This is a genomic window from Rhodococcus kronopolitis (assembly GCF_042654025.1).
Classification (GTDB): Bacteria; Actinomycetota; Actinomycetes; order Mycobacteriales; family Mycobacteriaceae; genus Rhodococcus_G; species Rhodococcus_G kronopolitis.
Genome location: NZ_JBHSFO010000012.1, coordinates 172,429 through 229,035, shown reverse-complemented (window position 1 = coordinate 229,035; position 56,607 = coordinate 172,429). Strand labels below are relative to the sequence as shown.

Annotated in this window: 53 protein-coding genes and 2 pseudogenes (1 of these 55 only partly in view); 32 read left to right on the top strand and 23 right to left on the bottom strand. The window is 70.5% G+C overall.

Going from position 1 to position 56,607, the window contains the following annotated elements; all coding sequences use genetic code 11:
• Window positions 1-347 precede the first annotated feature (347 nt).
• Window positions 348-521, top strand: a complete 174-nt coding sequence (locus ACFO6S_RS18060) for a hypothetical protein (RefSeq protein ID WP_378419338.1) — start codon at window positions 348-350, stop codon at window positions 519-521.
• Window positions 522-567: 46 nt separating this feature from the next.
• Here the strand turns inward: ACFO6S_RS18060 and ACFO6S_RS18055 are convergent, their stop codons facing one another.
• The 3 genes from ACFO6S_RS18055 to ACFO6S_RS18045 all read right to left on the bottom strand — a co-directional run bounded on the left by ACFO6S_RS18055 (window position 568) and on the right by ACFO6S_RS18045 (window position 4,209).
• Window positions 568-1,743, bottom strand: coding sequence for a lipase family protein (locus ACFO6S_RS18055; protein ID WP_378419337.1), 1,176 nt, complete (start codon window positions 1,741-1,743; stop codon window positions 568-570).
• Window positions 1,744-1,906: 163 nt separating this feature from the next.
• Window positions 1,907-3,280 (bottom strand): lipase family protein, encoded by a 1,374-nt coding sequence (locus ACFO6S_RS18050; RefSeq protein ID WP_378419335.1) that lies wholly within the window; start codon window positions 3,278-3,280, stop codon window positions 1,907-1,909.
• 515 nt (window positions 3,281-3,795) lie between these two features.
• Complete coding sequence (locus ACFO6S_RS18045; RefSeq protein ID WP_378419333.1) at window positions 3,796-4,209, bottom strand: (deoxy)nucleoside triphosphate pyrophosphohydrolase; 414 nt, start codon at window positions 4,207-4,209, stop codon at window positions 3,796-3,798.
• 15 nt (window positions 4,210-4,224) lie between these two features.
• Between ACFO6S_RS18045 and ACFO6S_RS18040 the strand changes: the two genes are divergently transcribed.
• The gene (locus tag ACFO6S_RS18040) at window positions 4,225-4,512 is read left to right on the top strand and encodes a 4a-hydroxytetrahydrobiopterin dehydratase (protein WP_378419332.1); all 288 of its coding nucleotides are present in this window, start codon (window positions 4,225-4,227) and stop codon (window positions 4,510-4,512) included.
• Here the strand turns inward: ACFO6S_RS18040 and ACFO6S_RS18035 are convergent.
• On the bottom strand, window positions 4,457-5,713 hold the full coding sequence (locus ACFO6S_RS18035) for a mannosyltransferase (protein WP_378419330.1): 1,257 nt from the start codon (window positions 5,711-5,713) through the stop codon (window positions 4,457-4,459). The genes ACFO6S_RS18040 and ACFO6S_RS18035 overlap by 56 nt on opposite strands.
• Window positions 5,714-6,143: 430 nt before the next feature.
• Here ACFO6S_RS18035 and ACFO6S_RS18030 point away from each other — a divergent pair, with 430 nt between their 5' ends.
• The 4 genes from ACFO6S_RS18030 to ACFO6S_RS18015 all read left to right on the top strand — a co-directional run bounded on the left by ACFO6S_RS18030 (window position 6,144) and on the right by ACFO6S_RS18015 (window position 8,640).
• Window positions 6,144-6,905 carry an Rv1157c family protein gene (locus tag ACFO6S_RS18030; protein ID WP_378419328.1) on the top strand — a complete coding sequence of 254 codons (762 nt, stop codon included), beginning with the start codon at window positions 6,144-6,146 and terminating at the stop codon, window positions 6,903-6,905.
• A gap of 86 nt (window positions 6,906-6,991) precedes the next feature.
• Window positions 6,992-7,324: a hypothetical protein gene (locus ACFO6S_RS18025; RefSeq protein ID WP_378419326.1), complete on the top strand. Its 333-nt coding sequence runs from the start codon at window positions 6,992-6,994 to the stop codon at window positions 7,322-7,324.
• Window positions 7,325-7,358: 34 nt separating this feature from the next.
• Entirely contained in the window at window positions 7,359-7,874 is a 516-nt protein-coding gene (locus ACFO6S_RS18020) for a nuclear transport factor 2 family protein (RefSeq protein ID WP_378419325.1), read from the top strand.
• A 277-nt stretch (window positions 7,875-8,151) separates the two neighbouring features.
• Complete coding sequence (locus tag ACFO6S_RS18015) at window positions 8,152-8,640, top strand: hypothetical protein (RefSeq protein ID WP_378419323.1); 489 nt, start codon at window positions 8,152-8,154, stop codon at window positions 8,638-8,640.
• Between the two features lie 40 nt (window positions 8,641-8,680).
• On the opposite strand, the gene ACFO6S_RS18010 is transcribed toward ACFO6S_RS18015, so the two are convergent.
• From ACFO6S_RS18010 to ACFO6S_RS17995, 4 genes and pseudogenes are all read right to left on the bottom strand, one after another.
• A complete protein-coding gene (locus ACFO6S_RS18010; protein WP_378419321.1) occupies window positions 8,681-9,403 on the bottom strand; it encodes a DUF1906 domain-containing protein in 723 nt (240 codons plus the stop codon).
• A gap of 139 nt (window positions 9,404-9,542) precedes the next feature.
• Window positions 9,543-10,175, bottom strand: a complete 633-nt coding sequence (locus tag ACFO6S_RS18005; protein ID WP_378419461.1) for a CBS domain-containing protein — start codon at window positions 10,173-10,175, stop codon at window positions 9,543-9,545.
• Between the two features lie 51 nt (window positions 10,176-10,226).
• Window positions 10,227-11,603, bottom strand: a pseudogene (locus tag ACFO6S_RS18000) (chloride channel protein); the annotation flags it as partial.
• A 162-nt stretch (window positions 11,604-11,765) separates the two neighbouring features.
• On the bottom strand, window positions 11,766-12,563 hold the full coding sequence (locus ACFO6S_RS17995) for a CPBP family intramembrane glutamic endopeptidase (RefSeq protein WP_378419319.1): 798 nt from the start codon (window positions 12,561-12,563) through the stop codon (window positions 11,766-11,768).
• Window positions 12,564-12,736: 173 nt separating this feature from the next.
• On the opposite strand from ACFO6S_RS17995, the gene ACFO6S_RS17990 reads away from it, so the two are divergent.
• A complete protein-coding gene (locus ACFO6S_RS17990; protein WP_378419317.1) occupies window positions 12,737-14,434 on the top strand; it encodes a fumarate hydratase in 1,698 nt (565 codons plus the stop codon).
• 85 nt (window positions 14,435-14,519) lie between these two features.
• On the opposite strand, the gene ACFO6S_RS17985 is transcribed toward ACFO6S_RS17990, so the two are convergent.
• The 5 genes from ACFO6S_RS17985 to ACFO6S_RS17965 form a co-directional block, all read right to left on the bottom strand.
• Window positions 14,520-15,872, bottom strand: coding sequence for an MFS transporter (locus tag ACFO6S_RS17985; protein WP_378419315.1), 1,353 nt, complete (start codon window positions 15,870-15,872; stop codon window positions 14,520-14,522).
• Entirely contained in the window at window positions 15,872-16,225 is a 354-nt protein-coding gene (locus ACFO6S_RS17980) for a hypothetical protein (protein WP_378419313.1), read from the bottom strand. The genes ACFO6S_RS17985 and ACFO6S_RS17980 overlap by 1 nt, the downstream gene beginning before the upstream one ends.
• Window positions 16,226-16,317: 92 nt before the next feature.
• Window positions 16,318-18,249 carry a molecular chaperone HtpG gene (gene htpG / locus ACFO6S_RS17975; RefSeq protein WP_378419311.1) on the bottom strand — a complete coding sequence of 644 codons (1,932 nt, stop codon included), beginning with the start codon at window positions 18,247-18,249 and terminating at the stop codon, window positions 16,318-16,320.
• A 340-nt stretch (window positions 18,250-18,589) separates the two neighbouring features.
• Window positions 18,590-19,186, bottom strand: a complete 597-nt coding sequence (locus ACFO6S_RS17970; RefSeq protein WP_378419309.1) for a methyltransferase family protein — start codon at window positions 19,184-19,186, stop codon at window positions 18,590-18,592.
• A gap of 4 nt (window positions 19,187-19,190) precedes the next feature.
• Window positions 19,191-20,531, bottom strand: coding sequence for a WS/DGAT domain-containing protein (locus ACFO6S_RS17965; RefSeq protein WP_378419308.1), 1,341 nt, complete (start codon window positions 20,529-20,531; stop codon window positions 19,191-19,193).
• 191 nt (window positions 20,532-20,722) lie between these two features.
• On the opposite strand from ACFO6S_RS17965, the gene ACFO6S_RS17960 reads away from it, so the two are divergent.
• The 3 genes from ACFO6S_RS17960 (at window position 20,723) to ACFO6S_RS17950 (ending at window position 23,584) form a co-directional block, all read left to right on the top strand.
• The gene (locus tag ACFO6S_RS17960) at window positions 20,723-21,343 is read left to right on the top strand and encodes a hypothetical protein (protein ID WP_378419306.1); all 621 of its coding nucleotides are present in this window, start codon (window positions 20,723-20,725) and stop codon (window positions 21,341-21,343) included.
• A gap of 110 nt (window positions 21,344-21,453) precedes the next feature.
• On the top strand, window positions 21,454-22,326 hold the full coding sequence (locus ACFO6S_RS17955) for a PE-PPE domain-containing protein (protein ID WP_378419304.1): 873 nt from the start codon (window positions 21,454-21,456) through the stop codon (window positions 22,324-22,326).
• A gap of 115 nt (window positions 22,327-22,441) precedes the next feature.
• The gene (locus tag ACFO6S_RS17950) at window positions 22,442-23,584 is read left to right on the top strand and encodes a GmrSD restriction endonuclease domain-containing protein (protein WP_378419302.1); all 1,143 of its coding nucleotides are present in this window, start codon (window positions 22,442-22,444) and stop codon (window positions 23,582-23,584) included.
• Here ACFO6S_RS17950 and ACFO6S_RS17945 read toward each other — a convergent pair.
• Window positions 23,536-24,351 (bottom strand): helix-turn-helix domain-containing protein, encoded by an 816-nt coding sequence (locus tag ACFO6S_RS17945; RefSeq protein ID WP_378419300.1) that lies wholly within the window; start codon window positions 24,349-24,351, stop codon window positions 23,536-23,538. The genes ACFO6S_RS17950 and ACFO6S_RS17945 overlap by 49 nt on opposite strands.
• Window positions 24,352-24,416: 65 nt before the next feature.
• Between ACFO6S_RS17945 and ACFO6S_RS17940 the strand changes: the two genes are divergently transcribed.
• From ACFO6S_RS17940 to ACFO6S_RS17920, 5 genes and pseudogenes are all read left to right on the top strand, one after another.
• Window positions 24,417-24,842: a hypothetical protein gene (locus tag ACFO6S_RS17940; protein WP_378419298.1), complete on the top strand. Its 426-nt coding sequence runs from the start codon at window positions 24,417-24,419 to the stop codon at window positions 24,840-24,842.
• A 43-nt stretch (window positions 24,843-24,885) separates the two neighbouring features.
• Window positions 24,886-25,005 (top strand): annotated as a pseudogene (locus ACFO6S_RS17935) (excalibur calcium-binding domain-containing protein); the annotation flags it as partial.
• A gap of 138 nt (window positions 25,006-25,143) precedes the next feature.
• Window positions 25,144-25,935, top strand: coding sequence for a phosphatidylethanolamine N-methyltransferase family domain-containing protein (locus ACFO6S_RS17930; RefSeq protein WP_378419296.1), 792 nt, complete (start codon window positions 25,144-25,146; stop codon window positions 25,933-25,935).
• A 330-nt stretch (window positions 25,936-26,265) separates the two neighbouring features.
• Entirely contained in the window at window positions 26,266-27,444 is a 1,179-nt protein-coding gene (locus ACFO6S_RS17925) for an acyl-CoA dehydrogenase family protein (RefSeq protein ID WP_378419293.1), read from the top strand.
• A 160-nt stretch (window positions 27,445-27,604) separates the two neighbouring features.
• Window positions 27,605-28,426: an alpha/beta fold hydrolase gene (locus ACFO6S_RS17920; RefSeq protein ID WP_378419291.1), complete on the top strand. Its 822-nt coding sequence runs from the start codon at window positions 27,605-27,607 to the stop codon at window positions 28,424-28,426.
• Between the two features lie 17 nt (window positions 28,427-28,443).
• Here the strand turns inward: ACFO6S_RS17920 and ACFO6S_RS17915 are convergent, their stop codons facing one another.
• Window positions 28,444-28,713, bottom strand: a complete 270-nt coding sequence (locus tag ACFO6S_RS17915; protein ID WP_378419289.1) for a hypothetical protein — start codon at window positions 28,711-28,713, stop codon at window positions 28,444-28,446.
• Window positions 28,714-28,889: 176 nt separating this feature from the next.
• Between ACFO6S_RS17915 and ACFO6S_RS17910 the strand changes: the two genes are divergently transcribed.
• A complete protein-coding gene (locus ACFO6S_RS17910) occupies window positions 28,890-29,846 on the top strand; it encodes a pseudouridine synthase (protein ID WP_378419460.1) in 957 nt (318 codons plus the stop codon).
• A gap of 41 nt (window positions 29,847-29,887) precedes the next feature.
• Here the strand turns inward: ACFO6S_RS17910 and ACFO6S_RS17905 are convergent, their stop codons facing one another.
• Together ACFO6S_RS17905 and ACFO6S_RS17900 are read right to left on the bottom strand one after the other, a co-directional pair.
• Window positions 29,888-31,333, bottom strand: coding sequence for a phytoene desaturase family protein (locus ACFO6S_RS17905; protein WP_378419459.1), 1,446 nt, complete (start codon window positions 31,331-31,333; stop codon window positions 29,888-29,890).
• Between the two features lie 10 nt (window positions 31,334-31,343).
• Window positions 31,344-33,056, bottom strand: a complete 1,713-nt coding sequence (locus tag ACFO6S_RS17900; RefSeq protein ID WP_378419287.1) for a DUF3556 domain-containing protein — start codon at window positions 33,054-33,056, stop codon at window positions 31,344-31,346.
• Between the two features lie 165 nt (window positions 33,057-33,221).
• On the opposite strand from ACFO6S_RS17900, the gene ACFO6S_RS17895 reads away from it, so the two are divergent.
• Entirely contained in the window at window positions 33,222-33,845 is a 624-nt protein-coding gene (locus ACFO6S_RS17895) for a TetR/AcrR family transcriptional regulator (RefSeq protein ID WP_378419285.1), read from the top strand.
• A gap of 71 nt (window positions 33,846-33,916) precedes the next feature.
• On the top strand, window positions 33,917-35,368 hold the full coding sequence (locus tag ACFO6S_RS17890; protein WP_378419283.1) for a beta-propeller fold lactonase family protein: 1,452 nt from the start codon (window positions 33,917-33,919) through the stop codon (window positions 35,366-35,368).
• Window positions 35,369-35,524: 156 nt separating this feature from the next.
• Here ACFO6S_RS17890 and ychF read toward each other — a convergent pair whose 3' ends face one another.
• Entirely contained in the window at window positions 35,525-36,604 is a 1,080-nt protein-coding gene (gene ychF, locus ACFO6S_RS17885; protein ID WP_378419281.1) for a redox-regulated ATPase YchF, read from the bottom strand.
• Between the two features lie 255 nt (window positions 36,605-36,859).
• On the opposite strand from ychF, the gene ACFO6S_RS17880 reads away from it, so the two are divergent.
• The gene (locus ACFO6S_RS17880) at window positions 36,860-37,084 is read left to right on the top strand and encodes a hypothetical protein (RefSeq protein WP_378419279.1); all 225 of its coding nucleotides are present in this window, start codon (window positions 36,860-36,862) and stop codon (window positions 37,082-37,084) included.
• 8 nt (window positions 37,085-37,092) lie between these two features.
• On the opposite strand, the gene ACFO6S_RS17875 is transcribed toward ACFO6S_RS17880, so the two are convergent.
• Window positions 37,093-37,671, bottom strand: coding sequence for a class I SAM-dependent methyltransferase (locus tag ACFO6S_RS17875; protein WP_378419277.1), 579 nt, complete (start codon window positions 37,669-37,671; stop codon window positions 37,093-37,095).
• Window positions 37,672-37,802: 131 nt separating this feature from the next.
• Here ACFO6S_RS17875 and ACFO6S_RS17870 point away from each other — a divergent pair, with 131 nt between their 5' ends.
• The 7 genes from ACFO6S_RS17870 (at window position 37,803) to ACFO6S_RS17840 (ending at window position 46,087) form a co-directional block, all read left to right on the top strand.
• Window positions 37,803-38,369 carry a LysM peptidoglycan-binding domain-containing protein gene (locus tag ACFO6S_RS17870; RefSeq protein ID WP_378419275.1) on the top strand — a complete coding sequence of 189 codons (567 nt, stop codon included), beginning with the start codon at window positions 37,803-37,805 and terminating at the stop codon, window positions 38,367-38,369.
• A gap of 111 nt (window positions 38,370-38,480) precedes the next feature.
• On the top strand, window positions 38,481-40,058 hold the full coding sequence (locus ACFO6S_RS17865; protein WP_378419273.1) for an FMN-binding glutamate synthase family protein: 1,578 nt from the start codon (window positions 38,481-38,483) through the stop codon (window positions 40,056-40,058).
• A 102-nt stretch (window positions 40,059-40,160) separates the two neighbouring features.
• Window positions 40,161-42,461 carry a carbon starvation CstA family protein gene (locus tag ACFO6S_RS17860; protein WP_378419271.1) on the top strand — a complete coding sequence of 767 codons (2,301 nt, stop codon included), beginning with the start codon at window positions 40,161-40,163 and terminating at the stop codon, window positions 42,459-42,461.
• Window positions 42,461-42,652 (top strand): YbdD/YjiX family protein, encoded by a 192-nt coding sequence (locus ACFO6S_RS17855; protein ID WP_378419269.1) that lies wholly within the window; start codon window positions 42,461-42,463, stop codon window positions 42,650-42,652. The genes ACFO6S_RS17860 and ACFO6S_RS17855 overlap by 1 nt, the downstream gene beginning before the upstream one ends.
• 136 nt (window positions 42,653-42,788) lie before the next feature.
• A complete protein-coding gene (locus ACFO6S_RS17850; RefSeq protein ID WP_378419268.1) occupies window positions 42,789-44,294 on the top strand; it encodes a DNA-3-methyladenine glycosylase 2 family protein in 1,506 nt (501 codons plus the stop codon).
• Entirely contained in the window at window positions 44,291-44,794 is a 504-nt protein-coding gene (locus ACFO6S_RS17845) for a methylated-DNA--[protein]-cysteine S-methyltransferase (protein ID WP_378419266.1), read from the top strand. Before ACFO6S_RS17850 ends, ACFO6S_RS17845 begins: the two co-directional genes overlap by 4 nt.
• 42 nt (window positions 44,795-44,836) lie before the next feature.
• A complete protein-coding gene (locus ACFO6S_RS17840) occupies window positions 44,837-46,087 on the top strand; it encodes an AI-2E family transporter (protein WP_378419264.1) in 1,251 nt (416 codons plus the stop codon).
• Window positions 46,088-46,130: 43 nt separating this feature from the next.
• On the opposite strand, the gene ACFO6S_RS17835 is transcribed toward ACFO6S_RS17840, so the two are convergent.
• The gene (locus ACFO6S_RS17835) at window positions 46,131-49,112 is read right to left on the bottom strand and encodes an AAA family ATPase (RefSeq protein WP_378419263.1); all 2,982 of its coding nucleotides are present in this window, start codon (window positions 49,110-49,112) and stop codon (window positions 46,131-46,133) included.
• Window positions 49,109-50,287, bottom strand: coding sequence for an exonuclease SbcCD subunit D (locus ACFO6S_RS17830; RefSeq protein ID WP_378419261.1), 1,179 nt, complete (start codon window positions 50,285-50,287; stop codon window positions 49,109-49,111). The genes ACFO6S_RS17835 and ACFO6S_RS17830 overlap by 4 nt, the downstream gene beginning before the upstream one ends.
• Window positions 50,288-50,391: 104 nt before the next feature.
• On the opposite strand from ACFO6S_RS17830, the gene ACFO6S_RS17825 reads away from it, so the two are divergent.
• Window positions 50,392-51,561: a DNA recombination protein RmuC gene (locus ACFO6S_RS17825; RefSeq protein WP_378419259.1), complete on the top strand. Its 1,170-nt coding sequence runs from the start codon at window positions 50,392-50,394 to the stop codon at window positions 51,559-51,561.
• 17 nt (window positions 51,562-51,578) lie between these two features.
• Complete coding sequence (locus ACFO6S_RS17820; RefSeq protein WP_378419258.1) at window positions 51,579-52,463, top strand: DUF6542 domain-containing protein; 885 nt, start codon at window positions 51,579-51,581, stop codon at window positions 52,461-52,463.
• 86 nt (window positions 52,464-52,549) lie between these two features.
• On the opposite strand, the gene ACFO6S_RS17815 is transcribed toward ACFO6S_RS17820, so the two are convergent.
• The gene (locus ACFO6S_RS17815) at window positions 52,550-53,563 is read right to left on the bottom strand and encodes a 4-hydroxy-3-methylbut-2-enyl diphosphate reductase (RefSeq protein ID WP_378419256.1); all 1,014 of its coding nucleotides are present in this window, start codon (window positions 53,561-53,563) and stop codon (window positions 52,550-52,552) included.
• A gap of 96 nt (window positions 53,564-53,659) precedes the next feature.
• Between ACFO6S_RS17815 and ACFO6S_RS17810 the strand changes: the two genes are divergently transcribed.
• Genes ACFO6S_RS17810 through ACFO6S_RS17800 form a run of 3 tightly spaced genes read left to right on the top strand, consistent with a single transcriptional unit; the run spans window position 53,660 to window position 55,774 of the window.
• Window positions 53,660-54,271 (top strand): lipid droplet-associated protein, encoded by a 612-nt coding sequence (locus ACFO6S_RS17810; protein WP_378419254.1) that lies wholly within the window; start codon window positions 53,660-53,662, stop codon window positions 54,269-54,271.
• Window positions 54,272-54,281: 10 nt separating this feature from the next.
• The gene (xseA, locus tag ACFO6S_RS17805) at window positions 54,282-55,568 is read left to right on the top strand and encodes an exodeoxyribonuclease VII large subunit (RefSeq protein ID WP_378419252.1); all 1,287 of its coding nucleotides are present in this window, start codon (window positions 54,282-54,284) and stop codon (window positions 55,566-55,568) included.
• A complete protein-coding gene (locus ACFO6S_RS17800; RefSeq protein ID WP_378419250.1) occupies window positions 55,565-55,774 on the top strand; it encodes an exodeoxyribonuclease VII small subunit in 210 nt (69 codons plus the stop codon). Before xseA ends, ACFO6S_RS17800 begins: the two co-directional genes overlap by 4 nt.
• 25 nt (window positions 55,775-55,799) lie before the next feature.
• On the opposite strand, the gene ACFO6S_RS17795 is transcribed toward ACFO6S_RS17800, so the two are convergent.
• Window positions 55,800-56,372, bottom strand: coding sequence for a DUF4245 domain-containing protein (locus ACFO6S_RS17795; protein ID WP_378419248.1), 573 nt, complete (start codon window positions 56,370-56,372; stop codon window positions 55,800-55,802).
• A 100-nt stretch (window positions 56,373-56,472) separates the two neighbouring features.
• Between ACFO6S_RS17795 and ACFO6S_RS17790 the strand changes: the two genes are divergently transcribed.
• Window positions 56,473-56,607 carry the beginning of a hypothetical protein gene (locus tag ACFO6S_RS17790; RefSeq protein WP_378419246.1) on the top strand. It continues 1,152 nt past the right edge of the window, so only the first 135 of its 1,287 coding nucleotides appear in the window; it begins with the start codon at window positions 56,473-56,475; the stop codon falls past the right edge of the window.

The following is a 56,607-nucleotide window of genomic DNA, read 5'->3' as shown; positions in this document are numbered from 1 at the left end:
GGTCTCCTGGCTGGCTGATTCCGCCACACGAAGCATGGTTCGCACGGCTCGGGCGGCCGCGTCGCGAATGCGAATCGACAGGCACAGAATCGTCCTGTGCAGGCATTGCGGCCAGCTAGATACTACCCGCCAGAGGCCAATACCTCCGAAAAGTGCAGCGTAGATCACTCAAATCTGATAGTTCGCCGGGCCCGTGGTGCGCTGACCAGGCGACCTCGGCGGGCGTCCCGGCGGGCGTCCCGGCGAGCGGAACGCCGTGCACGACCGGGCCATTCCTGAGGGTACGCTAACTTGATCAGGACCCCGGACGACCGGGATCAGCATCGAGCGGGAGGACCGGGCCGGAGATGGGCAAGGTCAAGGCGAAGCAGGTCTCGAAGCTAAAGCCCAAGAAGAAGTGCTGCCGCAGCAAGAAGCGATGCCTCAAGTGCCCCGTCGTCATCATGCGGATGAAGAAGCTCGAGAACGAGGGCGTCAAGGGCAAGGAACTGAAGAAGGGGCTCAAGAAGGCGCGCACCTGAGCGCACGCCTCCCCGAGCCCCTCCGGGTCTGCGATCCCCTATCGGGTCAGCAGTTGGGGGTCGTCGGGTGCCCGACGACCCGGTCGTCGAGCCACTTGTAGGCCGGCGGGATGCCCGCCAGGCCGTAGCCGACATGATCGATCCCCGGTCCCGCCGCGTACTGCACGTTCACCCCGCGTTGGCAGTACTCCCGGACCACGCCGGTCATGCCCCGGTCCGGGATCAACGTGTCCTTCGGGTCGTGGAAGACGTAGAGCGGCATGTCCGGGGTCGCCGCGGTTCGGCCGAGCGAATTCTCCTCGACGACGGCGCGCACCGACGGCAGCGACAGGATGTCACCGACCTTCGAGTACTGCGCCAGGCTGACGCCCTTGGTCATGGCCAGCAGATCCGACAGGCACCCGTCAGTGAGCGTCTTCGCGAAGTCGATGCCCTCCGACGTCAGGTAGTCCTGCGGCCGGATCTGGCTCGGGTACTGCCGGGACAACCCGAGCAGTGTTCCCCAGGCGGTGAATCCGACGGCGGGCTGCGTCGCGCTGAGCCCGGCCAGGTCGCCGGGAACCCCACCCTCAGCGGCGCCGATGATGTTCAGTTCCGGTGCGTACGAGGACTTCTGCTCCGCTGCCCACGCGGTTGCATGGCCACCGCCGGAGTAGCCGTACATCACGATCGGTGACCGCGAGAGTCCCAGCGGCTCGAAGCGCTGCGCGGCGCGAATGCCGTCGAGCACACCGTGGGCGGTCTGCCTGCCTGCGATCCAGGCCATCTCCGGGCCCTGGTAGTCGGAGGCAACCACCGCGTAGCCGAGCGCAAGCATGGGCGAGATCAGGGCCAGGTCCTGCCCCTTGCCCGCGGGCAGCGTCACCGACGGGTTGCACTCGAGACCGAGCGCGTCCATGGCCTGCTGCTGCGAGAGCAGCGGCCGCTCGCCCGGTCCGGTCCACGGACGATCGGGAATCATCACCGTCGTCGTCGTGGTCACCGGCGTGCCGAACGAGTCGGTGGTGCGGTAGAGCAGCTGAGTGGTCTTGACGACCGGCCAGGCGGTGTCCGCGGGGAACCGCACCTCGACCGGGCGACTGCGGATCACGTCGCCGTTCGCGTACCCCGACAGATCTGCGGGACCCTGGGACCAGTTGTCCGCCAGCGGTGTCGGTCCGGGCAGCGGCACGGCCGCCGCAGGCGCCACACCCAGCGTCACCGCCGCCGCCAACGCACCCACGGTCGCCGTGATGAACCCCGAAAATGCTCTAGTTGAACGCAACACGTTTGATGTCTTCCCCTCAGTTGGCCCGGCCGACCCTGACAGCGATTTCACAGCAACTGGGGCCGCCGGTTTCCCGACGGCCCCAGTCGATCAACTCAGTGTTCAGCTAGCTCTGTGTTCAGCAGTTGTCCGGCGCCATCTTGTGCGCGAACCGGTCATCCGTGTAGTCCATCAGCTCGTTCCAGTGGTTCATGCTGACGTCGACGTGACCGCCCGGAACCTGTCGGTAGTCGACGGTCGCCCCCGCGGCGCAGTACTTGCCGACCATCGCCGTCGTCGACGCGGGCGGCACGATGCCGTCCTCGGTACCCTGGACGATCAGCATCGGAACCTCCGGGATCTGACCCGGCCGCGCGGCCTGGTTCAGCTCGCCGACCGCCACCGCCTTGGGCCAGTGCGGAATCGGGTCATCGGACTCAGGCCAGTTCGTCAGGCTCTGCAGGGTGCGCGTTCCGTACCCGTCCGGACCGGTCCCGAGACCGTCACCGAGCATGCACGCGTCACCGAACTGCTGAACGACCTTCTTGCCCTCCTCGGTGAAGAACCCGTTCGGATCCGCTTCCTCCGGGTACTCACGGAACAGCGCGACCACCGCCGCCATGTAGAAGAACGAGGTGCCCTTCCCGTTGTTCTGACGGCCCGTGGCCAGGATGTCCAGCGGCGGACCTGCCATCGCGGCACTGATCACGTTCAACTCCGGCGCATAGCTCGGAGCCAGCTGGGCACCCCACGCCGTGGCGTGCGCGCCACCGGACTGACCGACCAGCGCCACCTCGGTGTCGGCCGCGAGTTTGAGATGACTCTCGGTGGCGCGGATACCGTCGAGCACCGAATGCCCCTCGGTGTTACCCGCAATGAACGAGGACAGCGGGCCGTTGTGGTCCGGCGCCGACACCGAGTACCCGCGCTTGAGTGCCTCCTGCAAGAACGGCACCGCCACCGACAGGGTGGTGATCGGGTTGCCGTCGTTGAACAGCACCGACGGCTGACACTTCATGCCGAGGCTGTTGGTCGCGTGCTGGTAGGAGATGAGCTTGCCCGCACCCACACCGCACTCGCCGCCGCCGCCGAGCGATCCGCCCGCGGACCCGAGCAGCGAACCGATCGACCCGGACGAACCGGCCGAACCGCCCCCGCACTCCGGTGTGAACACGGTGGTGACGGTGAGGGTCGGCTGATCCTGCGAATTGAGGGTCTTGTAGGCGAGCTGCCTCGCCCGGCCGCCGACCAGCGGGATCGGCTGTACGTCGCGCTCCCGGATGACGGCGCCGTTGTCGAGCGATCCGATGTTCGCCGGCGGACTGTAGAAGGCGTCCTTGAACGCGCCACCACTGCTGCCCAGGCTGCCGAGACTGCCCCCGCCACCGGCGAAGTCGCTGTTCTGGCCGTAGAGCCAGTCGAGGCTCGGGTCACCGGTCGGGTTGGCCGGGGTCTGCGCGTTCGCGGTGACGCCGGGAGCGGCCACTGCGAGGGCGACGGCCGCGGATACCACCGCCGCCCTACGAATCGCTGTCGATAGATGTCGGGTTCGCACCGGTACACACACCTTTCCTCGGGGATGCAGCCACAGAGACGAAACTGGCCGACGAAGCCGGCCGAAATTCGTTACTGGCAAGCAAATCCGCCCGAGCCGGCACCGTGCCCGCCGAACGGCGAGGTGAAATTACCACCCGAATTGGGCAGTTTGTAATACACATTTCCAGCGCAAGATTTACGGAAGGCCGATTACACAACCGTCACACCGCTCGCACGGACGTGCCGCCGAAACCCACGCCACCACCCATCGGCAGCCAATACCCCTGGTCAAACGGGAAACCTCCGGCCGAACTGGACATCCGTCCCGATAACCACGACCGAGACCCGACGGCGCCTCACATCTCATTTCTGCATCGGACACCGCCCGCGCGTGTGCAGCGGCAGTTACGGCTCACCCGGCTGGGGAATTCCGGCACCCATTGCCCGAGTCACCCCAAAGCCCCCGGCCCCGAATTGCCCGAGAACGGACCGCTACTTCCGGGCGCGCTCCACACTCAACATCGCCAACAGGTCCGGCAGCCAGGCCCTGTCGTTCGGGACCAGGTCCGCGGCCGTGAGCTCCGCAGGCCCGACCCAGCGCACCGCCGAGTGTTCGAGGGCCGTCGGCTCGCCGTCGAGGAGCGTCACCCGGTAGGCGCGCAGCACCATCCCGTTCGGCAGCGGGACGTCCGCCCCGACCCGGCCGCCGACCGCGGTCCGCACGCCCAGTTCCTCGACCAGTTCCCGGCGCAGCCCGTCCGCCGGCGTCTCGCCCGGCTCGACCTTGCCGCCCGGCAGCTCCCACATCCCGGCCAGCTCCGGCGGGGCCACCCGCTGGGCGAGCAGCAGTCGACCGTCCGCCACCATTGCCGCCGCCGCGACCTCTCGCGGTTCACCGCTCTGCATGGGACCATCATTGTCATGGCCGAACTGCTGTCGGACACCGAGGTAGCCGCCGCACTGACCGAACTGCCGCAGTGGCGGCGGGACGGGGACGCGATCGTCCGGCGACTCGAATGCTCCACGTTCCCGGACGCCATCGCGCTGGTCGACCGGGTGGCCGTGGCGGCGGAGTCCCGCAACCATCACCCGGACATCGACATCCGCTGGCGCACGGTGACCTTCACCTGCTCCACCCACTCGGCGGGCGGCCTCACCTCGTTGGACGTGGACCTTGCCGGGGAGATCGATCGGCTGGCCGGGGACTGACCCGCCCAGCCCAGATCAGCCAGAGGTAGAAGGCGAGCGCGCCGACGGCGTTCACGGTGCCCAGCCAGGCCAACACCCCGGGGCGCGAGATCAGCCAGATCGAGTCCTGGAAGAAGCTGAGAATCCACGGCACCCCGACCAGGATCGCTGCCAGCCAGCAGCCCGCCAGCACTCGCGAACCCAGGCGGTCCGACAGTGGGCCGTGCACCAGCCAGATCAGCATCGGGATCAGCCACACCCAGTGGTGCGACCACGAGATCGGCGAGATCAGCAGTCCGAACAGCTGGACGACCACCAACGTGCCCAGTAGGTCGTCGGGACCCAGCGCCCGCCAGGCAGCCAGCGCGAGGACTGCGGCCACCGCGACCGCCGTCAGCCACAGCCAGCCGCTCTCCACGTCGTGTCCGGCCACTCGGCTCAGCGCACCGCGCATCGACTGGTTCCACACCGAGCCGACGGGTCCGATCCGGGACGCGTCGCCGAGCAGGTGCTCGAAGTACTGACGCGCCTCCGATCCGATGAGCAGGTAGCTGATCCCGACGGTCCCCGCGAAGGCGACCGCGGAGAACACCGCCGCCCGCCAGCGGCCCCGCAGCACGAAGTACATCCCGGTGATCGCCGGGGTGAGCTTGATGCCGGCGGTCAGACCGACCAGCCCACCAGCCACCCACCAGCGAGGGCTGCGGACGGCCACCATCGCGCCCAGTGCGAGGAACACGTTGACCTGGCCGTAGTCCAGTGTCGATCGCACCGGCTCGGTCCACATCCCGACCGCGGTCCAGATCAGTGCGATCGACGTCCAGCGGGGATCGAGCGCTCGGGAGCCCAGCACCAGTTCCAGGCTCATCCTGATCAGCAGATAGAGCGCACCGATCGTGAGCAGTTGCCAGAGCACCCCCACCAGCGTGAACGGGAGGTAGTGCAGCGGCAGGAACACCAGGGCCGCGAACGGCGGGTAGGTGAACGGCAGCGGGAAGTCGGGCGTGAGCTCCGAGTAGGTGAAGTCGTAGAGGTTGCCGCCGAGCAGCGCGGCCGAGCCGTCGACGTAGACGTGCAGGTCGACCAGGTTCATGCCGTTGGGGCTGAGGAACCCCCAGGCCATCCTGACCAACACCGAGACCGCCAACAGGACCGGCGCAAGTCTCAGCACGCGCTCGGCGAGGGGTCCCGTTCGCGGGCTTCGCGCAACAGTCGCGGACACGGAGGTGGTCTCGGGCACAGTGTTCGGGTTCTCCCGTGTGGTGTGGGCGACGGGTCGAACCCGAAGTGTTCGCGGGCGAGCCTACTTGACCGCTCGGTCGGCGCTCGCCGCACCGCTGGGCGCACCGGTGACCGACCGGACGCACCGATCAATCACATCAATCACATCAATCGCATCCATAACAGTTGCATCAACAACACCGTGTATCACTCTGTTCACAGGCTATGGTCACCGGACAGCCCAAAACGACCGAGTGTGTGAATACAATGCCCCAGACAACTCGGGACGTGAGACCCTTCGCATCCCGGTTCGCCGCGGGGTTCACTTTTCAAACGCTGTACAACCGCCAGGCAGCCTGCACTAGAGTGGCCCCTCGACACGAGTGGCCGGCCAGGCCAGCCGACGCTTGAGTAACAAGGATGGGGAGACCGTGCTTCGTACGCGAGGAACGCGCAGAACGATCACCGGAGTGGCGCTTGCCGCCGCAGCAGCATTGGCGGTACCGGCGAATGCCTTCGCCCAACCCGCACCGATCTCGGCTCCGGAGGTCCTGAACATCGAGGCGCTCGCCTCGATGGCACCGGCGATCATCGGCGCCGCGGCCGGACCCACCGACATCGCGGGCGCCCCGCAGGCCGAGCTCCTCGCCCAGGCCAAGGCCATGCTCGAGGCGGCCAACCTGCCCCCGCAGACGAAGGCCACCCTGGAGAAGGTCATCACCTTCCTCGACGGCAGCGGCGGCGGCGGCCCCGACCTCCCGCCTGCGGACGGTCCTGCCATTGCGCAGTTCCTCTACCCGTCGATCGGCAAGGGCTGCATCGATGGCACCGGCGACTCGATCGCGACCGCGCTGGCCGTGCCCGGCCCCGCCCACCTGCCGCCTCCCGGGCCGAACGCCGAGCAGACCGGCTTCGTGTTCACCGCCCTCGGCACCGGCAAGGCCAGCGCCGAGCAGCCCAACCCGCTGACCGTCTCCTGGGTCAACATCGACAACCAGCGGTCCGGCACTGACACCCTCACCACCGCCGCGCGGATCAACCCGGACGGTCCGGCCACCCTCTCGGTCATCTCCGACACCGGCCGCGGCCGCGTGCTCTCGGTGATCTCCGGCGGCCTGACCACCGACAAGGAGGGTGGCGCTCCCGTCACCTGCAGCTTCCTCCCGACCCTCGGCATCGCCACCGTCGGCTGACACCGACCGCCAGGTTCGACTCCAGAAGGGCCCCTCGCACTGCGAGGGGCCCTTCTGCATCCGCAGGCACTGTGGTAGACCGAGGAATGGCCTCCCCCAATTGCTGGAAGTCCAGCCACTCCCGGCGTTCGATCCTGTCGATCCGCTCGGAGGGTTCGATCCTCTCGATCGGATCCGCCTACTCGATTCTCTCGATCGGCAGTGTGGGTTCGTTCCTGTCGATAGGCTCGATCGGATCGGCCGGCTCCGCGCTGTCCAGCGGCTCGTTCGGCAGCATCGGGTCGGCGCTCTCCGGACTGTCCCAGTGGTCGCTGCTGTCGTGGCGCGGCACCCGCGAGAGCCCCGGGGACCGTCCGCTGCACGTGTTGCCGGAGGAACCGGAGCTGGCCGCGTCGCCGCTGGCACACACCCAGACCTGACCGTGCACCCAAGCTGACCCGGGAGAAGAACCACGTGACCGACCTATCGACGAGCACCGCACGCTTCACCAAGGCTGAGCTGGAAGAGGCATTCCAGGGCTATCAGGACACCGTCGTCGAGGCCACCCGGACCGGGGACTGGAACCTCTTCGCGGAGATGTTCACCGAGGACGCGGACTACATCGAGCACGCCTACGGCACGTTCTCCGGTCGCGAGGAGATCCGTGAGTGGGTCGTTCGGACGATGACGGCGTTCCCCGGCAGCCACATGACCGAGTTCCCCGCCGCCTGGCACACCGTCGACGTAGACCGCGGCACGATCATCTGCGAGATCCGCAATCCCATGCGCGATCTCGGCGACGGCACGATTCACGAGGCCTCGAACCTGACGATCCTGCACTACGCGGGCGACGGCCTGTGGTCGTGCGAGGAAGACATCTACAACCCGATGAAGTTCCTCAGGATGACCAAGCGCTGGTGCCGCAGCGCCGAGGCCGCGGGCACCCTGCCGGACGAGGCCCGGCAGTGGCTCGCCGCGGTCGGCGCCTGACGAACACCGCCTGCCCACACCCGGGCGCGACGCCGACTACTCCGGGGCGACCTGGGTGGTCGGCGGCGTGGCGGGCTCGGCCGAGCCCGCAGAGATCCCGTCGTAGAGGTTCGCGGCGACCGTGTACAGCAGGTTCACGATGACGTCCATGGGTTCTCCGATTCCGGCGCGACAGTAGATTTCTCACGACGGTACCGCTACTGGTCTGCGGATTCCCCGCGAACCGCCCGAGGTCGACATCCGTGGCTCGGCACTACCACGGGGTTACGCTCCGAACATGAGAATCGCAGCAGCTGTAATCACCGTCTCTGCCCTTGCCTTCGCCGTCGTCGGGTGTAGCTCGGACGACTCCGGCAGCACCGACTCCACCCCGAACAGCGCCAAGGACAACGTGTCCGCCGCGCTCAGTTCGGCGGCCAACGCGGCAGAAGGTGCGGCGTCGTCGGTCGGCGCGGCTGCCGAGTCGGCCGCCTCCTCCGCGGGCGCCGCGGTCAGCACCCTCGCCAGCCAGGCCCGCGGCGCCGTCGACACGGCCAAGGTCGCGACCTTCACCGCCACCTTCAAGGTCCGGTACCCGAGCCTCGCCGAGGGCCGCGACGACGCGGTGATCGGCGACATCCTCGAGCAGACCTGCGCCGACATCGATGCGGACAAGCCCGAGTCCGAGGTCGTCACCTCGCTCGAGGCCAGGGCAGGCAACGAGGGCACCGCCGCGACCCCGGAGCAGGCGCAGGAGATCTACAACATGGCCAAGCCGGCCTGCTGACCCGCCGACCCGACTGACTCGGGCGGTGGTCGTTGACCGGTCAGGCCAACGACCACTGCCCGTAGTCGGCGCGCAGGATCGAGTTGAGGTCGATCCCGACACCGTCGATCGCCCGCTTGTCGATCTCGTACTGGTGCAGGTGTGCGGCCGGGTGCACATAGCCCTTCGGGGTGCCCCAGTTGTGCTGCCAGAAGTACGAACCGAGACCCACCGCGCGCACGGCGTCGATGGTCCCCGAGTTCGCGTACACGCCGGTGTTCGCGTGCCCGATCACCGACTCCCAGCCCTTGAGGTACGGCAGGATCTGGGTCGCGATCTCGATTGCCGTCGGCTTGTCGTCGATGGAGGCGTAGATCGGCCGGTCCTGCGGACCGCCTGCCGCCAGGTGCAGTTCGAGTCCGCGTTCGGCGTGCCGTTGACCCGCCGCGTACCCGCCGTGCCAGTCCGCGGTGGCAGCCTTGCCGAACTGGTAGCAGGAGACCACCTCCAGGCCGACGGCGGTCAGGGCGTCGGCCTCCGCGGCGCGCATCGGCTTGCCGGTCATCCACGCCGCGTCGGGACGCGGGTCGGAGACGTACCGGATCGCGCCCACGTGGCCGGCCGCGAGGATCGCCGCGGCGTCCGGCACGCCGCCGGAGTAGTCCACCAGCGTCCCGAGGCTCGGTTCGGCACCCGCGACCGGGTTCACGCCGAGCGCGGCCACCCCGAGCGCCGCCGAGCCGGCCGCCGCGTACTTGAACAGGTTCCGACGTGACACATTCACGGTTGCCTCGCAATTGCTGATAGGCGATCAGGTCCGAGCCTGTGCATTCCATCACAGCCACTCTGGGCTCGCCAGTTCACTTCCGTTTCAGCAGTCACACGGCACCCTCCCGTTCCCCGTCGAACCTCGGGACGACGCCTCAGCTGGCGGGCCGGTTGCCCGGGTCGTTCCCCACGACCGCCCACCGCGCGATCTCGAGCAGGTCCGGACGGCCGAGGACCGTCACCACGTCGCCGACGCGCAGCACCACCGAGGCAGTGCCCGGCAACACGGCGTCACCGCGCTGCACCGCAAGCACCAGGCAACCGCCGGGCAGCACACCCTGCCCCAGCGGACGTCCCAGCACCGGGGCACCGGCACCGACCCGCGCCTCGAGCACATCCACGTGCGAACCCACGTTGCTCACCCGCCGTTCCTCGGCCTGCACCTCGGTCCGGTACCCGTGGACCAGATCGCGAACGGCGACGATGCCCCGGACCCGTCGCCCCTCGTCGAGGACGCTCACCCAGCGGACCCGATCGGACATCGCGTCCAGCGCCTGGTCGAGGTCTCCCGCGATGCCGACGGTCGGGGCGCTCGCATCGACCCGACGCGCGAGCGGCCCGGCCGCCTCGTCCGCGGGCAGGCCGTCGAGGTCGGTGCGGGCGACCGTCCCGACGAAGCGCCCCGCGCCGTCGACCACCGGCGCACCCGGCACCGCGGCGACCCGTATCCGCTCCGCAGCGTCGGCGCAGGTCGTCTCGGCACCGAGCACCAGCCGGGGCTCGGACATCGACTCCGCCACCGCGACCCGTCCCAGCAGCGGCATCCCGAGCCGCACTCGTGCCGCGCGGGACTCCTCGCGAGTGCCCAGTTGCGAGCGGTAGATCGTCTTCCCGGTGCGCTGGACGATCAGGTAGGCGAGCCCCACGGCGAGCATCGCAGGCGCGAGGACGGTCAGGCCGCCGGTCATCTCCGCGACCATCACCATCACCGCCAGCGGCGCGCGGGCGATGCTGCCGAAGCAGGCCATCATGCCCACGATCACGAACGGCGCCGGGCTGTCCGGGATCCCCGGAGCGAACGGCTCGAGCACCCGCCACACCCCGGCACCGACGAACGCGCCGATCACCATGCCCGGACCGAAGATGCCGCCGGAGCCGCCCGAGCCGATCGACAGGGAGGTGGCCAGGATCTTCGCCAGCGGCAAAGCCAGCACCACCCACAGCGGGATCGCCATCAGCTCGTCACGGCCCAGCGACTGCTGCACCCACCCGTACCCGCTGCCGAGCACCTGCGGCAGCACCAGCGCGAGCAGGCCGACCAGCAGTCCCCCGACCGCCGGCTTGAACATCGCGCTGCCGGGAGCCGCGGCGGCCAACGCCGTCACCCGGTAGAAGGTGCCGGAGTACAGCAACCCGATCAGCCCGCCGAGCACCCCGATGATCGCGAACCACACCAGGTGCCACGGATCGGTGAAGCGGTAGTCGGCGGCCGCGTAGCCGAACAACGGCGCGAACCCGAGCAGCGAGCCGAACACCGAGTAGCTGACGATCGAGGTGATCAGACCCGGGATCACCGCCTCGAAGTCGAAGTCGTCGCGATAGGCGATCGACCCGGCCAGCAGCGCCCCGCCCAGCGGCGCCCCGAAGATCGCGCCGATGCCGGACCCTATGCCCACCGAGACCGCGATCCTGCCGTCCCGGGCCGGCAGGTCGAGCGTCCGGGCCAGCAGTGAGCCGAATCCCGCGGAGATCTGCGCGGTCGGTCCCTCCCGGCCGCCGGACCCGCCGGACCCGATCGTGATCGCCGAGGCGACGAGCTTGACGACCACGGCACGAACCCGAATCTTCCGGGGATTGTGGTGGATCGCGTCGATCGCGTCGTCGGTGCCGTGACCGGCGGCCTCCGGCGCCCAGGTGAACACGACGAACCCGGACACCAGCCCGCCGAGGCACACGATCAGCGGGATCGCCCACGGCCGGGTGAAGTCGCCGCTCCCGGCGCCGCCGCCCTCACCGGCCGCGGCGGGCGGCGTGTAGCCACCGAGCACCCCCAACAGCAGATGCGTCGCCTGGGTCAGCGCGAGGTAGAACACGACGGCACCGAGCCCCGCGATGACGCCGATCGCGACGCCGAGGACCAGCCACTTGCGCAGGTAACTCGACCGGCCGATCCAGCCGCCCAGCGAGGTTCCGGCCGACCGCACGCTCTCGTGCAGTCGGTCCTTCGCCGCGCGGGCCGCGGACACCGTCAGCCCGCTCCGGCCGCCACGGCACTGACGAGTCGACAGTCGCTGGCCGTCATGGTCTCTGAGACTACGGCAGCTCCCGCCGGCTCGGCCGGTGTTCCCGGGCCAGGACGGAGCGCTGCCGGGGCGGCGTCAGGACACCGACACGTGCCAGACCAGGGCGGCCGCCAGCGCGCCGATCCCGTTGAGCGACCAGTGCAACGCGATCGGCGCGAGCAGGCTGCCGCTGCGCCTGCGCAGCCAGGTGAAGACGAATCCGGCGGCGGCGGTGGCCAGCACCGCGCCGAGGATGCCAAGGACCTGGCCCACGAACCCGCCCCCGAGGATCCCGGTCAGCCCCTGGTTCCCGGCGGTCAGTCCCAGCGACGACGCGATGTGCCAGAGCCCGAACAGCAGCGAACCGGCCGCGAACAGCCCGCGGGCGCCGGTCACCCGGTCGAGGGTGCCGTGCAGCACCCCGCGGAACGCGAGCTCCTCGGGGATGACGGTCTGCAGCGGAATGACGACCATCGACGCGATCAGCGCGCCGGAGACGGTGGCGTACCGCTCGGAGAGGAAGAACTGTCGGGTGAACGGCAGCGCGATGCCGACCGCGACCACGGCCAGCACCAGCCCCACCGCGGCGAGCGCGTACTTCGAGCCGGCCTTCCAGTGCCGGGGCGAGAGGCCCAGTTCGGCCCAGTGCAGGCCGCGGCGTCGGCTCAGGGCGAGCAGCACGAATGCCGCGATCGGCACCGTCGCGATCGACGCCCAGACGGTGGTGAAGTGCGCGACGAGATTGGTGGCGACCAGGACCGCGACCACCACCGCGACGTCGATCCAGGAACGCAGGTGTACCCAGGATCGCGGGTCGAATCGGCCGAGGGGACGGGTGACGGCGGCAGCGGCCGTCCCCGCGGTGGCGATCACCGGTCCGGTCGTCGGCTGCATGCGTCTGCTCCCCCGGCGACCGAGGTCGAACGGCCACCGACAGTCCATCGTACGGACGCCCGGAGCTGATGCCGGTGACGGCAATCACACCCATCGCCCCGGCTGGGGCCAGGTGAAACGCCTGAGACTAGCCTTGTCGCGAACTTTCCACACCCCCTTGCTCAGGAGAGACGATGGCCGAATTCCTTTACGAGGACCTGCTCCCGATCGGTGAAGACACCACCGAATACCGGCTGCTCACCACCGAGGGGGTGTCCACCGTCGAGGGACCGGACGGCCGCACCTTCCTGAGCGTCGAGCCCGAGGCGCTGCGACTGCTCACCGAGACCGCGCTGCACGACATCTCGCACTACCTGCGCACCGACCACCTGACGCAGCTGGCCAGCATCCTCGACGATCCCGAGGCGTCGAACAACGACAAGTTCGTCGCGCTGGACCTGCTCAAGAACGCCAACATCGCCGCGGCAGGCGTGCTGCCGATGTGCCAGGACACCGGCACCGCGATCGTCATGGGCAAGCGCGGCCAGCAGGTGCTCACCCCCGGTGACGACGAGGAGTCGATCGCCCGCGGCGTGTACGACGCCTTCACCCGGCTGAACCTGCGGTACTCGCAGAACGCCCCCATCACCATGTGGGACGAGAAGAACACGGGCAACAACCTGCCCGCGCAGATCGAGCTGTACGCGGACACGGCCAAGGGCCACGAGAACGCCTACAAGTTCCTGTTCATGGCCAAGGGCGGCGGCAGCGCCAACAAGTCCTACCTGTTCCAGGAGACGAAGGCGATCCTGAACCCGGACTCGATGATGCAGTTCCTCGAGGCCAAGATCCGCGCCCTCGGCACCGCGGCCTGCCCGCCGTACCACCTCGCGATCGTGGTCGGCGGCACGTCCGCCGAGTTCGCGCTCAAGACCGCCAAGTACGCCTCGGCGCACTACCTCGACGAGCTGCCCAACGAGGGCGCGATCACCGGCCGCGGATTCCGCGACCTGGAGCTCGAGGAGGCCGTGCTGGACCTGACCCGCAAGATCGGCATCGGCGCGCAGTTCGGCGGCAAGTACTTCTGCCACGACGTCCGCGTCGTGCGTCTCCCCCGCCACGGTGCCTCGCTGCCCGTCGCGATCGCGGTCTCCTGCTCCGCGGACCGTCAGGCCAAGGCCAAGATCACCCCCGAGGGCGTGTTCCTCGAGCAGCTTGAGTTCAACCCGGGTCGGTTCCTGCCGGAGGTCACCGACGCCCAGCTCGACGCCGACACCGACGGCATCTCGGGCACCGGCAAGGGCGCCGCGGTCAAGATCGACCTGACCCGGCCGATGCCGGAGATCCTCGCCGAGCTGTCCAAGCACCCGGTCAAGACCCGGCTCTCGCTGACCGGCCCGCTGGTCGTCGCGCGCGACATCGCGCACGCGAAGATCAAGGAGCGCCTCGACGCCGGCGAGGAGATGCCGCAGTACCTCAAGGACCACCCGGTGTACTACGCCGGTCCGGCCAAGACCCCGGAGGGACTGGCGTCCGGCTCGTTCGGACCCACCACCGCAGGCCGGATGGACTCCTACGTCGAGCAGTTCCAGGCGGCGGGCGGCTCGATGGTGATGCTGGCCAAGGGCAACCGCTCCAAGCAGGTCGCCGACGCCTGCAACACCCACGGCGGCTTCTACCTCGGCTCCATCGGCGGCCCCGCGGCCCGGCTCGCGCTGGACTGCATCAAGAACGTCGAGATCGTCGAGTACGAAGAGCTCGGCATGGAGGCGGTCTGGAAGATCGACGTCGAGGACTTCCCCGCGTTCATCGTCGTCGACGACAAGGGCAACGACTTCTTCGCGCACACCGGTGAGGTCACCGTGACGATCGGCAAGCGCCCCGGTCTGTGACCTGACGCGTACGAAACCGGCCCGACGGGAATCGCTCCCGTCGGGCCGGTCTCGTTGTGGGGCAAGAAGTTCGCGGGACCGCCGCTCAGCCCTCCTCCAACGCCGTCCCGCGCAGTTCCGGCAACGCCACCGTCGCGGCCGCGGCGATCGCGAAGGACACCGCGAACACCCCGAACACCAGCGGGTTTCCACCGCCGGTGAGCAGCCACGGCACGATCAGCGGGGCAATGATCGAGGCGATCCGCCCGAACGCCGCGGCCGCTCCGGTCCCCGAACCACGGGCCGTCGTCGGGTACAGCTCGGGCCCGATCGCGTAGAGCGCGCCCCAGGCACCGAGGTTGAAGAACGACAACGCCATGCCGGCCACCACGATCTGCGTCGGCGTGTCCGCCAGGCCGAATGCGCCCGCCGACACCGCGGAGCCGACCAGGAACAGCGCCAGGGTGCCGCGGCGGCCCCACGCCTCGATCAGCCAAGCCGCCACCGCGTAGCCGGGCAGCTGCGCGAGGGTGATCACGAGCGTGTACTGGAACGACTTGACCAGGTCGAAGCCCTGCGCGACCAGCAGGGACGGCAGCCAGATGAACGCGCCGTAGTAGGACAGATTGATGCAGAACCAGATGGTCCACAGCGCGCCGGTCCGGCGCCGCAGCCGACCGGACCAGATCGACTCGACGCCGTCGGCGCGCGCCCCGACCGGCGCCGGCGGCACCGGATCGACCCCCGGATCGGGGATCGCGCCCCACAGTGGCGGCGACTGTTCGAAGGAGCGCACCGCGGCCTCCGCCTCGGCGTGCCTGCCCTTTCGTTCGAGGAATCGGACCGACTCGGGCAGGCCCATCCGGACCACCACCGCGTACGCGGTGGGCACGACGCCGACCGCCAGCGCCCAGCGCCAGCCGTCGTCCCCGAGCGGCACCACGAAGTAGCCGATCAAGGCGGCCAGGATCCAGCCGACCGCCCAGAACGCCTCGAGCGCGACCACCATCCGGCCGCGCTGCCTGCGCGGCGCGTACTCGCTGACCAGGGTCGACGCCACCGGGAGTTCGGCACCGAGACCGAGCCCGACGACGAACCGCAGCACCATCAGCACCGCCACCGAGCCGGCGAGCGCGGTGGCGCCGGTCGCGATGCCGTAGATCAGCAGGGTCGCCGCGAACACCTGCCTGCGCCCGATCCGGTCCGCGAGCAGGCCGCCCACGCTGGCGCCGATGGCCATCCCGACAAAGCCGATCGAGCCGATCCAGGACAACTGGGTCTTGCTCAGCTCCCAGTGCACGGCCAGCGCCGCCATCACGAACGAGATCAGCCCGACGTCCATCGCGTCGAGCGCCCACCCGACGCCGGAGCCGAACAGCAGCCGGCCGTGCCTGCGGGTGAACGGGAGCCCGTCGAGTCGTTCGGTGCGGGTCCGGGCGTCCGGACCCGCAGGCTCCACTACGACGTCCAGAGCGCCGCGATCAGGACGGTGACCACGGACAGCCCGCCGACCGCGTGCACCAGGTTGACGTTGGGCTGGCCCTTCTTCTGCCTGGCCCGGGTGATCTCCGCGAGGGCGACGATGACGAGGGAGAGCACCAGCTTGACGGCGATCTTGGCGTGGATGTAGTTCTTGTCCAGCGCACCCTCACCGAGGCCGACGATGATCAGCCCGGTGATGAACTGCGCGCGGGCACCCCACACCATCACCTCGGAGATCCGCGGCGCGGTCAGCACGGAGAAGTAGCCGCCGACCAGCGCGGCCATGCCCAGCAGGTGGCAGACGACGATGAGGTTGTACAAGACAGTCATGCCCGCACCCTATCGCGGTGCACGAGTTCCGCCCTCCCCGATCGCGTCGGATCGGGAAGGGCGGAAGGACTTCGCTGCTGGCCGCTTTCGGGCTAGACGGTGCCTGCGAGCCGGGTCGCGAGCAGTCCGGTGAACCGTGCCGGGTCGTCGAGCTCCCCGCCCTCGGCGAGCAACGCCATGCCGTAGACGAGCTCAGCGGTGTCGGCCAGCCCCGCGTCCTCGGGGCGGGCGTCGTGCGCGGCGCGCAGCGCGGTCACCAGCGGGTGGCTCGGGTTCAGCTCGAGGATCCGACGGGTCGTCGGGACCGGCTGCCCGGACGCCCGGTACATCCGCTCGAGCGCGGGCGACATGCTGAACGCGTCGCCGACCAGGCAGGCCGGGGAGGTCGTCAGCCGGCTGGACAGCCGCACCTTGGTGACCTGCTCCCCGAGCGTCTCGGTCATCCAGTCGAGCAGTCCGGCGAATTCCTTCTCCTGCGCCTCGCGCTCGGACTCGTTGGCGGCCTTGTCGTCCGCGCTGTCGAGGTCGACCTCGCCCTTGGCGATCGACTGGAAGGCCTTGCCGTCGAACTCGTGGACCGACCCGACCCACATCTCGTCGACGGGGTCGGTGAGCAGCAGTACCTCGAGGCCCTTGGCGCGGAACGCCTCCATGTGCGGGGAGCTCTCGAGCAGCTGCCGCGACTCACCGGTCGCGTAGTAGATCTGCTCCTGGCCGTCCTGCATCCGCGCCACGTACTCGGCCAGGGAGGTAGACCCGTCCTCGCTGTGGGTGGAGGAGAACGACGAGATCTCCAGCAGCACATCACGGTTGTCGGTGTCGGAGAGCAGACCCTCCTTGACCGCGCGGCCGAACTGGGTCCAGAAGGTGGCGTAGTCCTCGGGACGCTGCGCCTTCATCTCCTTGATCGTGGCGAGCACCTTCTTGGTGAGCCGACGCCGGATCGCCCGGATCTGCCGGTCCTGCTGCAGGATCTCGCGCGAGACGTTGAGGGACAGGTCCTGCGCGTCCACCACGCCCTTGACGAACCGCAGGTACTCCGGCATCAGCTGGTCGCAGTCGTCCATGATGAACACGCGCTTGACGTAGAGCTGCACGCCGATGCGGCCGTCGCGGTTGAACAGGTCGAACGGTGCGTGCGAGGGGATGAAGAGCAGCGCCTGGTACTCGAAGGTGCCCTCCGCCTTCATCGGGATGACCTCCAGCGGCTCGTCCCAGGCGTGGGCGATGTGCCGGTAGAACTCCGTGTACTCCTCGTCGGAGACCTCGTCGCGCGAACGCGCCCACAGCGCCTTCATCGAGTTGATCGTCTCGGACGAGGTGGTGACCTGTTCCGCCTCGCCGTCCTCGGTGGCGGGGATGCGACGCTCGACCTCCATCCGAATCGGCCAGGCGATGAAGTCGGAGTAGCGCTTGACGAGTTCCCGGATCTTCCGCTCCGACGTGTAGTCGTGCAGGTGGTCCTCGGTGTCCTCGGGCTTGAGGTGCAGGGTGACCGAGCTGCCCTGCGGCGCGCCCTCGACCGTCTCGATCGTGTAGGTGCCCTCGCCGGTGGACTCCCAGCGCGTCGCCTCGCTCTCGCCGGCCTTGCGGGTGAGCAGGGTGACCTTGTCGGCGACCATGAACGTCGAGTAGAAGCCGATGCCGAACTGGCCGATCAGCTCCTCCGAGGCGGCCGCGTCCTTGGCCTCCTTGAGCTTTCGTCGCAGGTCCGCGGTGCCCGAGCGCGCCAGCGTTCCGATCAGGTCGACGACTTCCTCGCGGGACATGCCGATGCCGTTGTCCCGCACCGTGAGGGTGCGCGCGTCCTCGTCGATCTCCAGCTCGATGTGCAGGTCGGAGGTGTCTACGTCGAGGTCCTTGTTGCGGAACGCCTCGAGCCGCAGCTTGTCCAGCGCGTCCGACGCGTTGGAGACCAACTCCCGCAGGAAGGAGTCCTTGTTCGAGTAGACCGAGTGGATCATCAGGTCCAGCAACTGGCGGGTCTCCGCCTGGAACTCCAGCTGTTCAACGTTCGTGTTCAATCCGAATCCCTTCGACAGCAGAACCTCTGCTTCCGGCTTGTCGTCGGAATGATACGGCGCTCCCCACGGTCATTCCGAGCCCCGGACGCAGATGAGGCCCGCCGGAGCGAACGCTCCGACGGGCCTCAACTGAATTCTGCTGGGTGTTACGGACCGACGACCAGCAGGTTGGCCAGGTCGGCGGCGGTCGCATCGCCGAGATGGGGGCGCAGTGCGTCAAAAAGGATGGTGGACATGAATTTGGCTCCGTTCGATGACTCGTCGAGTCGTCCCGTGCTGGCCGGAAAACCCGCGTACAGGTAGCAGGGTATCGGCGTCCGGGCCGCCCCGCCACCGGCCCCTAGAAGACGAACGGAATCAGCCGCTTGGTCCGACGCATGTACGCCCGGTACGGCGCGCCGAGTCCCTCGGCGAGCACCCGCTCCTCGCGGGGTATCCGCACCGCGTAGGCGAGCAGCAAGCCGAGCACCGCCAGCGGGGCGAGCCAGTTGGTGTATGCGACGGTGAAGCCGAACGCGCAGGCCAGCGCGCCGGAGTACGACGGGTGCCGAATCCGCCGGTACAGGCCGGTGTCGATCACCGTCCGCCCCGGCGGGGTCCGCACGGCGAAGCTGAAGGAGGACCCCAGGTCGTGCACGGCACGCAACCGCAGTCCCTGACCCGCCGCGGCGATCACCAGTCCCGCGACGAACAGCCAGCCGGCGCCGGTGGTGATCACGGTCGCCGGCACCAGCAGACTGACCGCGAGGCCGCCGCCGTAGGCGACGAGCAGGCCGAGCCCGACGGCGAGGCCGCTGCCCGCGTCCGGGTCCTCGCCCGCACCGACGGGATGGCTGCGGCCGATCAGGTACTCCGAGACCGCCCAGGCCGCGGCGGCGAGGGCCAGCACCGCGGCCGCCGCGGGGTGCGCGGCGAAGTACGGCTGCGGCGAGCTCATGGGTCTAGACGGTAGGTGTCCGGCCCGCCCGGCGCAGCGCGTCGCGCACCTCGTCGACCGCCTGGTGCAGCATCTGCTCGTACCCGTCGACGTCGTCGAGAACCGCCGGGCTGGTCGCGACGCCGATGGTGACGGTCCCGCCGATCCCGTGCACGCCGTGGGTCAGGCCCATGAACTGCGAGAGCGCCGGGAATCCGGAGGTGAACCGCACCGCACCGCCGCCGAGGGTCAGGTCCGCCGGGCCGCGGTTCACGCTCGACACCACGGTGTTGCCGGTGACGGCGTCGGGAATGGCTGTGAAGTCGAACTGCTGGACGCCCCAGCGCACCAGCGGGCCGGGGACCGAACGCAAGGCCCGGTCCGCGGCCGCCGCCGCGGGGTGCCCGCCGCGGATCCGGGCCCGGTCCATCGACGCCGCGATCGCCGCGGCGCGCTCGTGCGGGTCGGCCAACTCCGGGTGCAGGTCCACCGCCACGTTGTGGAAGTGGTTGCGCGACTGAGCCGCACCGGTCTTCGCGACGGTCACCTCCGCAACCAGCGGGCCGTCGCTCCCCCGCTCGGAGAGGTAGCGAGTCAGGGCGAGCGAGATCGCGGTCAGCGCGCCGACAGTCACGGTGACGCCGCCGCCCCGCAGGTCCGCGGCGTCGCAGACCACCATGCGGACCAGCCGATCCTCGTCGGGCTTGGCGTTGGTCAGCCCCTTGGGGTGGCTCGGGGGCGGCGGCGGGACCAGGCCGGTCGCGGAGTCGTGTTCGAGGGCCCGGTGGGTGCGGTGCGCCGGCCACGCGGCCGCGACCAGAGTGGCCAGCTGCCACGGCAGCCGGACCGCGGCCGCGGCCACCGCGAAGGCCGGCCACCACGGACGGGGCCGGGGACCGGATTCGGGATGGCTGGGTCCGAACAGCGCGCGGGCCAGGTCCGCGGCGCCGCGACCGTCGGCCAGCGCGTGCGAGACCTGCAGCACCGCGACGGCGGCGGGGCCCACGCCGCCCGGGGCGCCGCCCTCCACCCCGAAAAGATGCAGACGCCAGGGCATTTCACACGGATCGAGCCGTGCGGCCAGCAGTTCCTCCACCGCCGAGCGGCACCGCGTCCAGGTCGCGGCCGTCCCGTGCAGCAGTACCTGGCCGGCGTCGATCTCCCCCGCCACCCAGTACGGGTAGTCCGCGTGGAACGGCACCTCGCGGACGCGCAGTCGCAGGTCCGCGACGGCGCCTGCCCGCGCCAGCAGCTCGGTCCGGACCGCGTCCAGGGGCCGGTCCGGGGCGTCGAAGCAGTACAGCAGGAACTGGTCGGTGGGAATCTTCCGCGAGATCCAGTAGGTCTGGGCGTCAGGGGGACTCATCCGCGGCACCGCCGGAAGATATCACCGCCCGACGCCGCCGACGACCGGTCGGGCGTCACCCGCAGCCGCGGTGCGGTCCCGGGACCGCCTCGGCCGTCCATTGCCATGCGCGGCCGAGGCGAGGATGGTGGATTGCACGGGGGTGACGGCGGCACCACCGGGGTGCCGCCCCGAGGCGAAGGGGGTGGACCGTGTACGCACGCTCTACCACTGTCCAGGCACATCCGTCGTTCATCGACGCCGGGATCAAACACGTGCGCGACACCGTGATGCCCGAGCTCGCCGACTACCAGGGCTGCGCGGGACTCTCGCTGCTCGTCGACCGCGACACCGGACGCTGCATCGCCACCAGTTCGTGGCTCGACGAGGACGCACTGCGGATGAGCGAGGGACCCGTTCGCCAACTCCGAGACAGCGCGGCGGAGATCTTCCACGGCACCACGCACGTCGAACGGTGGGAGATCGCCGTACTGCACCGCGACCACCATTCGAAGCAGGGGTCCTGTGTCCGGGTCGCGTGGCTCAAGGTCGCGCCGGGCACGATGACCCGGGCCATCGACGTGTACAAGATGGTCGCCTTGCCCGCGATGGAGGAACTCGAGGGGTTCTGCAGCGCCAGCATGATGGTCGACCAGGCCGCCGGTCACGCGGTGTCGTCGGTGACGTTCGACAGCCACGACGCGATGGACCGGAACCGGGAGGCTGCCGAGGCCGCGCGGGCCGCAGGCACCCGGGAGATGGGCGCCACCGTGATGGAGGTCTGCGAGTTCGAGCTCGCGATCGCGCACCTGAACGTGCCCGAGATGGTCTGACCGCGACGAAACGGTCACCGGCGCCGATTGCCAGGGTTCTCTCATTCGCCTCTGGCCGGATCCTCAGCCGCGACCGGCAGCATGGGCCCATGTCCCGACAGCATGGAGCCATGTCTCGGATAACCGTGCTCGCGGTCGGTGGCACCGGCGAGTCCCGCCCCGACGACCGCCGCACCGAGGTGTCCGGGCTGCTACGCGAGGTGACCGCCGCACTCGACGGGCGGTTCGACGCGCGGTGGGTCGGGTATCCGGCGTCGTACGGGCCGGTCGCGGTGGGCGGGCTGAGCTACCCGCGGAGCACCGAGGTTGGGGCGGCCAGGCTGCTCGACGCGATCGAGCGCGCCGACGGCCCGGTGATGCTGATCGGCTACTCACAGGGCTGCAGCGTCATTCGCGAGGTGCTCGGCCGGATTGCGGACGGTCGCGTCGGCGGCGGTTCCGTGCTGGCTGCGGGGCTGGTCTCGGACCCGCAGCAGCCCGACGGTGCGGTGCCGGGCTGTCGGGGGCGGGGCGTCGCCGGGCGCGGGCCTGCGGTTCCCGACCGCGTCCCGGTCCTGTGGATCGGGCACCCCGAGGACGTGATCTGCAACGCCAGCGACGACAGCCTCGTCCGCGACGTCGCCGACCTGACCCGGTGGATGTCCCTGCGCGACCCGCGAACCTGGCTGATCAGGACGTGGAAAATGCTTCGCCACAACAGTTTCCAGAACGCCACCAAGACCCGGGTGAGCCCGCGGCAGTGGCGTACCGACCTGCGCCGGTTGCGCACGGCGGGCCGCGAGGTGCTCGGCTACCTGCCCGCGCGCCTGACCTGGCGCGGCGTGCAGGTGGCCAATCGGCGGGGCGGACGCCACGTCGGGTACGCCGTCGAGCCGCTCGACGCGGGCGGACTGACGGGGTGCCAGGTGCTGGCGCAGTGGATCCAGGTGCAGGCCACCTTCGGCCGCCGGACGACGGAACGGGACCTGCTCCGGGCGGCCTGACGATCGGATGAAAGCCGCCGGGTTTGCGACCGGCTACCCGATCGACCTGATAGGGATACCGGGAGCACTGCGGGTGGCCCCGCGTCAGGACGACCACCCGAGGCGAGGACCCCCGTTGCACCGCCAGAACATCCCGTCGCCCGTTCCCGCCGTCGGCCCCACCCGCACCCGGACCCGCCTCGTCGCCTCGATCGTCGGGGCCGCCTGCGTTGCCGCGGCCCTCTCGGCCTGCACACCCGAGGAGGCCCCGCGGCCTGCGGCAACGGCGGAGGTCACCGAGGCGCCGGCGACGACGCGGACCAGCACGACCACCGCCGCCACGACGACGTACTCGACCGTCCCGACCGAACCCTCGCCCACCGCCGCGCCCCCGGAGACCGGTGCGGCCACCCCCGAGGCCGCCGCCGTCGCCCTGTCCGCGCTGGCCGCGCTGCCGGTCAAGGGCCGGGCCGCGAAGACCGGGTACGACCGGGCACTGTTCGGACAGACGTGGTCCGACGACGTGACCGTCGACGGTGGCCACAACGGCTGCGACACCCGCAACGACATCCTCCGCCGGGACCTCACCGGCGTCGCACTCAAGCCCGGGACCAGCGGCTGCACGGTACTGACCGGCACGCTCGCCGACGCCTACACCGGCACCGCGATCCCGTTCACCCGCGGCCAGGGCACCTCGACCGCGGTGCAGGTCGACCATGTGGTGGCTCTGTCCGATGCATGGCAGAAGGGTGCGCAACAACTCGACGAGCCGACCCTGCGCAACTTCGCCAACGACCCCCGGAACCTGCAGGCAGTCGACGGACCGACCAACCTCGCCAAGGGTGACGGCGACGCCGCCACCTGGCTGCCGCCGAACAAGGCCTACCGCTGCACGTACGTCGCACGGCAGGTCGAGGTAAAGGCTGCGTACGGCCTGTGGGTCACCGCGGCGGAACGGGACGCGATCGCACGGGTGCTCACGAGCTGCGGCGGCGGCGAGCCGGCTCCGGTGGTGCCCGCGGCGTCGGACGCGGACGACGACCGGGCGCGCCATCCGGCGCCGGTCCGGCTGGTGGACCCCGCACCGGCGCCCGCACCCGAGCCGGATCCGGAGCCCGCCGCCGTGCCCCAGGAGGTTCCTGCCGCCGAGCCCAGCACCCGCACGTACTACGCCAACTGCAGCGCCGTCCGAGCGGCAGGGGCGGACCCGATCTACGCGGGTCAGCCCGGCTACAGCGGCAAGCTCGACGGGGACGGCGACGGGGTGGCGTGCGAATGAGCTGAGGCCGATTGCCAGTTCGCGCCCTGGCCGCGCTTGCGAAATAGTGAGTCCAGGATGGTGATTCGCGCGCCGGCGCGGAGCAACTCACTGGCAGTGAGCCCGCACATGGCGTGGAAGGTGTCGCTGAAGTGTGAGGGGCTGGCGAATCCGGCGTCGACCGCGGCAGTGGTGAGATCGGCGCCTTTGCCGACTGCACGGCCGACGGCGAGCATGCGCGCCCAGACACGATATCGACGGAAGGTCGTGCCGGCGTGCTCGGTGAACAGATGCAGTAGCCGAGATTTCGACAGATGTACTTCGGCGGCGAGTTCGCCTGCGGTGATCGATCGAGTCGGGTGAGCGCGCACGATCGCGGTCGCGGCGGCAATCCTCGGATCGAGTGGGACCTGCGTCGGACCGCACGCGATGTCCATCACCTCAGCAGGGTCCATGTCTTCTTGGTCGGCGAGACGGATCAGCGCGGCTTCGCGGTGGTGGTGGACACCGAATTCGTGCACGCGCTCGCCCATCTGCTCCCAACAGGGGTGCGCGCGTGGCGATCCGGGGTCGATGTAGCAGAACAGCATTCGGGTCTCATGCGCGACTACTTGGTGGAGCGTGCGCGGGGGAATCAACGCGCTGCGAACTGTCCGCCGACCGAACGAATCGGCGTGCAGGATGAACGGGGCATCGACGCCCACGGCGAGGCAGTGCACCGACCCTGAATGCCGGTCGAGCCGCAGCGAAGGCCCGCGGTAGACGGCGTGGCCGATCCACAACCACACGTCCGTGCTCGTGGGTGCCGGGTAGCACGATTCTGGAAGCGGTCGCGTGCCCATGCCCGCCATGCTTGCACGACATCAACCGGGATGAACGAGGAAAGCGGGTCACTGTGCTGGGAGACAAGATCGCGGCGCTGCTACTGGTGGTTGTCGGAGTCGTCCACGTGCTTCCAGGTGTCGTCGCGCTTTCCCCGCGTCGAGCGCCGGCGGTTTACGGCATTACTCTCGACGACCCCGATCTGGTCCTGCTGCTCCGACATCGCGCGATTGTGCTTGCGCTCATCGGAGTGGGACTGATCATCGGGGCCTTCACACCCCCCGTCAGACCAGTGGTCGTCGGTGCCGCGCTGATCAGTCTGGTCAGCTTCATCGGCTTGACCGTGCGCGCCCGGCCGGGTGGCGTGAACGCCGAGACCCGGCGTGTCGCCTGGATCGATGTCGGCGCAGTCGGGCTGCTGGTCATCGCCTCGTGCCTCCTGGTGGTCGCCAACTGAACTCAACGGGCGCGCTTGCCCCGCACCACTCGAAAGGAACACCAGCACGTACTACGCCAACTGCAGCGCCGTCCGAGCGGCGGGGGCGGACCCGATCTACTCGGGTCAGCCCGGCTACAGCGGCAAGCTCGACGGGGACGGCGACGGGGTGGCGTGCGAATGAGCTGAGGCCGATTGCCGGTTCCGCACCCCCCGATTGTGATAGAACACGTTTCAGTTTTGTGCGGCACCGCGACTGCGATGCGCGCCGCCCTGACAACCGGGACCGGACACGCGCCGCACGCACGATGTGAGGACCAACATGAACTGGTACACCGGGAACACCGTCTACGACACCGTCCTGACCGTCGCGTTCGCGTTCGCCGCGTTCGTCATCGTCGGCGGCTTCTTCGCCCAGAGTTCGTACGGCCGCTTCAGCACCACCTCGCTCGGACTCAACCTGAACCCGAAGCTCGGGTGGTGGCTGATGGAGATCCCCGCGACGGTGGTGTTCGCCGTCTTCTTCCTGACCGGCCCGAACCGGTTCGAGCCCACCTCGCTCGTTCTCGCCGGAATCTGGCTGCTGCACTACGCGAACCGCGGCTGGTTCTTCCCGCTGTCGATCCGGCAGGTGCCAGGCAAGCGCGGCAGCTTCAACATCTCGGTGCTCGGCATGGGCATGCTGGTGACCTGCATGCACGGCTACCTCAACGGCGCGTTCTTCAGCCACGACTACCTGAACCAGTACAGCACCGAGTGGCTGACCGACCCGCGGTTCCTGGTCGGCGTCGTGATCTACCTGTGCGGCTTCGCGCTCATCCTCAGCTCCGAGTCGATCGTGCGGAACCTGCGGGACAAGGCGAACCCCGGCGCGACCGAGTACAAGGTGCCGTTCGGCGGCGGGTACCGGTTCGTCACCAGCCCGGCCTACCTCGGTGAGCTGATCGCCTGGGCCGGCTTCGCGTTGCTGACCTGGTCGCTGGCGGGCGTCGTCATCTTCCTGATCACCGCGGGCAACCTGATCCCCCGCGCCATCGCCACCCACAAGTGGTACCGCGAGAAGTTCGCCGACTACCCCGCCGAGCGCAAGGCGCTGGTCCCGTACCTCGTCTGACACCCACCGGCCGACGGCGCCACGACGGGTCGGCAACGGACCGACGGACACCGGATGAACAAAACTAGAACTCGTTACAATTATGGACCCGGGCCGTTCCGCGACACGACATCCGCCCGCGGCTCGAGATCCTGAGACGCGCCGCGACCCGCACCGAACCGGCCGTACGCCTGCCTGCAACAATCACCACCGGCGCGGCCGGAACCCGGAAGTGACGCAGCTCTCGGGAATGAACGGGACCGGCGGGTTCGGTTTACTTTCAATCCAGCGAAACATGTTCTAGTTTTGAGCAAGCAGCCAGATCAGATCATCTGCAGAGACGAGGAAGTCATGGGTCAGGTTCAGGAAAGCATCGCGCAGTACGCAGACGAGATCCGCGCCGAGGGCGTCGAGGGCGACAAGCTCATGCGCCTGTCGGACACCTCCGCCAAGCGGCTGCGTGAGTCCGGCGCCATCCGGATGCTGCAGCCGAAGAAGTACGGCGGCCTCGAGGTGCACCCGCGCGAGTTCGCCGAGACCGTCATGTCCGTCGCCGCGATGGACGGCGCCACCGGCTGGATCAACGGCATCGTCGGCGTCCACCCCTGGGAGATGGCGTTCTCCAGCGAGCAGCTGCAGGAAGACATCTGGGGCCAGGACAACGACACCTGGGTCGCCTCGCCGTACGCGCCGATGGGCGTCGCGAAGCCGGTCGACGGGGGCTACATCCTCAACGGCCGCTGGCAGTTCTCCTCCGGCACCGACCACTGCCAGTGGGTCGTGCTCGGCGCGCTGACCGGTGACGAGAACGGCAGGCCGCTGATGCCGCCGGTGCAGCTGCACGTGTACCTGCCCCGCGAGGACTACACCATCGTCGAGGACTCCTGGGACGTCATCGGCCTGCGCGGCACCGGCTCCAAGGACGTCATCGTCAAGGACGCCTTCATCCCGACGCACCGCACGATCAGCGCCACCGCCGTGATGGACGGCTCCGCCCAGCGCGAGTCCGGCCGCACCGAGACGCTCTACAAGATGCCGTTCTCGTGCATGTTCCCGCTCGGCATCACCTCCGCGGTGATCGGCATCGCCGAGGGCGCACTGGCCTGCCACATCGAGGCGCAGAAGACCCGCGTCGCGATCACCGGCACCAAGATCAAGGACGACCCGTACGTCCTCTACGCCATCGGCGAGGCGGCCGCGGAGATCGCGGCCTCGCGCGCGGCGATCCTCGAGACCGTGGACCGGTTCTGGGACATGACCGAGAAGGGCACGGAGATCGACTTCGAGGCCCGGGCCATCGGTCGTCGGACCCAGACCGCGGCGGCGTGGCGTGCGGTGCGTGCCGTGGACGAGATCTTCGCCCGGTCCGGCGGCAACGCCGCGCACTACAAGCACCCGATGCAGCGCTTCTTCCGGGACGCGCACGTGGGCATCGCGCACGCGATCCACGTGCCCGGTTCGATCTTCCACTCCTCGGCGCTGGCCCAGTTGGGCGGCGAGCCGCAGGGCATCCACCGGGCGATGATCTGATCCTCCCCCGGTAAACCGCCGACGCCCGTCGGCACCGAGAATGCCCCGCCGACGTGCGGGGCATTCTCGGTTTCACGGCGGTGCGGCCGCGGGCGCGAGCCCGCGACCGCACCTGGAACAGTGGATCCAGTTGCTCGAACCCCGACAAGGAGAACGCCCCATGACCGTCACCCTGTCCCGCATCTCGATCTCCCGCGGCAAGCTGTCCTCGTTCGAGGCGACGCCCGACGCCGGCACCGAGGTCAAGGGCACCGTCGTCATGGTCCCCGGCTTCACCGGGTCCCGGGAGGACTTCCTCCCGATGGCGCCGTTCGTCACCGCCGCCGGCTACCGACTGATCTCGTACTCGCAGCTCGGCCAGTACGACTCGGACGGGCCGGACGGACGCGACGCGGTCGGCGAGTACACGATCGCGAAGTTCGCCCTCGACCTCGCCGAGGTGCTCAACACGGTCGCGCCGGGCCAGAAGGTCCACCTGCTCGGCCACAGCTTCGGCGGTCTCGTCACCCGGGCCGCCGTGCTCAACGACCCGGCGCGCTTCCTGGACTACGTGATCCTCGACTCCCCGCCGAGTGGCGACAAGGTCGACGCGGCCACGTACCGGATCCCGGACCTGCTGTGGGCGGGCGGCAACGCGGCGCTGTGGACCGCGATGTTCGGGCCGATCGAGGAGATGTTCCCGGCGCCGGTCAAGGAGTTCCTGCACGCCCGCATCCTGGCCACGAAGACCGCGAACATGGCCGGCATCATCACCACGATGGGCGCCGAACCGGACCGCGTCACGGAGCTGGCCGCGACCGGACTACCGATCCTGGTCGCCGCAGGCGAGAACGACTTCATCCCGGTGGACATCCAGGCCGACGCCGCGGCGCGGCTCGGCGTGAAGTTCGAGGTCATCGCGGGGGCCGCGCACACGCCCAACGAGGAGAAGCCCGAGGAGCTGACGACGGTGCTCGTCGACTTCTGGGCCGGCAACGCCTGACGCCGTCACCCCTTCGGTCACACCCGCTGACGCGACCTGCCGAGCCAGAGTTGGCTGAGGCGGTAGACGCCGAAGGGGATCACCAGCAACACCACGGCGGCGACCACCACCGCGACCGCCGTGGGCAACCGGGTCAGCCAGCCGACGACGAAGGCCACCGCGCCGATCGCGTTGAGCGGGTTCAGGTCGACCCGCACGTTGTCGGGCTTCGAGAGCAGATCGAGCACGATCACCTGGATCTCGAAGGCGATCGCGGCGGCAACGATGCCGATCAGTCTGTGTGTCATTCAATCCTCAGCTTCGATAAGTCTCGGCCACCGGCTTCCACTGGTTCCTACCACTACGACCCGCGGGTCCCCGGCACGCGCGGCCCCCGTCCCTGCCCCGCGAGGCACCGCCCGCGTCTCGTCGCGGCCCGCGGCGCTGGGCAGGACACGGCCGGTGGGATGATGACCGCGTGCCGATGCCCTCACCGCTGCCCGTCCTGAACGGGGTCGGAGCGACGCGACTGCGCGTCCCGGCGTCCGGGCCGTGGGCGACGATCGCCGAGTACGTCGTCTCGAGGTTCGACCACCTCGGCGCCGACGAGCTGTACCGGCGGTTCGACGCCGGCGAGATCGTGGACGCCGACGGCCGCCCGATCGGCCGCGACACGGCGCTGGGCGAGCACCGTTTCGCCTGGTACTACCGCGACCTGCCGGCAGAGGACCCGGTGCCGTTCGAGGAGGAGATCCTGCACGTCGACGACGACCTCGTCGTGATCGACAAACCGCACTTCCTCCCGACCACCCCGAGCGGGCGCTACCTGCGCGAGTCGGCGCTCGTCCGGCTGCGGGTCCGCCTCGACAACCCGGACCTGGCGCCGATCCACCGGCTCGACCGCGGGACCGCGGGCCTGGTGATGTTCTCGGCCCGCCCCGCGACGCGCGGCGCGTACCAGTCGCTGTTCGAGAAGCGGCGGGTCGTGAAGGTCTACGAGGCGGTGTCGGCGCGGCCGCCCGGGTGGGACCCGGACGCACCGGCGCTCGCCGGCCGCGCCGTTCCCCTGGTCTACCGCAACCACATCGAGTCCCGACGCGGCGAGTTGCGGGTCACCGTCGACGGCGACCGTGAACCCAACACCGAGACGGCGATCGAGGTGCGCGGCGCGGGTGTGAGCGCCTCCGGGCGTGCCGTGCTGCACACGGTTCTGTGGCCGCACACCGGACGGATGCACCAGCTGCGGGTGCACCTGGCGGCACTCGGCGTCGGGATCCTCGGCGACCGGCGGTACCCCGACCTGCTGCCCGACGCACCGGACGACCACGCCCTGCCGCTCCAATTGCTCGCGCGGGAACTGGAATTCACCGATCCGCTGTCCGGGACGGCGCGGCGGTTCGGTACCCGCCGGACGTTGGCCGAGGCGCCCGCCGCGCGCTGAGCGGTCGGCGCGCGGAGGAAGCGGGTGCCGGATCGGGACCGTCAGTCGGCTCGGCGCCCGATCGGCTGCACCTCGACGCCCAGGCTGCGCAGCGCGCTCGCGGCGGCGCCGGCCCCGCACATGCCGTGCACCCCCGCGCCGGGCGGCGTGGAGGCCGAGCACAGGAACATGCCGTCGACCCCGGTCGCGTACGGGTCGAGCCCGAACCCCGGTCGCCCGACCATCTGGGGCGGCGTGTTCGCCCCTCCCCCGATGTCGCCCCCGACGTAGTTCACGTTGTAGCGCTCGTACTCCGCCGGCGAGGTGGCGTGCGCCGCGACGACCCGGCTGCGGAAGCCGGGTGCGTACGCCTCGATCTGGTCCAGCACGACCTCAGTCGCGTCCCCGTCGTAGCCGGACGGGACGTGCGCATACGCCCAGACCGGATGGACGCCCTCGACCGATCGGGTCGGGTCGGCCAGGTACTGCTGCCCGACGAGCACGAACGGTCGCTCCGGCATCCGGCCCGCGACGACTGCAGCCTCCGCGGCCGCCACCTCATCGGCGGTGCCGCCCAGGTGGACCGTGCCGGCGCGGCGCGCGGACTCGTTGGTCCACGGGATTCCCTCCCGCACGGCCAGGTCCACCTTGTAGGCGGCCGGGCCGAACTTGTAGGACCGGTACCGGCGCCTGCCTCGCCCCCCGAGCCGTTCGCCGAGGATCTCGGCGGCCGCCTGCGGGGTGGTGTCGAACAGCGTCACGTCGGCCGCAGGCAGATCGGCGAACGACCGGACCGGGGCGTTGCACTCGATCTCCCCGCCGCGCTCGCGCAGCACGGAGACCAGTGCCGACGTGATCGCCTGCGAGCCGCCCTCGGCGACCGGCCAGCCGTGACGATGCCCGGCCGCCACCAACATCACCCCCACCGACGCCGACATCGGCCGGTTCAGCGGCTGGAACAGGTGCGCCGCGCACCCCATGAACAGGGCCCGGGCCTGCGGTGTGCGGAAGGCCTTGGCCAGCACGGTGGCCGGGAGTCCGGCCCGGAATCCGAACCTGGCCAACGCGACCGGGTGCCGGGGCACCCGCAGGAGCGGACCGAGCACCTCGGGTGCAAGGGTGTCGAAGATGCGCGCCAGGGGCCCGAAGACCCGACGCCAGGCGTCCGCGTCCACACCCATTCCGGCGGCCGTGCGGTCGACGTCGCCGGCCAGCACACCGGCCGACCCGTCCGCCAGCGGATGGACGAGGTCGATCTCGGGCCACCGCCACCGCAGGCCGTGTTCGGCGAGCGGCAGGGTCGCCAGGTACGGCGAGGCGACCCCGAACGGGTGCACCGCGGAGCAGACGTCGTGCAGCAGTCCGGGCAGCGTCAGTTCGCCGGTGCGCGCGCCTCCCCCCGGGTTCTCGGCAGCCTCGAGCACGGTCACCTTCACTCCGTGCCCGGCCAGCCGGACGGCGGCGGCCAGCCCGTTCGGGCCGGAACCGACCACGACCGCGGTCCTCACGTTCGCCATGTCAGCGCGCCCGAGCGTCGCCGGTCACGGTCACCGGCATGTCGTCGGCCCACGGTTGCCGGTCGACCATGTCCGCGACCCGGACCGTGCCCCGCTCGAACTCGCCGGTGGCGGCGTCGAGCAGCCGGTAGGCCTGGGTCTGCCGGTGGATCGGCTGGGCGTCCAGGACCAGCACCCGCACCTCACCCGGTTCGAAGGCACACAGGTCCTGGAGCGTCTCGACGAGTTGCTCGGAGTGCAGGTGCCCGTCGCCGAAGTTCCAGCCGAGCACGACGCCGGCCACCGTCTCGCCGTCGAGTTCGACGTACTCCGTCGCGGGCCGGTCGGCCAGGAGCCGGGGCAGCAGGGCGGCGTGCGCGCGACCGTGCGTGTGGATCGCGCGGAACGCGAAGCCGGTGAGCCGCGTGGCCCGGGCCTCGTCCTCGCCGCCGTAGACCTTCTCCAACTGGCGGTGCGGCAGCATCGCGAAGCGGATCGTGCCGTCGGTCAGCTTCTGCTCGCCGCTGGGCGTCAGGCACCAGACGGTGGTGTCCCAGTTCCCGGCGTAGTACCGCATCCCGAGCAGGAAGCAGATCCGCTCCGGGAACAGGTTGCCGAGGATCACCAGGAGGAAGCTGACCGCCGGGATCAGCAGGACCGCGGGATGCACGAGGTCGCCGAGGCCCAGGGACGCCTTGTCCACGAACAGCGTCAGCACGGCGAAGATCATGAAGACGTTCCACTCGAGCGGCGTCCCCATCGGGATCGTCACGATGATGTGCAGGTGGAACAGGATCATCACGGTCGCAGCGACCGTGGTGACGGTGCCGCCGCCGGAGAGGATCAGCACGAGCGGGACGCCGAACTCGATCGCGGTGCCGCCGTGGGCGAGCAACTTCGAGAGCCCGGACGGGCGCAGGTCGTCGGGGTGCGACTTGGTGAAGAGGTGCTTGACGCGCTTCGTTCGCCACAGCGGGCTGTTCGCCTCCATCGCCTGCACCACCGACGGGAAGTGCACGTTGAGCTTCGAGACCGCCGCACCCCACCAGATGCACAGCAGGACGAACTTGGCGGCCACGATGGAGTCGGGGAACGGCACGAGGAAGGTCACGGCAATCGCGCCGTAGACCTCCGCACGGGCGGCCAGGAAGATGGTCCGGTCCCGCAGTCCGATGACCGCGAGCAGTCCCAGGACCACGGCCACCTTCTGCCATGGCAGCTGGACCGTCCCGTCCGCGGTCGCCGAGACCAACGCCCCCAGCAGCGAGACGAGCAGCGCGGCGTAGAGGACGATGTCGACCACGCCGCGCCGGTTCCCGGAGGTGAGCGGGACCCGCCCGGGCCACGGGGGCATCCGGATCGTTCCCCGGCGGAACCAGTAGAGGAACGAACCCAGCGGCGGCAGGAAGCGCAGGTTCAACGGCCCGAACCCGCAGCCCAGGCCGGTGACCTCGAAGAGGATGCACCAGAGCACCACCTTCTGCCACACGACCGGCAGTGCCCACCACTGGCCGACGTCGAGCAGTCCGTCCACGCCGGGTGTGGTCAACGCGAACGCTGCCGCGCCGAGGACGAACAGGGCGATCTTGAGGAGGTAGCCGACGTACACCACGTCGGGCGTCCCGAAACCTTGTGAGAGGTAGTTCTCCGAGAGGATGCGCATCTGGGTGGGACGCGGGCCGCGGCGCAACTCGCCGAAGTCGATGTCCGGTTCCACCGGTAGCAGGAATCCCATGGGTCCTCCGTAGCGTGCACACCGTTCCGACACGACGTCGCGCCGGTTGGCCGGGCCTCCGCACGGCCGGTCATGGTGGAGAACGTAGCGCTTTGTAGACACTTCGACACAAGTGTTTACAAGAAGAGTTCTCCGAACTTTTCGACGCCCTATGATCGAGCGGCCATGAAACCCGCCTCCAGCGTCGTGCGCGACCGCATCCTGGACGCCGCCGAACTCTGTCTGGCGCGCGACGGGATCCGCCGCACCACCGTCCGCGCCGTCGCCAAGGAAGCCGACCTCAGCCGCGCCTACCTGTACCGGTTCTTCACCGACAAGGCGACGCTGCTCTCGGCAGCGCTGATCCGCCGGGGCGCGGACTTCTGGGAGGACGCGGCCGATCGGATCGCGCGACAGGACAGCGTGTCCGGCATGCTGGCCGAGGCGGTCGTGCTGTCGAGGCAGAATCCCTTGGGGCCGTTGGCCGTTGAACTGGCCGCCCGGGAACCCCACGAGTACGCGGAGATCATGAGCACGTACTCCCAGGACGTGGTCGCCCAGCTGTCCGACTTCTGGGCGGACCGGCTGTGTGACGCCCAGCGACGCGGTCTGGCCCGCGAGGACCTCGACCTGCCCGGGGCGGCGGAATGGCTGGTCCGGATGCTCGTCTCCCTGGTGGGGACGCCGGGATCGGCGGTCGACGTGGACGATCGGGAGGCCCTGTCGGCCTACCTGCAGACGTTCCTCGGTCCGGCGTTCAGCCCAGTGTCGGGCGGAACACCTACCGCCACCCCGTCACCGCAGGGCTAAACTTTTCAATCAGCGTGACATTCCAGGAGGTGGAAAGCCCAGGAGGCCGACCGACCGAGTGGAGGACTGACGTGCGTACTCATCGTGAAATCGTCTGGCGTGCAGGGATCGCCGGCGCCGTGCTGGTGCTGTTGTCGGCTTGCGGCGGCGGGCAGGGCGCTCAGTCCGGCAGCCCGACCCCGGGGACATCGACGGCAGAGGTGGAACAGGCGCCGGCGCTGCCCGGGGCGCAGCCGATCTCGCCGAGCGACCGGGTCTACACCGCGGACCAGACCTCGAACACGGTGTCGGTGATCAACCCCGCTACCAACGAGGTCCTGGGGACGATCGCGCTCGGGTCGCAGCGGCTCGGCGACATCCTGGGACCCCAGTACCTGCGCAATGTCGACGTGCACGGTCTCGGATTCTCCCGGGACGGCCAATACCTCAACGCGGTCAGCGTCACGTCCAACACCGTCACGGTGATCCGCACGTCCGACAACAGCACCGTTTCGCAGACCACCGTGGGCCGTTCCTCCCATGAGGGGTTCTTCAGCCCGGACGGCCAAACCGTCTGGGTCGCGGACCGGGCACTGTCCCAGCTCGACATCGTGGATGCGTTGCAGGGCGGCGTCATCGGGCAGGTCAGCACCGAGCCGGGCCCGTCGAAGGTGTTGTTCAGCCCTGACGGGACTCGCGCCTACGTCAACCACTCACGCGCGGCGACGATCGACGTCATCGACGTCGCCTCGCGTGAGGTCGTGCAGCGGATCACCGGGCTCGCCGACCCATTCTCCTCCGACATGGCGCTCGCGCCCGACGGCACCGAGCTGTGGGCCGCGCACAAGAAGGCCGGCAAGGTCAGCGTCCTCGACCTGACGACTGGCACTGTCAGCGCGGTTCTCGACACCGGGCCGAACACCAACCACCCGGCATTCGTGACCACACCCGAAGCCGAGCTCGTCTACCTGACCGTGGGTGGCACCGACGAGACCAAGATCTACCAGCGTCACCCGGACGGGCCGCCCACCCAGGTCGGGTCCGTTCCGTCCTCCGGCGTCGAACCGCACGGCATCTGGCCCAGCCCCGACAACACCCGTGTCTACGTCGTCAACGAGGGCTCCGACAGCGTCGACGTCGTCGACACCGCCACCCGCTCGATCGTCACGACCCTGCGGACGGGACAGGAAGGTCAAGCGGTGGTGTACGTCGCCGATGCGGTGCCCAGTGGGCCGGGCACGGCCAACCTGACCCGGCAGGGCCTCAACCTTCCGGTCCAGAACGTCACCCCGACCCTGGTGGGTCCGGGCTCGAGCGATCTCATCGTGCGGGCCGTCGACGGGTTGGACATGGTCCAGTTCACCGGACGCGGGATGACCCCCGACACCCGCTACACCGTGTACGCCACACATGCCGGTCTGCCGGTCCCGCTGATGTCGTTCACCACCGACCAGAACGGGGACAAGCCGCAGGCACTGGCCTTCGTCCAGTTCCTCGGCGTCTACGACATCAACTCGGTCACCGTCAGACCCAGTACCGGCTGAACGGGTCTGCCGACAAAGCCGCGACCCGGCGCGTCGGGGCCGGGCTGGCGCAGACGACAGAACCCGCAGGGCTGCGGACGAACTGGTCCGAGCCTCTGCGGGTCCCGTTGGCCGTTCTGCGGACGGGCAGCCTCGAGTATGGCCGCTGACCGGGGGCTAGACGTTGAAGCGGAACTCCACCACGTCGCCGTCGGCCATCACGTACTCCTTGCCCTCCATGCGCACCTTGCCGGCGGCCTTGGCCGCTGCCATCGAACCCGCCTCGTCCAGGTCGGCGAAGGACACGATCTCGGCCTTGATGAAGCCACGCTCGAAGTCGGTGTGGATGACGCCGGCCGCCTGCGGGGCGGTGTCGCCCTTGTGGATGGTCCAGGCGCGCGACTCCTTGGGGCCGGCGGTCAGGTAGGTCTGCAGCCCGAGGGTGTGGAAGCCGGTGCGGGCCAGCGCGTGCAGGCCGGGCTCGGACTGACCGATCGAGTCGAGCATCTCCTGACGGTCCTCCTCGTCCAGCTCGAGCAGCTCCTGCTCGACCTTCGCGTCGAGGAACACCGCGTCCGCGGGGGCGACCGACGCGCGCAGCTCGGCGACCTTCGCCTCGTCGGTGAGCACGGCCTCGTCGGCGTTGAAGACGTAGAGGAACGGCTTGGTGGTGAGCAGGCTCAGCTCACGCAGCAGCCCGAAGTCCAGCTTGTCCTTGACGCTGAACAGGGTGGTGCCCTCGTCGAGGAATGCCTGCGCCTTGACCGCCTCGTCGTGCAGCGGCTTGAGCTCCTTGTTCTTGCGCGCTTCCTTGTCGAGCCGCGGCAGCGCCTTCTCGAGGGTCTGCATGTCGGCGATGACGAGCTCGGTCTCGATCACCTCGATGTCCGACGCGGGGTCGACGCGACCGTCGACGTGCACCACGTCGTCGTCGGCGAAGACGCGGACGACCTGGCAGATGGCATCGGCCTCGCGGATGTTGGCCAGGAACTTGTTGCCCAGGCCGGCCCCCTCGGAGGCGCCCTTGACGATTCCGGCGATGTCGACGAACGAGACCGTCGCGGGCAGGATCCGCTCGGAACCGAAGATCTCGGCGAGCCTGGTCAGCCGCGGATCGGGCAGCTCGACCATGCCGACGTTGGGCTCGATGGTCGCGAACGGGTAGTTCGCGGCCAGCACGTCGTTGTTGGTCAGCGCGTTGAAAAGGGTGGACTTGCCGACGTTGGGCAGTCCGACGATTCCGAGGGTAAGGCTCACAGTCTCCAGAGTCTACGGACCGGTGTGGGCGCCCTGCACACACCGGTCCGTAGACCTGCGGATCGGTACCCGCCGCTGCCGTCCTCGATGCCGCCGATCGCGGCGGCGATGATCCGCGCCAAGGCTCGTCGGCGGCGGGCAAGACGAGTAGCCCACGGCAGTGACATGCGGTGTCCCGGCGCCCACACTGAGAGGAGCGCAATCCGAGCACCCCGGAACCGCGCGGTGCGCCACGCCGCCACCAGGAGGAACACCATGACCAGAAACTCACTCCGCGCAGCGATAGTGGCCGCGGCCACCGTACCGGTGTTCGCGTTCGCCCCGGCGATCGCCGCCGCCGGACCGGCATCGCCGATGCCCGTGCCCGTCCAGCCCGCGTTCCTCAACCCACAGCAGGGCCCATTGGGTGCCGCGCTGTCCTGTGCACCCTTGGCCGTGATTCCGTTCGCCGGGGGCCTCGCCATCGCCTGCTGGGCCTGACGCGGGCGCTACCCTCGCTTTCTCGCGACCGTCACCGCCCATGTCGCGTCCGCTCGCCAGGGCCGAAGGTCCCAGGTCGCGAAGCGGTGTTCCTTGACCAACCCCACCGCCTCGAGATCCGCGTCGAGGTGATCGGCGGTGTATCGGTAGTCCGTGGCGAAGCCGGTGACCAGCACCCCGCCCGGCGCCAAGTGAGCGGCAAGCCTGCCCACCACCGTCCGTTCGGTGCCGGGTTCGACGAAGATCATCACGTTCCCGGCCACGACCACCGCGTCGAACTGCTCGCCGGGCAGGTCCAGCTCCGCGAGGTCCGCCAGGTGCACGGTCAGTTCGGCATGCTCACGCGCCGCCGCCACCAGTACCGGGTCCAGGTCGACGGCGGTGACCGCGTGCCCGCGCCGGGCGAGTTCGAGGCCGACACGCCCGGTGCCGCAGCCGGCATCGAGGACCCGCGAGACCGGCGCCAGCAGCGCGTCGACCATCCGCGCCTCGCCGTGCAGGTCCGCCCCGTCCGCCGCGAGCTGCTCGAATCGCTGAATGTAGGCGCGCGACTGCGCCTCGTCTCGCTCGTCCTGCCATCGGGTCACCGCTCCGAGACTACGTTTCGCTCCGCCGAACTGCCGCACCCCGCCGGTAGGGTTCGCGGCGAGCGACGGACCGGTCCGCCGCGCGCAGAACACAATTCACGCTGACGATCGCCCTTGAAAGGGGACACCCCGTGGCAGACACCTTGCAGGCCGGATCGAGCCTGGCAGCAGGCCAGTCGATCACCTCCGCCAACGGCGCCTACGCGCTGACGCTGCAGGACGACGGCAACCTGGTGCTGAGCGAAGGCGGCAACGCCGTCTGGGCCACCAAGACCAACGGCAAGAGCGCGGTCAAGGCCGACCTACAGGACGACGGCAACTTCGTCCTGTACACCGAGGGCAACGACGCCGTCTGGGCCTCGCAGACCTCGGGCAACTCGGGCGCCAAGCTCGTCGTCCAGGACGACCGCAACGTCGTCCTCTACGCCGGCGACAAGGCCGTCTGGGCCAGCGACACCGCTGTCGAGGTCACCGAGCCGGTGCCTGCCGCCGAGCCGGAGCCCGCACCGGCGCCCGAGCCGGCCGCTCCCCCGGCCCCGCCGGCCCCGCGCACCCACACCATCGGCGAGGGCGAGTCGCTGTGGGTCATCGCCGAGCGCTACTACGGCGACGGCAACCAGTACCAGCGCCTCGCGGATGCCAACGGCATTGCGAACCCGGACCTGGTCCACCCGGGACAGGTCATCACCGTCCCGTAGGCACCACCACACGAATCCGACGCGGCGGCACCGGCAGCAGTTGCCGGGGCCGCCGCGTCCGTATGTACACCGCCGCGGCGCCCACGGCCCGCGCAGTCGAAAGTGGGGACCGTGATCCGCTGGATCATCATCGCCGGGTTGTGGACCGTCGGACTGGGCGCGCTCGCGCTCGCCGTCGGGGTGACTGCCTGGGGGTGGGTCCCGGCCGTGATCGTGTTGGCGCTCGCCGCCCTCGGCACCCGGGACCTGCTGCAACGCCGTCGGAGCATCCTGCGGATATACCCCGTGCTCGGGCACGCGCGTTTCCTGCTCGAGAAGATCCGACCCGAGATCCAGCAGTACTTCATCGAATCCCCCACCGGTGGGACACCGTTCGACCGGGAGACCCGCGACCTCGTCTACGAGCGGGCCAAGGGCACCAAGGACGACGAGCCGTTCGGCACCGAGCGGGACGTGCAGGCCCCGGGCCACGAGTTCATGACGCACTCGCTGCGGGCCCGGATGGCGAACGACCAGGTCCCCACCGTGCGACTCGGCGGCCCGCAGTGCACGCTGCCGTACGACATCGCGCTGCTGAACGTATCCGCGATGAGCTTCGGCTCGCTGTCCGCCACCGCCGTCGAGGCGATGAACGCCGGCGCCGCCCGCGGCGGCTTCGCCCACGACACCGGCGAGGGCGGCATCAGTCCCTACCACCGCAGGCACGGCGGCGACCTGATCTGGGAGATCGGCTCCGGATACTTCGGATGCCGCACCACCGCCGGCGATTTCGACCCCGAGCAGTTTGCCGAGAAGGCCACCGACCCGCAGGTCAAGGCCATCTCCGTCAAGCTCTCCCAGGGCGCCAAGCCGGGCCTGGGCGGGGTGCTCCCCGGGGCCAAGGTGACCGCCGAGATCGCCGAGACCCGTGGCGTCCCGATCGGCCGGACCGTCGTCTCGCCGCCCGCGCACAGCGCCTTCGGCACCCCCAACGAGCTCGTCGACTTCGTCCACACCCTGCGCACCCTGTCCGGCGGGAAGCCGGTCGGATTCAAGCTGTGCGTCGGGTCCCGGGTGGAGTTCCTCGGCATCTGCAAGGCCATGGCGGCCAAGGGCGTCACGGCCGACTTCGTCATCGTCGACGGCGCCGAGGGCGGCACCGGCGCGGCACCGGTGGAGTTCGAGGATCACATGGGCATGCCGCTGACCGAGGGGCTGATGCTGGTGCACAACGCCCTGGTCGGGGCCGGCCTACGGGACCGGGTGAAGGTCGGGGCATCCGGCAAGGTCGCCAGCGGCAGCGACATCGTCAGGCGGATCATCCAGGGCGCCGACTTCACCCTGTCGGCCCGGGCGATGATGTTCGCGGTCGGCTGCATCCAGGCGCAGGCCTGCCACACCAACCACTGCCCCGTCGGCGTCGCCACCCAGGACCCCGCCCGCGCCCGGGCGCTGGACGTCCCCGACAAGTCCGCCCGCGTCCACCGGTTCCAGAAGTCGACGGTGGCAAGCGCCAAGCAGATGGTGGCCTCGATGGGCCTCGACGGCTTCGACGAGCTGCGTCCGTCCATGCTCAACCGCCGGATCGACGCGCACACCACCAGGACCTACGCCGAGCTGTACGAGTGGCTGCTGCCCGGCGAGCTGCTCGACAACCCGCCGGACGCCTGGCTCACCGACTGGATCGACGCCGACGCCGACCGGTTCTGACGCCCGGCCATGACCGCGACGGCCGCGGACGGCGCGCGGAGGGGAGAGCACAGGAATAGGGTGACGTAGGCCACAGTAGAGTGCCTGCCCAGGAGGTCCACCATGACCACCACCACCCCCGGCAAACTCCCGTCGGACCCGCACATCGAGTACCTGTACACCGACCCCGACCTGCCTCCGGTCGGCATCGTGGACCGGACCCCGATCACCACCGCGAAGAAGCTGGTGTTCGCGGCGATCGGCGTGGTCGGGGCCGTCGCCTGGACGATGATCGCGATCGTGCGCGGCGAGCATGTGAGCTCCGTCTGGTTTGTCATCGCGGCCGTGTGCACGTACCTGATCGCGTACCGCTTCTACGCCCGGCTGATCGAGAACAAGATCGTCAAGCCCCGCGACGACCGGGCGACGCCGGCCGAGGTGCTCGAGAACGGCAAGGACTTCATGCCGACCGACCGGCGGGTGCTGTTCGGTCACCACTTCGCCGCGATCGCCGGGGCCGGCCCCCTGGTCGGTCCGGTGCTGGCCGCGCAGATGGGGTACCTGCCCGGGACCATGTGGATCATCATCGGCGTGGTGTTCGCCGGCGGCGTCCAGGACTTCCTGGTGCTGTGGCTCTCCTCGAAGCGCCGGGGCCGCAGCCTCGGTCAGATGGCCCGCGAGGAACTCGGCGTCGTCGGCGGGGTCGCCGCCCTGATCGGCGTCTTCGTCATCATGGTCATCATCATCGCGGTGCTCGCGCTGGTGGTGGTGAACTCGCTCGCGGAGAGCCCGTGGGGCGTCTTCTCCATTGCCATGACCATCCCCATCGCCCTGTTCATGGGCGTCTACCTGCGTTACCTCCGGCCCGGCAAGGTCTCCGAGGTGTCCCTGATCGGCGTGGTGCTGCTGCTGCTCGCGATCGTCTCCGGCGGCTGGGTCGCCGACACCGGCTGGGGCACCGACTGGTTCACCCTCTCCAAGGTGACCCTCGCGTGGCTGATGATCGGTTACGGGCTCGCCGCGTCGGTGCTGCCGGTGTGGCTGCTGCTCGCGCCCCGCGACTACCTGTCCACCTTCATGAAGGTCGGCACGATCCTGCTGTTGGCCGCCGGAATCCTGTTGGCCCGTCCCGAGATCCAGATGCCCGCGACCACGTCGTTCGCCTGGGACGGCGACGGACCGGCGTTCTCCGGTTCGCTGTTCCCGTTCCTGTTCATCACCATCGCCTGCGGCGCCCTGTCCGGCTTCCACGCCCTGATCGCGTCGGGCACCACCCCGAAACTGCTCGAGAAGGAGCGGCAGACCCGGATGATCGGCTACGGCGGCATGCTCACCGAGTCCTTCGTCGCCGTCATGGCCCTGGTCACCGCGTGCATCATCGACCAGCACCTCTTCTTCGCGCTCAACGCGCCCGCCGCGCTGACCGGCGGCAGCGCCGCCACCGCGCCCGACTACCTCAACAACCTCGGCCTGCCCGGCCCCGACATCACCTCCGCCGCGCTCGAGCAGGCCGCCGCCGACGTCGGCGAGGAGTCCATCGTCTCGCGCACCGGCGGCGCCCCCACGCTGGCCTTCGGCATGTCGGAGGTGATGAGCCAGTTCATCGGTGGGTCGAGCCTCAAGTCGTTCTGGTACCACTTCGCGATCATGTTCGAGGCGTTGTTCATCCTCACCACCGTCGACGCGGGCACCCGGGTGGCCCGGTTCATGCTCTCCGACTCGCTCGGCAACTTCGGCGGCGCCGCGCGCAAGTTCAAGGACCCGTCCTGGCGGTTCGGCGCCTGGTTCTGCTCGATCGCCGTGGTCGGGCTGTGGGGCGCGGTCCTGCTGATGGGCGTCACCGACCCGCTCGGCGGCATCAACACCCTGTTCCCGCTGTTCGGCATCGCGAACCAGCTGCTCGCGGCGATCGCGCTGACGGTGGTGCTGGTGGTCGTGATGAAGAAGGGGCTGTTCAAGTGGGCGTGGATCGTGGCCGTGCCCCTGGCCTGGGACCTCATCGTGACCATGACCGCGTCCTGGCAGAAGATCTTCTCATCCGTCCCGGCGATCGGGTACTGGGCCCAGCACCGGGACTTCGTCGACGCCAAGAACGCGGGGCTGAGCAGCTTCGGCTCGGCGACAACGCCCGAGGCGATCGACGCGGTCATCCGCAACACCTTCGTCCAGGGCACCCTGTCGATCGTGTTCGCGGTGCTGGTCCTGATCGTCACGGTGATCGGACTCCTCGTCTGCGTCAAGGCCTTCCGGGCCGGCGGGCTGCCCGACACCGAGACCCCACCGGTGCCCTCGAAGCTCTTCGGACCGGCCGGCTTCGTGCCCACTCCGGCAGAGAAAGCCGTCCAGCACGAGTGGGACGAGCTGATCGCCGAGGGCAAGGTCCGCGCGCCCGGCGCCGCCCACACCGTCGGGGGGCACCACTGATGGCCGGGCCGCGCCGCGCCGCGCGCGGGCTGTGGTGGTGGGTCACCTCGGTGATGGGCGACCACGACTACGCCCGGTACGCCGAGCACCTGCGCCGCACCCACCCGGGCACCCCGGTGCCCAGCGAACGCGAGTACTGGCGCGCACGGTACGCGGATCAGGACGCCCACCCCGGCGCGCGCTGCTGCTGACCGCGTCGGGAGTGCGCCGAGTGTGCACCCGCCGTCACGTCGGCCGAGCGGCCCGCTCGGTTTGCGCGCACTCGGCGAGACGGTGATGTCCGATTTCCGCTAGCGCCGCCACCGGCGCGGCTGCCACAGTGGAGTCGTGACCGCACCACACCTGGACTTCGAGCGCTGCTACCGCGCGGTGTCCTCCCGCGACGCCCGCTTCGACGGGCAGTTCATCACCGCCGTGCGCACCACCGGCATCTACTGCAGGCCGTCCTGCCCAGCGATCACCCCGAAGCCCGGCAACGTCACCTTCCTGCCGACCGCGGCCGCCGCCCAGCAGGCCGGCTACCGGGCCTGCCGACGCTGCCTGCCCGACGCCGCGCCCGGGTCGCCGCTGTGGCACGTGCGCTCCGACCTCGCCGCCCGGGCGATGCGGCTGATCGCCGACGGCGCCGTCGAACGCGGCGGGGTGGCGGCGTTGTCGGCCTCGCTCGGGTACTCCACCCGTCAGCTCACCCGCGCACTGACCAGCGAACTCGGCGCCGGGCCGCTGGCCCTCGCCCGGGCGCACCGGGCCCACACCGCGCGGCTGCTGATCCAGACCACCGCGATGCCGATGTCCGACGTCGCGTTCGCGGCGGGCTTCTCGAGCATCCGGCAGTTCAACGACACCGTCCGCGAGGTCTTCGCGGCGACGCCATCGACGATGCGTGCCGAGGCCGCGCGGCGGACCGACGGCGACGGGCCGACGGCAGGCACCGTCCGGCTTCGACTGCCGTACCGGGGGCCGCTCGACACCGGCTGGCTGACCTGGCAGCTGTCCGCGCACGCCGTCGACGGCCTGGAGCGGTGCGCGGCAGGCGAGTACCGCCGGGCGCTGCGGCTGCCGCACGGCACCGGGGTGGCCGCGGTCCGGATCTCCGCCGCCCATCAGGATCACGCCGGCCACGTGCTCACCGAGCTGACCCTGCGGGACATGCGCGATCTCGCGCCCGCCGTGGCCCGGCTGCGGCACCTGCTCGACCTGGACGCGGACCCGCAGGCCGTCGACGCCGCACTGAGCGCCGACCCGGACCTGTCCGCGAGCGTCGACGCCGCGCCCGGCATCCGGGTGCTGGGCAGCCTCGACGCCGAGGAACTGTTGCTGCGCACCATGATCGGGCAGCAGGTGTCGGTGGCCGCGGCCGCCACCGCGACCGCGAGGCTGGTGGCGCACCTGGGCGAGCCGGTCGAGGACGCGGTGCTCACGCACGGATTCCCCAGTGCCGCAGCCGTTGCCGCGCGGGGACGCGAGGTGCTCGCCGGCCCCGCGCGGCGGATCGACGCCGTCGTGGGCGTGGCGGCGGCACTGGCCGACGGCGCGCTGGTGCTGCACGGCGGGCGGACGTCGGCGGACCTGCGCGCGGAACTGCTCACCTACCCCGGGATCGGCCCGTGGACGGCGGACTACGTCACCATGCGCACCCTCGCCGACCCGGACGTGCTGCTGCACACCGACCTCGTCGTCCGACAGGGCGCGGCCGCGCTCGGCATCGACCTGGCCGGACGCGACCGCTGGTCACCCTGGCGCTCGTACGCCTCGATGCACCTGTGGCGTACAGCGCTCGTCCACCGCGGCGTTATCCCACCCACACTTCCCGACAGTGAGGACCCGTCATGACCGCCCACTACGCCACCGTGCCCACCCCCGTGGGACCGTTCACCACCGTCGTCGACGCCGATTCCGCAGTGCTCGCCGCGGGCTGGACCGCGGATGCCGAACAGCTGCGGGCACTGATCCACCCCGACCTGCGGCCCGCCGACCTGACCGAGCGCGCCGAACTCGGCGCGGTCACCCGCGCGGTGACCGACTACCACGACGGCAACCTGACGGCCGTCGATTCGGTTGTGGTGCGACAACATTCGGGCGAGTTCCTGGTGCACGCCTGGGACGTGCTCCGCAGCGTGCCCGCCGGCGACCCGATCACCTACACCGAGTTCGCGGCCCGCTCCGGCCGGCCGGCCGCGGTCCGTGGCGCGGCGTCGGCCTGCGCCCGCAACGCCGCCGCGCTCTTCGTGCCGTGCCACCGCGTGCTGCGGGTCGGCGGCGACCTCGGCGGCTTCCGGTGGGGTTTGCCGACGAAACGCTGGCTGCTCGACCACGAGGCAGTTTCGCGGTAGGTCGCGGTAGATTCGGCCCCACCAGACCCGGAAGGACCGAACGTGAGCGAAACGCCCACCACCGCCGCCCCGAATCCGGCGCGGCGACACTTCATCGACCGCGGCGACGTGCTCGGCGCGGGCGGCATGTGGCTCGCCAAGTGGTCGCTGTGCCTGGTCGCGATCGCCGCCGGAGCCTGGGTGGTGTGGGCGGCCCTCGGCCAGCTGTGGGTGGTCGTGCTGCCGGTGCTGATGGCCATCGTGGTGTCCACGGTGCTGTGGCCGCCGACCCGGGCGATGACCAGCCGCGGGCTCCCGCCCGCCGCCGCGGCCGGCATCACGCTGGTCGGGTTCGTCGCCGTCCTGTCCGGCATCATCGCGCTGATCATCCCGTCCGTCGTCGACCAGGCGCCCGAACTGGCGAACAAGGCGAGCGCCGGCCTCCGGCAGGTACAGGAGTGGCTCAAGGGCCCGCCGGTGAACCTGCGCGACGACCAGATCGACTCGGCCGTCCAGGCGATCATCACCAAGCTGCAGTCGAGCGCGCAGTCCATCGCGACGGGCGTCTTCAGCGGGGTCAGCGCGACCGCCTCCATGCTGATCGCCTTGTTCCTGGTGCTGGTCCTGACCTTCTTCTTCGTCAAGGACGGGCCGCGGTTCCTACCCTGGCTGCACGGGGTCAGTGGCGGCCGCGCCGGGCGGCACTTCGAGGCCGTGGCGGTGCGGGTGTGGGACACCCTCGGCGGCTTCATCCGGACCCAGGCACTGGTCAGCTTCGTCGACGCGTTCTTCATCGGGCTGGGCCTGGTGATCCTCGGGGTGCCGCTGGCACCGGTGCTGGCGATGCTCACCTTCCTCGGCGGCTTCATCCCGATCGTCGGCGCCTTCGTCGCAGGCGCGCTGGCGGTGCTGGTGGCGCTGGTGGCCAAGGGCTGGACCACCGCCCTGATCGTCCTGATCATCGTGCTGGCGGTGCAGCAGCTGGAGGGCAACGTGCTCCAGCCCGTGCTGCAGAGCCGGAGCATGAACCTGCACGCCGCCATCGTGCTGCTCGCGGTGACCGCGGGATCGTCGCTGTTCGGGATCGTCGGCGCCTTCCTGGCCGTCCCGGTGGCGGCCTGCGGCGCAGTGGTGATCCGCTACATCGGCGAACAGGTGGACCGAAAGCTCGACGAGCAGGGCGACGACGCGGACGGCGCGCCGCCGGGCGTGAGTGAACCCCGCACCGACGACGCCGAGCCGCCGGCCCCCGCAGCAGGGTCTCCGGAAGTCGGGTCACCCGCCGCGGACGCCGTCCTCCCCGACCGCGTCTGAACCACCGACTGAGCCCCGGCTGACGTCGCCCGTGGGCGCGGCGTCAGCCGGCGACCACCTCGAGACTCGAACCGGTCCGACCGCGAATGACGTGCAACCGGCTGGGAATCCGCTGTCGCATCTCGTCGACGTGGCTGACGATGCCGACCACCCGGCCGCCCTCCCGGAGTTCGTCGAGGACGCCCATCACCGACTCGAGGGTGTCCGCGTCGAGGGTGCCGAAACCCTCGTCGATGAACATGGTGTCGAGCACCAGTCCACCGGACTCGGCCGCGACCACGTCCGCGAGCCCGAGCGCCAACGCGAGCGACGCCAGGAACGACTCACCACCGGAGAGGGTCTTCGCCGACCGCACGACGCCGGTGTAGTCGTCGCGGATGTCGAGCCCCAGTCCGCCGCGCTTGCGCCCGGTGCCTGCGCCGTCGGCGTGCACGAACTCGTAGCGGCCCGCCGACATCCGGCGCAGCCGGGTCGATGCCGAGAGGGCGACCTCCTCGAGTCGGGCCGCCAACACGTAGGACCGCAGCGACATCTTGCGCGCGTTCTGCCCGCGGCCCTCGATCACGTCGGCCAGCCCGGCCAGTTCGTCGTGCCGGGCCTGCGCGGGCGCCAGCGCCTCGACCTCCGCCGCGAGCTGGCCCACCAACCGCTCCAGGTCCTGCTGGCGGCGCTGCGCGTCGGCCGCCACGCCCACCGCGGCCTTCACCGCGATCGTCGCCGCCAGGTCCGCCGCCTCAGCGTCGGCCGGGTCGGAGGGTTCGAGCAGCACGGCGGCCGCGGTATCGGGCTCGGCCAGCACCGCCCCCACCCGCACCTCCAGGTCCCGGGCGGCGCGCAGCGACTCCTCCATCGTGGCGATCCGACGGGCCTCGCGGACCGCGTCGACCGCCGCCTCGACGGTGTCGAACCCGGCCTCGGCGGCGGCCCCGGCCACCGTCCGGGTCAGGGCATCGGCCGCATCCCGCGCGGACGCGGCCGCGAGGCGCTGGTCCCGGAGCCCCGATGCGGCGCCGGCCAGCCCGTCGAGCCGGTCGCGTCGGGTCCGCAGCCCCTCGCCCGCCCCGGTGGCCGCGTCGACCCGGGCCCGGATCTGTGCGAGTTGCGTTTCCGCCGAATCGATCTGGGCGTCGAGCGCGGCCAGTTCCGCGGCGATCGATCCGGCCCGCTCCTGCAGTCCCGACGACTCCGCCCGGAGCTCCGCCAGTGCCGTCGTCAGCGCCGGTTCACCGTCCGCCAGTGCCGCGGCCTCGGCGTGCCGCGCGCTGGTCTCCGCCACCCGCACCTTCAGTTCGTTGGGGTCCCCGTCACCGCCGCGCTCGATCTGGACCTCGACCGCGAGCTCGACCTTCGTCAGCCGCGCCGACGCGGCGTCGACCGCGTCCGAGCAGGCCTGCTCGGCGACCCGCGCCGACTCCTCGTCCGCCTTGGTGACCACCGAGTCCGGCCGCTCGGCGGGCCGCGGGTGCTCGGCCGCGCCGCACACCACACAGGGGTCGCCGTCGACCAGCTCGGCCGCGAGCTCCGCGGCCATCCCGGCGAGCCGGCGTTCGCGGAGGTCGAGGAGCTCACCGCGGGCCCGCAGGTGGCGGTCCCGTGCGTCGGCCAGTTCCTGCGCGGCGGCCGTCCGGGCACGGCGCGCCGCCGCCAGTTCGGTCGCCGCCGCCAGGGCCTCCGACGCCGCCGTCCGGGCCGCGGCCAGCGCCGGCACCGTGGCGGCCGCCAGCCGGGCCGCGGCCAGCTCCGCCTCGGCGGTCTGGACCAGCTCCGGCAGCAGCTCCCGTCGCCGCGCGAGTTCGGTTTCCGCAGAACAGAGTTCGCCGCGCCGCAGCCGGTGGTCGAGCACCGCCCCCGCCAGTGCGTCACCGGTCTGGGACTCGACGATCAGGCCGTCGAGCCGCGCCACCTCCCCCGCCCAGTCCCGCACGGCGGCCGCGAGCACCTCGCTGTCGGTGGGAGCCGGCGGCCAGGACAGGCGCGCGAGCAGTTCCGCGCCCTCGTCGCTCGCACCGATCCGGTCGGCCAGGTCGGTCAGCCGCGCCAGCTCGCGCCCCGCGACCTGCGCCGCGACCGTCTCCTGCTCCCGCAGCGCCGCAACCGGGGCCGCGCGCTGGGCGCCAGCGAGTTCGCCGGCCACCCGGGCGCGGGCCGGGGCCGCCGCCTCGTGGTCGGCAAGCTCCGCCGCGGCCTGGGCTGCCCGCTGCTGCAGCCGCAACACCCGCCGGTCCTCGGCCAGGGCCGCGCCGGTCGCGGCCGCGGCCGCCTCCGCCTCGGCGAGGTCGAGCAGGGCCTGCGAGGCCACCTCCCCGGCGTCGATCTCGAGCTTGCGCGCCCACACCAACGGCTCCGCGTCGGCGCCCGCCTCGATGCCTGCGGCCGTCGAGACCCGGGCGACCATGAGGTCCACCGACTTTCGGCTCGCCTCGAGCTTCGCCGCGCTCTCCCGACGGCGGGCCACGAACCAGTCCTCGACGGTGCCGAACCGGGAGGTGTCGAAGAGCCGCTCGAGCAGGTTGCCCCGCTCGTCGGTGTCCGCCCGCAGGAAGCGCGCGAAGTCGCCCTGCGGGAGCAGCACCACCTGGAAGAACTGATCGGCGCTCATCCCGAGGAGTCGACCGACGGCCTCCCCGATCTCGTCGAGCCGGGTCAGGTTCTGGCCGTGCCCGTCGAGCCACTCCAGGGTCGCCTTCGCGTTCTCCTTGGTGGTGCCGGTGCCCCGCAGTTTCGGCCGCTGGTACTCGGGGCTGCGGGTCAGCCGCAGCCGGCGGCCCCCGATGGTCGCCTCGAGCGTCACCCGGGGCACCGCGCCGGGCGCGGCGTGGTCGGAGAGCAGCCGCTTGCCCTGCTGGCGCGCGCCGGGGACGGTGCCGTAGAGGGCGAACGCCACCGCGTCGAGCACCGTCGTCTTGCCGGCGCCGGTCTGACCGTGCAGCAGGAACAGCCCGTCCGCGCCCAGTTCGTCGAAGTCCACGGTCGCCGTGTCACCGAACGGGCCGAATGCCGTGACCTCGAGGCTGTGCAGTCTCATGCGATGTCCGCCTCGGCGCCGGCCGCGTTCTCCGGCTCGCGGATCGCGAGGCTCAGCGCGCGCTCGAGCAGCCGGAGCTCCCCGGCGGTCGGCTCGCTGCGCATGTCGGTCAGGAAGCTGGTGGCGATCTGGGTGTCGGTGCGGCCGCGCACCTTCTCGCGGTAGCGCAGGTCCGCCACGCCCTCCGGACGGTTCCACTCGAGGTGCACCATGTGCGGGAACCGCTCCCGCAGGGTCCGCATGGCGTCCTGCGGGCGGACCGGGTCGGTGAGCACCGCGGACACGTAGTCGTCCACGGCGGCGGCGAACTCGTCGCCGGACAGCAACTCCTCGACGGTGCCGGTGAGCTGGCTGAGCCCGCGCACCACGGGCAGATCGTGCCGGACCACCTCGCGCAGTCCGTCCGCGTCAAGGTCGACGATCCACACGGCCTTGCGGTGCGACCGCTCGCCGAACGAGTACGGCAGCGGCGAACCGGAGTAGCGGACCCGCTCGGTGAGCGTCTGCGGCGAGTGCAGGTGACCGAGCGCGACGTAGTCGACCCCCTCGAATGCCGACGCGGCGACGGTCTCGACGCCGCCGACCGAGATCGACCGCTCGGAACCGGTCGCCTCGGCGCCCACCACGAAGGCGTGCGCGAGCAGCACCGTCCGCGGCGGCCTGCCGTCGACCGCACGGCCGTCGCGGTCGACCCGGATCCGCGCCATCGCGGCGTCGAGGATCGCGGCGTGCGACCGCGCCGAGGGCACTCCCAGCTCGGCGCGGGTGGCCTCCGGTTCCAGGTACGGGATCCCGTAGAACGCCACCGGCCCGTGCTCGTCCTCGAGCAGCACCGGCCGGTCCACCTCCGACACCCGGGTCATCAGGTGCAGCCCACCGGCCGCCGAGAAGGCCGCGCCGGCACCGAGCCGGGCCGGCGAGTCGTGGTTCCCGGAGGTCGCGACGATCACCGCGCCTGCGGCCCGGATCGCCTCGAATCCCCTGTTGCACACGGTGACCGCATCGGCGCTCGGGATCGCCCGGTCGTAGACGTCACCCGGCACCACCACCACGTCGACCGCGTGCTCGGTGACGAGTCCCGCGACGGCGTCGAGCACGGCGGCCTGGTCGGCCAACAGGTCCACCCCGTGGAAGGTGCGCCCGATGTGCCAGTCGGAGGTGTGCAGGATTCGCATGGCCCGACCGTAGTTGACCCCACCGACAGCACCGCCGGGCTGCCCGGCGACGCCCGCGGACCCGCCTCCCGGCACATGTCGGTGGCCTCGGGCACTATCGCGGCATGGAACCCGTCACCGCACTCGGACTCCTCGTCGCTTTGGCCCTCGGCGTCGCAGTCGGCTGGCTCTGGCACGCCTCCCGGACCGGTCAGCACGCGGCCCGCGCGGAGGCTCAGCTCACCGCGCTGCGCGAGAACGAGAAGCTGCTGCGCCAGTCGCTGTCCTCGGTGAACGAGGACGCGGCCCGGCGCACCTCCGGCGCGGTCGGGGAACAGGTCGCGCACCTGGTCGGCCCCCTGCACGAGGCCGTCGACGCCCTCTCGGTCCAGGTGCAGCAGGTCGAACGAAGCCGGGTGCACGCCTACGCCGGGCTGACCGAGCAGGTGAACGGGATGCGTCGGGCCTCACAACTGCTGACCACCCAGACCGGCCAGCTGGTGACCGCTCTGCGCGCACCGCAGGTCCGGGGCCGCTGGGGCGAGATACAGCTGGAGCGGGTGGTCGAGCTCGCCGGCATGGTCAAGCACTGCGACTTCGAGACGCAGGTCAGCGAGGAGGGCGTCCGGCCGGACCTGGTGGTCCGGCTGGCAGGCGGCAAGAACATCGTGGTGGACGCGAAGGTCCCGTTGGCGGCCTTCCTCGACGCCGCCCAGGAGGAGGACGTCGCGACCCGGGACGGGCACCTGGTGCGGCACGCGCGGCAGCTGCGCACCCACGTCGACCAGCTCTCCGCCAAGGCCTACTGGGCGTCGTTCGACCCGACGCCCGAGTTCGTGGTGTTGTTCGTGCCGGGCGACTCCTTCCTCGACGCGGCGTTGGCCGCCGACGCCGGGCTGCTCGAGCACGCGTTCGCCAAGAACGTCATCCTCGCCACCCCGACCACCCTGGTCGCGCTGCTGCGCACCATCGCGCACACCTGGCGTCAGGAGACCCTCTCCCGCGAGGCCGACACCATCCATCGGCTCGGCCGCGAGCTCTACGGCCGGCTCGGCATCGTCGGCACCCACCTCGACCGGCTCGGCTCGCAGCTGGGCAAGGCCGTCGAATCCTTCAACCTCACCGCCGCGTCGATGGAGACCCGGGTGGCCGTCACCGCTCGCAAGCTCCACGATCTGGAGGTCGGCAGCGGCGAGGTGCCCGAGGTGAGTCGCATCGATTCGTGGCCGCGGACGGTCGGGCTCGCGGATCTCGGGCACGCCCCCGGTCCCGCCAACGAGGTGATCGGGTCGTGAACAGCTAGTCTCGTGGGGTGTCTGCAACCCAACGTGCTCGCTCTGGGGTGCCGCTCGATGCGCGGTCAGTCGTCCCCACAGTCCCCGGCGTCCCCGCGTGGGGCGCCGTCCTCATCGCCGCGGGCACGACCTTTGTCGGGTTTGTCATCGACGCGCTGCGCGGGACGGAACTGACCTCGGCCTTCGCGGTCTTCTACTTCCTCGGCTGTGTCGCCGCCGTACTGGCGGTCCGCGGACGCGCGCTCTTCACCGCCCTGGTCCAGCCCCCGCTGATCCTGGTCGTGGCCGTACCGCTGGCTTACCAGATGCTGACCGTCGAGTCCGGCGGCGGCCTCAAGGGCCTGGTCTTCAACATCGCGCTCCCGCTGGTCAACCGCTTCCCCATGATGATGGTGACCACACTCGTCGTCGCCGCGATCGCGGGTTGCCGGTACTACCTCAACGCCCAGGCGCGAGTGCGCCCGGCTCGCGCCGCGCGCGGGGGCCGCACCGCGACGGAGTCCCCGGCCACCGCCTCGGACCGCTCCGCCGGGCGGACCGCCACCGGACCGAACACCCGAGTGCCCGGGCAGCCGTCCACCCGCCCGCAGCCCACCCGACGCCCACGTTCCGGCGACCACCTGACCGGTGCCCGACCGAGGTCCGTGGACATTGCGTTCGAGGAGACCGACCAGTTCGACCGCGACCGGCAGTTCGACCACGAGCAGACCGCACGCCGCGCGGCGCCGGCGGCTCGGTCACCGCGTCAGCCGCACCGGACCGCACCGGAACCGGTCCCCGTCGGCGAAGGCAGGCCCGGCCGACCGGAAGCGGCCCGCCAGTACGGCCGCCTGCCCGGACCGGACGGTGCCGGCCACCCGCTTCCGCAGGTTCGCTACCGTGACCGCCACGACGAACCCTGACAGTCAAACAACCAGACCGACCAGGCGGCCCCTGACCGACCGAGCGCCCTGACGGGCGGCGGGCCCGATCGGGCCCGCGGCCGGCGTCAGGCGTTCGGCGTCGCCGACTGGCGCAGCTCCCGCGGGAGCGAGAAGACCAGCGTCTCGTTGGCCGTCGTCACGGTCTGGACGTCCGCGAACCCGTGATCGGCGAGCAGGTCGATGACCCCGGAGACCAGGATCTCCGGCACCGAGGCTCCCGAGGTGATACCCACCGTCTGCACCCCGTCGAGCCACCCGAGGTCGATCTCGCGGGCGTAGTCGACCAGGTAGCTGGCCTTCGCGCCGGCACCCAGCGCGACCTCCACCAGCCGGACCGAGTTCGACGAGTTCCGCGACCCGACCACGATCACCAGGTCGCACTCCGGCGCCATTGCCTTCACCGCGACCTGACGGTTCTGGGTGGCGTAGCAGATGTCGTCGCTCGGCGGGTCCTGCAGCAGCGGGAACTTCTCCCGCAGTCGCGCCACGGTCGCCATCGTCTCGTCGACGCTCAGCGTCGTCTGCGAGAGCCAGATCACCTTCGCCTCGTCCCGGACGGTGATCGCCTCGACCGAGTCGGGGCCGTCGACCAGTTGCACGCGATCGGGCGCCTCACCCGCGGTCCCCTCGACCTCCTCGTGACCCTCGTGCCCGATCAGCAGGATGTCGAAGTCGTCGCGGGCGAACCGCTTGACCTCCTGGTGCACCTTGGTGACCAGCGGGCAGGTGGCATCGATGGTGTGCAGGCTGCGCTCCGCCGCGGCCTCGTGCACGGCAGGCGACACACCGTGCGCGGAGAACACCAGGACCGAGCCCTGCGGGACCTCGTCGGTCTCGTCGACGAAGACCACGCCGCGTTCGGTCAGCGTCTCGACCACGTGCCGGTTGTGCACGATCTCCTTGCGGACGTAGAGCGGTGCGCCGTGCTTCTCGAGCGCACGCTCCACCGTCTCGACCGCGCGGTCGACGCCGGCGCAGTACCCGCGCGGCTCCGCCAGCAGGATGCGCTTGCCGGTCGTACCCGCCGCGGACGTACCGGAACGGGCGATACCCAGGTTCAAGGGGACAGCAGAAGACATGCCTCAAGGGTACGGGGGACGCGCGAGTACCGGCCGATCACCCGCGATCGGCCCCGTCGGCTACCAAATGCGGCGACGGTGAGGCAGGCTAGGAGCATGATTCGTCCTCCTTTCGCCGCCCGCGTGGCCGCCGGAATCGCCGCCACGGTCGTCGAAGAGGTACAGAAGCTGCCGACCACCGCCATCTCGCTGCCGATGACCGCGATCAGTCAGATGCTGCAGACGTCGATGCGCGTCCAGCAGTCCGTGACCGCGCTGGCGATCAAGGGCGACGAGGCGCTGTCGGTGCTCTTCCACACCGACCAGGAGCAGCCGAGCTGGGCGACCTTCGACGAGGACGCGGCCCCCGTCTCCACCGACGGCCGGTCGACGACCGGAAACGGCGCCGCCCCCGCCAAGCCCGCCAACCAGGGCCGGTTCGAGCTCTACTCGATGCCGCCCGGCGCCGACGCCGACGCCGACCCGGCCGCCGCCACACCCACGGCCGCACCGAAGGCCGAGACCGCGACCGACGGCGGCGACACCGCGCCGGAGATCGCGACGTACCTGGACTACGACAACCTCACCCTCGCCCAGTTGCGCGCGCGGCTGCGGTCCCTGTCGGTCGAGGAGCTCACCGCGCTGCTCGCGTACGAGAACGCCGCCCTGTCCCGGGCCCCGTTCCAGACGATGCTGGGCAACCGGATCACCACCGCTACCGCCAAGTGACCGCCGCCAAGTGACTTCCGCACAGGCCAGCCGACCCGGCGGCACCGCAGCCGCCCCCACGTCGAACTCCGCGGACAATCCGTGGCCGGTGCGGTCGGTCTCGACGAAGGTCGCCCAGTGGATCGACCGGCTCGGCAGCATCTGGGTCGAGGGGCAGATCACCCAGATCAACGTCCGGCCCGGCACCCGCACCGCGTTCCTGGTGCTGCGCGACGCGTCCGCCGACATGTCGCTGTCGATCACCTGCTCGCCCACCCTGATCCGCGACTCGCCCGTGCCGCTGACCGAGGGCAGCCGGGTCGTGATGTTCGGCAAGCTCTCGTACTACACCGGCCGCGGCACCATCTCGCTGCGGGTGACCGAGATTCGCGCGGTCGGCATCGGCGAGCTGCTGGCCCGGATCGAGCGGCTGCGCGCCCTGCTGAACGCGGAGGGCCTGTTCGACCCCCGCCTCAAGCGCCCGCTGCCGTTCCTGCCGCGCACCGTCGGGCTGATCACCGGCCGTGCCAGCGCCGCCGAACGGGACGTCCTCAGCGTCGCCGGAACCCGGTGGCCGGCCGTCCGGTTCGAGGTCCGCAACACCGCGGTGCAGGGACCGACCGCGACCGCGCAGATCGTGGCGGCGCTCGGCGAGCTCGACGCGAACCCCGAGGTCGACGTGATCGTGCTGGCCCGTGGCGGCGGCAGCGTCGAGGACCTGCTGCCGTTCTCCGACGAGACCCTCTGCCGCGCCATCGCCAGGTGCACCACGCCGGTGGTCAGCGCGATCGGCCACGAGCCGGACAATCCGCTGTGCGACCACGTCGCGGACGTGCGCGCGGCCACCCCCACCGACGCCGCCAAGCGGGTGGTGCCCGACGCCGCGGCCGAGCAGGCGCTGGTCGCCGAGTTCCGCGCCCGCGGGGCCGCGGCCCTGCGCAACTGGGTGGCCCGGGAGTCGCGGTCGCTCGCGGACCTGCGCAGCCGACCGGTGCTGGCCGATCCGCTGGCCGCGGTGGAGCGGCGCGCGGAGGAAGTGGACCGGTGGCGGGCAACGGCCCGACGCGATGTCCGGCGGCTGCTCGACGGCCAGTCGACGGTGGTCGAACACCTCGCGGCACGGCTGACCACGCTCGGTCCGGCGGCGACGCTGGCCCGCGGCTACGCGGTGGTGCAGAAGATGGTGCCCGGCGCGGACCCCGAGGTGCTGCGGTCCGTCGACGACGCCCCGCCCGGCACCCAACTGCGGGTACGTGTGGGCGACGGCGCGGTCATCGCGGCCGTCATGGGCAAGGACAAATCAGGAGAAGCGAAGTGAACGAACCGGTAGCGGAACTCGGCTACGAGGCCGCACGCGACCAGCTGGCCGAGGTGGTCAAGATGCTCGAGCAGGGCGGCCTCGACCTCGACCACTCACTCGCACTGTGGGAACGCGGCGAGGAACTGGCCAAGCGATGCGAGGAACACCTCGCCGGGGCTCGGGCCCGGGTGGAGAAGGCGCTCGCGCACGGCGAGGACGACTAGGCCCGGTCGTCCCCGCCCTGACGGGTCAGCTCGTCGCCAGCGGCTGCGCCGCCCCGACCGCCTCCGCGAGGGTGGTGTACTCGTCCGCCGTGCCGCTGCCCGTGATCAGCAACCGCACGTCGCCGAAGTCGGCCACCCAGATCGGCTCGCTGCCCTCCTCGTCGTAGACCACCCACGAGTCCGGGCCCACCTGCTGCGTCCCCGACGGGACGCGACTGTCGCCGACCACCCACGGCACCAGGGCCTCCTCGCTCGCCGAGCTCTGGGTCAGCTGCAGGTAGCGGCCCTTGTCGGTGAGGAAGCCGATCGTGCTCGCGTCGCCACCCCCGTCACCGGCGACGGTGCCGCGGTTGCCCGAGTTGGGCTGCCAGCCCTCGATCACCCCGGGGTTGCGAATCGGGAACGCGAGGTCGCGGGCGTCGTACTTGAGCACCGTGTCGATGTCGACGTGCGGCACCTTGCCCTGGGTCGGTCCGCCGGGGCTGAGCGTGCACTGGCTCGCGATGCCCGCGATGACCAGACAGATCAGCACCAGCGGGAGCAGGGACCAGATCATGTCTCGGTTGTTGTGAAAGATTCGGTTTTTTTCGGCGGCCACGGGAACCAGTATCCCAGCACCTCACTCCCCCGGGTCTGGCGGTTCCCGTGTGCGCCGAATCCGGTACCGGCGGTCACACACATGTTGTTAGATCGCGTCCATGAGTTCGAGTGAGGTTCCCCGCCCGCCGTCGCGTCGCCGCACCAGCTGGGGAAGGCGCACCGCGGTTGCCCTGGTCGGCGCGCTCGCGTTGGCCACCGCGACGACCGGGGTGGCCGGTGCCACCCCCGCCACC

What these genes read in the sequence shown, in the direction of transcription:
- ACFO6S_RS18060 (WP_378419338.1), top strand. Translation starts at nt 348, where the DNA reads ATGGGCAAGGTCAAGGCGAAGCAGGTCTCGAAGCTAAAGCCCAAGAAG.
- ACFO6S_RS18045 (WP_378419333.1), bottom strand. Translation starts at nt 4,209, where the DNA reads ATGCAGAGCGGTGAACCGCGAGAGGTCGCGGCGGCGGCAATGGTGGCG.
- ACFO6S_RS18040 (WP_378419332.1), top strand. Translation starts at nt 4,225, where the DNA reads ATGGCCGAACTGCTGTCGGACACCGAGGTAGCCGCCGCACTGACCGAA.
- ACFO6S_RS18025 (WP_378419326.1), top strand. Translation starts at nt 6,992, where the DNA reads ATGGCCTCCCCCAATTGCTGGAAGTCCAGCCACTCCCGGCGTTCGATC.
- ACFO6S_RS18015 (WP_378419323.1), top strand. Translation starts at nt 8,152, where the DNA reads ATGAGAATCGCAGCAGCTGTAATCACCGTCTCTGCCCTTGCCTTCGCC.
- ACFO6S_RS18005 (WP_378419461.1), bottom strand. Translation starts at nt 10,175, where the DNA reads ATGTCCGAGCCCCGGCTGGTGCTCGGTGCCGAGACGACCTGCGCCGAC.
- ACFO6S_RS17995 (WP_378419319.1), bottom strand. Translation starts at nt 12,563, where the DNA reads ATGCAGCCGACGACCGGACCGGTGATCGCCACCGCGGGGACGGCCGCT.
- ACFO6S_RS17990 (WP_378419317.1), top strand. Translation starts at nt 12,737, where the DNA reads ATGGCCGAATTCCTTTACGAGGACCTGCTCCCGATCGGTGAAGACACC.
- ACFO6S_RS17980 (WP_378419313.1), bottom strand. Translation starts at nt 16,225, where the DNA reads ATGACTGTCTTGTACAACCTCATCGTCGTCTGCCACCTGCTGGGCATG.
- ACFO6S_RS17970 (WP_378419309.1), bottom strand. Translation starts at nt 19,186, where the DNA reads ATGAGCTCGCCGCAGCCGTACTTCGCCGCGCACCCCGCGGCGGCCGCG.
- ACFO6S_RS17965 (WP_378419308.1), bottom strand. Translation starts at nt 20,531, where the DNA reads ATGAGTCCCCCTGACGCCCAGACCTACTGGATCTCGCGGAAGATTCCC.
- ACFO6S_RS17955 (WP_378419304.1), top strand. Translation starts at nt 21,454, where the DNA reads ATGTCTCGGATAACCGTGCTCGCGGTCGGTGGCACCGGCGAGTCCCGC.
- ACFO6S_RS17930 (WP_378419296.1), top strand. Translation starts at nt 25,144, where the DNA reads ATGAACTGGTACACCGGGAACACCGTCTACGACACCGTCCTGACCGTC.
- ACFO6S_RS17925 (WP_378419293.1), top strand. Translation starts at nt 26,266, where the DNA reads ATGGGTCAGGTTCAGGAAAGCATCGCGCAGTACGCAGACGAGATCCGC.
- ACFO6S_RS17920 (WP_378419291.1), top strand. Translation starts at nt 27,605, where the DNA reads ATGACCGTCACCCTGTCCCGCATCTCGATCTCCCGCGGCAAGCTGTCC.
- ACFO6S_RS17915 (WP_378419289.1), bottom strand. Translation starts at nt 28,713, where the DNA reads ATGACACACAGACTGATCGGCATCGTTGCCGCCGCGATCGCCTTCGAG.
- ACFO6S_RS17910 (WP_378419460.1), top strand. Translation starts at nt 28,890, where the DNA reads ATGCCCTCACCGCTGCCCGTCCTGAACGGGGTCGGAGCGACGCGACTG.
- ACFO6S_RS17900 (WP_378419287.1), bottom strand. Translation starts at nt 33,056, where the DNA reads ATGGGATTCCTGCTACCGGTGGAACCGGACATCGACTTCGGCGAGTTG.
- ACFO6S_RS17895 (WP_378419285.1), top strand. Translation starts at nt 33,222, where the DNA reads ATGAAACCCGCCTCCAGCGTCGTGCGCGACCGCATCCTGGACGCCGCC.
- ACFO6S_RS17880 (WP_378419279.1), top strand. Translation starts at nt 36,860, where the DNA reads ATGACCAGAAACTCACTCCGCGCAGCGATAGTGGCCGCGGCCACCGTA.
- ACFO6S_RS17860 (WP_378419271.1), top strand. Translation starts at nt 40,161, where the DNA reads ATGACCACCACCACCCCCGGCAAACTCCCGTCGGACCCGCACATCGAG.
- ACFO6S_RS17855 (WP_378419269.1), top strand. Translation starts at nt 42,461, where the DNA reads ATGGCCGGGCCGCGCCGCGCCGCGCGCGGGCTGTGGTGGTGGGTCACC.
- ACFO6S_RS17845 (WP_378419266.1), top strand. Translation starts at nt 44,291, where the DNA reads ATGACCGCCCACTACGCCACCGTGCCCACCCCCGTGGGACCGTTCACC.
- ACFO6S_RS17835 (WP_378419263.1), bottom strand. Translation starts at nt 49,112, where the DNA reads ATGAGACTGCACAGCCTCGAGGTCACGGCATTCGGCCCGTTCGGTGAC.
- ACFO6S_RS17830 (WP_378419261.1), bottom strand. Translation starts at nt 50,287, where the DNA reads ATGCGAATCCTGCACACCTCCGACTGGCACATCGGGCGCACCTTCCAC.
- ACFO6S_RS17825 (WP_378419259.1), top strand. Translation starts at nt 50,392, where the DNA reads ATGGAACCCGTCACCGCACTCGGACTCCTCGTCGCTTTGGCCCTCGGC.
- ACFO6S_RS17815 (WP_378419256.1), bottom strand. Translation starts at nt 53,563, where the DNA reads ATGTCTTCTGCTGTCCCCTTGAACCTGGGTATCGCCCGTTCCGGTACG.
- ACFO6S_RS17810 (WP_378419254.1), top strand. Translation starts at nt 53,660, where the DNA reads ATGATTCGTCCTCCTTTCGCCGCCCGCGTGGCCGCCGGAATCGCCGCC.